Origin of the sequence: Gelidibacter salicanalis (genome assembly GCF_016469035.1) — a bacterium.
GTDB lineage: Bacteria > Bacteroidota > Bacteroidia > Flavobacteriales > Flavobacteriaceae > Gelidibacter > Gelidibacter salicanalis_A.
Map to the genome: position 1 here is coordinate 1 of NZ_JAEHJZ010000038.1, position 57,671 is coordinate 57,671.

Annotated in this window: 51 protein-coding genes (1 of these 51 running past the window's edge); 29 read left to right on the forward strand and 22 right to left on the reverse strand. The window is 37.6% G+C overall.

Going from position 1 to position 57,671, the window contains the following annotated elements; translation table 11 throughout:
* Positions 1–437: 437 nt before the first annotated feature.
* Complete coding sequence (locus JEM65_RS15640) at positions 438–908, reverse strand: regulatory protein RecX (RefSeq protein ID WP_199601452.1); 471 nt, start codon at positions 906–908, stop codon at positions 438–440.
* A 119-nt stretch (positions 909–1,027) separates the two neighbouring features.
* Between JEM65_RS15640 and JEM65_RS15645 the strand changes: the two genes are divergently transcribed.
* Positions 1,028–4,351, forward strand: a complete 3,324-nt coding sequence (locus tag JEM65_RS15645) for a choice-of-anchor D domain-containing protein (protein WP_199601454.1) — start codon at positions 1,028–1,030, stop codon at positions 4,349–4,351.
* 677 nt (positions 4,352–5,028) lie between these two features.
* Here the strand turns inward: JEM65_RS15645 and JEM65_RS15650 are convergent.
* The 4 genes from JEM65_RS15650 to gdhA all read right to left on the reverse strand — a co-directional run bounded on the left by JEM65_RS15650 (position 5,029) and on the right by gdhA (position 12,039).
* The gene (locus tag JEM65_RS15650; RefSeq protein WP_199601456.1) at positions 5,029–7,440 is read right to left on the reverse strand and encodes a TonB-dependent receptor plug domain-containing protein; all 2,412 of its coding nucleotides are present in this window, start codon (positions 7,438–7,440) and stop codon (positions 5,029–5,031) included.
* 16 nt (positions 7,441–7,456) lie between these two features.
* Complete coding sequence (gene recO, locus JEM65_RS15655; protein ID WP_199601458.1) at positions 7,457–8,176, reverse strand: DNA repair protein RecO; 720 nt, start codon at positions 8,174–8,176, stop codon at positions 7,457–7,459.
* Positions 8,177–8,195: 19 nt separating this feature from the next.
* Positions 8,196–10,568: a type IX secretion system anionic LPS delivery protein PorZ gene (gene porZ / locus JEM65_RS15660; protein ID WP_199601460.1), complete on the reverse strand. Its 2,373-nt coding sequence runs from the start codon at positions 10,566–10,568 to the stop codon at positions 8,196–8,198.
* A 130-nt stretch (positions 10,569–10,698) separates the two neighbouring features.
* Entirely contained in the window at positions 10,699–12,039 is a 1,341-nt protein-coding gene (gene gdhA, locus JEM65_RS15665) for an NADP-specific glutamate dehydrogenase (protein ID WP_199601462.1), read from the reverse strand.
* A gap of 267 nt (positions 12,040–12,306) precedes the next feature.
* Between gdhA and JEM65_RS15670 the strand changes: the two genes are divergently transcribed.
* Positions 12,307–13,116 (forward strand): THC0290_0291 family protein, encoded by an 810-nt coding sequence (locus JEM65_RS15670; RefSeq protein WP_199601465.1) that lies wholly within the window; start codon positions 12,307–12,309, stop codon positions 13,114–13,116.
* Positions 13,117–13,167: 51 nt separating this feature from the next.
* Here the strand turns inward: JEM65_RS15670 and JEM65_RS15675 are convergent, their stop codons facing one another.
* On the reverse strand, positions 13,168–14,307 hold the full coding sequence (locus JEM65_RS15675; RefSeq protein ID WP_199601466.1) for a cystathionine gamma-synthase: 1,140 nt from the start codon (positions 14,305–14,307) through the stop codon (positions 13,168–13,170).
* Positions 14,308–14,404: 97 nt separating this feature from the next.
* On the opposite strand from JEM65_RS15675, the gene JEM65_RS15680 reads away from it, so the two are divergent.
* Complete coding sequence (locus tag JEM65_RS15680; protein ID WP_199601467.1) at positions 14,405–15,130, forward strand: DUF3298 and DUF4163 domain-containing protein; 726 nt, start codon at positions 14,405–14,407, stop codon at positions 15,128–15,130.
* Between the two features lie 95 nt (positions 15,131–15,225).
* Positions 15,226–15,582, forward strand: coding sequence for an arsenate reductase family protein (locus JEM65_RS15685; RefSeq protein ID WP_199601468.1), 357 nt, complete (start codon positions 15,226–15,228; stop codon positions 15,580–15,582).
* A gap of 4 nt (positions 15,583–15,586) precedes the next feature.
* On the opposite strand, the gene JEM65_RS15690 is transcribed toward JEM65_RS15685, so the two are convergent.
* The gene (locus tag JEM65_RS15690) at positions 15,587–16,063 is read right to left on the reverse strand and encodes an acyl-CoA thioesterase (protein ID WP_199601585.1); all 477 of its coding nucleotides are present in this window, start codon (positions 16,061–16,063) and stop codon (positions 15,587–15,589) included.
* Positions 16,064–16,271: 208 nt separating this feature from the next.
* Between JEM65_RS15690 and JEM65_RS15695 the strand changes: the two genes are divergently transcribed.
* From JEM65_RS15695 to nadD, 3 genes are read left to right on the forward strand one after another with little or no spacing between them, the layout of a single operon-like run.
* The gene (locus JEM65_RS15695; protein WP_199601469.1) at positions 16,272–17,129 is read left to right on the forward strand and encodes a YicC/YloC family endoribonuclease; all 858 of its coding nucleotides are present in this window, start codon (positions 16,272–16,274) and stop codon (positions 17,127–17,129) included.
* Positions 17,130–17,175: 46 nt separating this feature from the next.
* Positions 17,176–17,769 carry a guanylate kinase gene (gene gmk / locus JEM65_RS15700; RefSeq protein WP_199601587.1) on the forward strand — a complete coding sequence of 198 codons (594 nt, stop codon included), beginning with the start codon at positions 17,176–17,178 and terminating at the stop codon, positions 17,767–17,769.
* Between the two features lie 46 nt (positions 17,770–17,815).
* The gene (nadD, locus tag JEM65_RS15705; RefSeq protein WP_199601470.1) at positions 17,816–18,394 is read left to right on the forward strand and encodes a nicotinate (nicotinamide) nucleotide adenylyltransferase; all 579 of its coding nucleotides are present in this window, start codon (positions 17,816–17,818) and stop codon (positions 18,392–18,394) included.
* Positions 18,395–18,570: 176 nt separating this feature from the next.
* Here the strand turns inward: nadD and JEM65_RS15710 are convergent, their stop codons facing one another.
* The 3 genes from JEM65_RS15710 to JEM65_RS15720 all read right to left on the reverse strand — a co-directional run bounded on the left by JEM65_RS15710 (position 18,571) and on the right by JEM65_RS15720 (position 22,319).
* A complete protein-coding gene (locus JEM65_RS15710) occupies positions 18,571–20,358 on the reverse strand; it encodes a hypothetical protein (protein WP_199601589.1) in 1,788 nt (595 codons plus the stop codon).
* A 420-nt stretch (positions 20,359–20,778) separates the two neighbouring features.
* Entirely contained in the window at positions 20,779–21,138 is a 360-nt protein-coding gene (locus JEM65_RS15715) for a YraN family protein (protein ID WP_199601471.1), read from the reverse strand.
* A 161-nt stretch (positions 21,139–21,299) separates the two neighbouring features.
* Positions 21,300–22,319: a S66 peptidase family protein gene (locus JEM65_RS15720; protein ID WP_199601472.1), complete on the reverse strand. Its 1,020-nt coding sequence runs from the start codon at positions 22,317–22,319 to the stop codon at positions 21,300–21,302.
* Positions 22,320–22,479: 160 nt separating this feature from the next.
* Here JEM65_RS15720 and metG point away from each other — a divergent pair, with 160 nt between their 5' ends.
* The 4 genes from metG (at position 22,480) to JEM65_RS15740 (ending at position 28,233) form a co-directional block, all read left to right on the forward strand.
* Positions 22,480–24,573 (forward strand): methionine--tRNA ligase, encoded by a 2,094-nt coding sequence (metG, locus tag JEM65_RS15725; RefSeq protein WP_199601480.1) that lies wholly within the window; start codon positions 22,480–22,482, stop codon positions 24,571–24,573.
* Positions 24,574–24,651: 78 nt separating this feature from the next.
* Positions 24,652–25,119: an META domain-containing protein gene (locus JEM65_RS15730; protein ID WP_199601482.1), complete on the forward strand. Its 468-nt coding sequence runs from the start codon at positions 24,652–24,654 to the stop codon at positions 25,117–25,119.
* 85 nt (positions 25,120–25,204) lie between these two features.
* Positions 25,205–25,990: a copper resistance protein NlpE N-terminal domain-containing protein gene (locus tag JEM65_RS15735; protein ID WP_199601484.1), complete on the forward strand. Its 786-nt coding sequence runs from the start codon at positions 25,205–25,207 to the stop codon at positions 25,988–25,990.
* A 95-nt stretch (positions 25,991–26,085) separates the two neighbouring features.
* Entirely contained in the window at positions 26,086–28,233 is a 2,148-nt protein-coding gene (locus JEM65_RS15740; RefSeq protein ID WP_199601486.1) for a Tex family protein, read from the forward strand.
* A 4-nt stretch (positions 28,234–28,237) separates the two neighbouring features.
* Here JEM65_RS15740 and JEM65_RS15745 read toward each other — a convergent pair whose 3' ends face one another.
* From JEM65_RS15745 to JEM65_RS15755, 3 genes are all read right to left on the reverse strand, one after another.
* A complete protein-coding gene (locus JEM65_RS15745) occupies positions 28,238–29,194 on the reverse strand; it encodes a calcium/sodium antiporter (RefSeq protein ID WP_199601493.1) in 957 nt (318 codons plus the stop codon).
* A gap of 148 nt (positions 29,195–29,342) precedes the next feature.
* Positions 29,343–29,846, reverse strand: coding sequence for a hypothetical protein (locus JEM65_RS15750; RefSeq protein ID WP_199601495.1), 504 nt, complete (start codon positions 29,844–29,846; stop codon positions 29,343–29,345).
* A gap of 81 nt (positions 29,847–29,927) precedes the next feature.
* Positions 29,928–30,272 (reverse strand): hypothetical protein, encoded by a 345-nt coding sequence (locus JEM65_RS15755; protein ID WP_199601497.1) that lies wholly within the window; start codon positions 30,270–30,272, stop codon positions 29,928–29,930.
* Positions 30,273–30,439: 167 nt separating this feature from the next.
* Between JEM65_RS15755 and JEM65_RS15760 the strand changes: the two genes are divergently transcribed.
* Together JEM65_RS15760 and JEM65_RS15765 are read left to right on the forward strand one after the other, a co-directional pair.
* Positions 30,440–30,619 (forward strand): hypothetical protein, encoded by a 180-nt coding sequence (locus JEM65_RS15760; RefSeq protein WP_199601499.1) that lies wholly within the window; start codon positions 30,440–30,442, stop codon positions 30,617–30,619.
* A 69-nt stretch (positions 30,620–30,688) separates the two neighbouring features.
* Positions 30,689–31,591: a histone deacetylase family protein gene (locus JEM65_RS15765; protein ID WP_199601501.1), complete on the forward strand. Its 903-nt coding sequence runs from the start codon at positions 30,689–30,691 to the stop codon at positions 31,589–31,591.
* A gap of 94 nt (positions 31,592–31,685) precedes the next feature.
* Here the strand turns inward: JEM65_RS15765 and JEM65_RS15770 are convergent, their stop codons facing one another.
* Both JEM65_RS15770 and JEM65_RS15775 read right to left on the reverse strand, forming a co-directional pair.
* A complete protein-coding gene (locus JEM65_RS15770) occupies positions 31,686–32,582 on the reverse strand; it encodes an Abi family protein (RefSeq protein WP_199601503.1) in 897 nt (298 codons plus the stop codon).
* A 249-nt stretch (positions 32,583–32,831) separates the two neighbouring features.
* Positions 32,832–33,167, reverse strand: a complete 336-nt coding sequence (locus tag JEM65_RS15775; protein ID WP_199601511.1) for a single-stranded DNA-binding protein — start codon at positions 33,165–33,167, stop codon at positions 32,832–32,834.
* A 182-nt stretch (positions 33,168–33,349) separates the two neighbouring features.
* On the opposite strand from JEM65_RS15775, the gene JEM65_RS15780 reads away from it, so the two are divergent.
* Positions 33,350–33,994 carry a spermidine synthase gene (locus tag JEM65_RS15780; RefSeq protein ID WP_199601513.1) on the forward strand — a complete coding sequence of 215 codons (645 nt, stop codon included), beginning with the start codon at positions 33,350–33,352 and terminating at the stop codon, positions 33,992–33,994.
* A gap of 60 nt (positions 33,995–34,054) precedes the next feature.
* Positions 34,055–34,405 carry a hypothetical protein gene (locus JEM65_RS15785; RefSeq protein WP_199601515.1) on the forward strand — a complete coding sequence of 117 codons (351 nt, stop codon included), beginning with the start codon at positions 34,055–34,057 and terminating at the stop codon, positions 34,403–34,405.
* Here JEM65_RS15785 and JEM65_RS15790 read toward each other — a convergent pair whose 3' ends face one another.
* The gene (locus JEM65_RS15790) at positions 34,406–34,897 is read right to left on the reverse strand and encodes a CBS domain-containing protein (RefSeq protein WP_199601516.1); all 492 of its coding nucleotides are present in this window, start codon (positions 34,895–34,897) and stop codon (positions 34,406–34,408) included.
* A gap of 112 nt (positions 34,898–35,009) precedes the next feature.
* On the opposite strand from JEM65_RS15790, the gene JEM65_RS15795 reads away from it, so the two are divergent.
* The 3 genes from JEM65_RS15795 to JEM65_RS15805 all read left to right on the forward strand — a co-directional run bounded on the left by JEM65_RS15795 (position 35,010) and on the right by JEM65_RS15805 (position 38,905).
* Positions 35,010–37,310, forward strand: coding sequence for a M28 family peptidase (locus JEM65_RS15795; RefSeq protein ID WP_199601517.1), 2,301 nt, complete (start codon positions 35,010–35,012; stop codon positions 37,308–37,310).
* Positions 37,303–38,112, forward strand: a complete 810-nt coding sequence (locus JEM65_RS15800; RefSeq protein ID WP_199601518.1) for an NAD(P)H-binding protein — start codon at positions 37,303–37,305, stop codon at positions 38,110–38,112. Before JEM65_RS15795 ends, JEM65_RS15800 begins: the two co-directional genes overlap by 8 nt.
* A gap of 103 nt (positions 38,113–38,215) precedes the next feature.
* The gene (locus tag JEM65_RS15805) at positions 38,216–38,905 is read left to right on the forward strand and encodes a tetratricopeptide repeat protein (RefSeq protein ID WP_199601519.1); all 690 of its coding nucleotides are present in this window, start codon (positions 38,216–38,218) and stop codon (positions 38,903–38,905) included.
* 150 nt (positions 38,906–39,055) lie between these two features.
* Here JEM65_RS15805 and JEM65_RS15810 read toward each other — a convergent pair whose 3' ends face one another.
* Positions 39,056–41,122, reverse strand: a complete 2,067-nt coding sequence (locus JEM65_RS15810) for a M13 family metallopeptidase (protein ID WP_199601521.1) — start codon at positions 41,120–41,122, stop codon at positions 39,056–39,058.
* A gap of 157 nt (positions 41,123–41,279) precedes the next feature.
* The gene (locus JEM65_RS15815) at positions 41,280–41,804 is read right to left on the reverse strand and encodes a hypothetical protein (protein WP_199601523.1); all 525 of its coding nucleotides are present in this window, start codon (positions 41,802–41,804) and stop codon (positions 41,280–41,282) included.
* 231 nt (positions 41,805–42,035) lie between these two features.
* On the opposite strand from JEM65_RS15815, the gene JEM65_RS15820 reads away from it, so the two are divergent.
* Positions 42,036–44,474 (forward strand): hybrid sensor histidine kinase/response regulator, encoded by a 2,439-nt coding sequence (locus JEM65_RS15820; protein WP_199601531.1) that lies wholly within the window; start codon positions 42,036–42,038, stop codon positions 44,472–44,474.
* Here the strand turns inward: JEM65_RS15820 and JEM65_RS15825 are convergent.
* The 3 genes from JEM65_RS15825 to JEM65_RS15835 all read right to left on the reverse strand — a co-directional run bounded on the left by JEM65_RS15825 (position 44,452) and on the right by JEM65_RS15835 (position 46,576).
* Positions 44,452–45,795, reverse strand: a complete 1,344-nt coding sequence (locus tag JEM65_RS15825) for a sigma-54-dependent transcriptional regulator (protein WP_199601533.1) — start codon at positions 45,793–45,795, stop codon at positions 44,452–44,454. The genes JEM65_RS15820 and JEM65_RS15825 overlap by 23 nt on opposite strands.
* Before the next feature lie 111 nt (positions 45,796–45,906).
* A complete protein-coding gene (locus tag JEM65_RS15830; protein WP_199601535.1) occupies positions 45,907–46,209 on the reverse strand; it encodes a hypothetical protein in 303 nt (100 codons plus the stop codon).
* A 64-nt stretch (positions 46,210–46,273) separates the two neighbouring features.
* Entirely contained in the window at positions 46,274–46,576 is a 303-nt protein-coding gene (locus tag JEM65_RS15835) for a hypothetical protein (protein ID WP_199601537.1), read from the reverse strand.
* Positions 46,577–46,905: 329 nt separating this feature from the next.
* Here JEM65_RS15835 and JEM65_RS15840 point away from each other — a divergent pair, with 329 nt between their 5' ends.
* From JEM65_RS15840 to JEM65_RS15875, 10 genes are all read left to right on the forward strand, one after another.
* Complete coding sequence (locus JEM65_RS15840) at positions 46,906–47,868, forward strand: NAD-dependent epimerase/dehydratase family protein (protein ID WP_199601539.1); 963 nt, start codon at positions 46,906–46,908, stop codon at positions 47,866–47,868.
* A gap of 267 nt (positions 47,869–48,135) precedes the next feature.
* A complete protein-coding gene (locus tag JEM65_RS15845) occupies positions 48,136–48,612 on the forward strand; it encodes a ferritin-like domain-containing protein (protein ID WP_199601541.1) in 477 nt (158 codons plus the stop codon).
* 310 nt (positions 48,613–48,922) lie between these two features.
* Complete coding sequence (locus tag JEM65_RS15850; protein WP_233530688.1) at positions 48,923–49,381, forward strand: response regulator; 459 nt, start codon at positions 48,923–48,925, stop codon at positions 49,379–49,381.
* A gap of 7 nt (positions 49,382–49,388) precedes the next feature.
* Positions 49,389–52,973, forward strand: coding sequence for a PAS domain-containing protein (locus JEM65_RS15855; protein WP_199601551.1), 3,585 nt, complete (start codon positions 49,389–49,391; stop codon positions 52,971–52,973).
* A 133-nt stretch (positions 52,974–53,106) separates the two neighbouring features.
* Entirely contained in the window at positions 53,107–53,670 is a 564-nt protein-coding gene (locus tag JEM65_RS15860) for a helix-turn-helix domain-containing protein (protein WP_199601552.1), read from the forward strand.
* 11 nt (positions 53,671–53,681) lie between these two features.
* The gene (locus tag JEM65_RS15865) at positions 53,682–54,128 is read left to right on the forward strand and encodes a response regulator (protein WP_199601553.1); all 447 of its coding nucleotides are present in this window, start codon (positions 53,682–53,684) and stop codon (positions 54,126–54,128) included.
* Positions 54,128–55,918, forward strand: coding sequence for a CHASE3 domain-containing protein (locus JEM65_RS15870; protein WP_233530689.1), 1,791 nt, complete (start codon positions 54,128–54,130; stop codon positions 55,916–55,918). The genes JEM65_RS15865 and JEM65_RS15870 overlap by 1 nt, the downstream gene beginning before the upstream one ends.
* Positions 55,919–56,093: 175 nt before the next feature.
* A complete protein-coding gene (locus tag JEM65_RS23150) occupies positions 56,094–56,240 on the forward strand; it encodes a DUF5670 family protein (protein WP_368856068.1) in 147 nt (48 codons plus the stop codon).
* Between the two features lie 75 nt (positions 56,241–56,315).
* Positions 56,316–56,441, forward strand: coding sequence for a hypothetical protein (locus JEM65_RS22895; RefSeq protein ID WP_262895254.1), 126 nt, complete (start codon positions 56,316–56,318; stop codon positions 56,439–56,441).
* A gap of 48 nt (positions 56,442–56,489) precedes the next feature.
* A complete protein-coding gene (locus tag JEM65_RS15875) occupies positions 56,490–57,503 on the forward strand; it encodes a helix-turn-helix transcriptional regulator (RefSeq protein ID WP_199601554.1) in 1,014 nt (337 codons plus the stop codon).
* A gap of 129 nt (positions 57,504–57,632) precedes the next feature.
* Here JEM65_RS15875 and JEM65_RS15880 read toward each other — a convergent pair whose 3' ends face one another.
* Positions 57,633–57,671, reverse strand: partial view of a hypothetical protein gene (locus JEM65_RS15880; protein ID WP_199601556.1) — the final stretch only. It continues 411 nt past the right edge of the window; the window shows 39 of its 450 coding nt (coding positions 412–450); its start codon lies beyond the right edge, outside the window — the gene reads right to left on this strand; its stop codon occupies positions 57,633–57,635.

A 57,671-nucleotide genomic window follows, 5' to 3' on the forward strand; every position in this document is an offset into this window, starting at 1 on the left:
TGCCAAGTTTAAGTTGTACTTAAATTCTTTAGTATATTGCGATAAAACCACGTTGAAATTTTAAAAGTGCAAAGGTAGTGGATTGCCCAAGTTTATGAATCATTTTCCGATTTAATTTCAACAAAAACACACCGGATAAGTTATCGTTATCAACTTGCGATAAAGGGCAAATGAACAACCTCGACCCAAGGGTACGAGGTATCAAGTAGAAGTTCCTTTTTTATTTCGACGCAGAGCGTCGGGGAATAAAACCCAAGGATCCCGCTAAAAAGCGGGATTAGTTCAACTAACAATTTTTAATTCATTGCTTCGCAACTTTTAAAAATTGAGTTTCACTAATTTAAAACTGCGTTGTTCTTCAGAATGACGCAGTTTTTTTTAACCCTTCAAGTACACACTTTAATACTTCGCACAACCTCAAACCTCAAACCTCACCCCTAAAACAATTCATTCACCTTATCATACACCAAATGACTTTCCCAACCTCTGTAAAAAAGATAATCGGCTAGTTTTTTCTTGTTCTTTAAAGAATTGGATTCTCTGATATTCTCTGCCTTTTTTTCAGCCAGCGTATGAAATGTCTCCAAATATTCCTGATCACTGATGGTTTGAAGTGCCATAGTAATCAATGTTTTGCCAATATCCTTTTGTTTGAGTTCTCGCGTTAACCGCTGCTTTCCCCATTTTTTAATCCTGAATTTTCCGCTGACAAATGCTTTCGCATAGCGCTCTTCATTTAAAAAATTGTCCTGCATCAATTTCACCACAATATGGTCAATGGCGTCAGGAATCATATGCATGCCGTATAGCTTTTGAGTGACTTCCTTATGGCAGCGTTCTTGATAACTGCAATACCATTCCATTTTTTTTAGGGCTTCCTCAACCGTATACGTTTTATGTGATTGCATATGCAAAAATAGCAACATTTTGTTAATAAAATAAAATATGTAACACGTTGACTGTTACACATTTTAAATTATCTTTAAGTGCTTGAGGTGGTAACAGGTAATTATTTATTTATATAATTATGGATGAAAAATTCAACCTAGTACTATTTGCATCTCTGAGTTTTGTATTTTCTACGCTTGCCCAAGTTCCAGAAATTAGAGTTGAAGGCAATGTGGGTACTTTTCCTGAAATTGTTAGTGGTGACACAAATCCACAAGGTACAGACAACACTTTGTTTGCAGCCCAATTGATAGGTTCATCACAATCTAAATCTTATCGCATTCGCAACTTAGGAAATCTAAGCTTAAACATTTTAAACGTTACGGTGTTAGGGGTAAACTCAGGAGATTTTACAATTACAGTAATTCCTGAATCCATTATTGCACCCGACACCTATTCACTGTTAGAAGTACAATTCTCTCCTTTATCTGCCGGCGTAAGAAATGCAACCGTTTCCATCGAGAATAATGATACTGATGAAAATCCTTATACGTTTGCAATTCGGGGCACCGGTCGCTGTATAGCCACAAGCACAGCCATAACTCCAATGAGTGGTCCTGCGGGAACCATTGTCACCATTAATGGGTCTAATTATGGGCCCAGCACTTCAGCAACCATCAACGGGATTCCAATGGCAGTAACCTTAATCAACACAAAAACAATTGAGCTGCCCATACCGGCTGGTGCCGCTACGGGCAATATAAGGATTGTAGACGGTATTGGTTGTATGAGTATGACACCATTTACAGTTATAGACAGCAGTATTGGCGGTTGTGAAGGCAGTGCTGTGCTGTCCGATTTATTGATTAGCGAGGTGACCGATGCTACGGCCGGCGGCTTAAGTTATATTGAAATTTACAATGGCACAGGTGCTACAGTTGCTTTAGGAAACTACACGTTGGGGATTTATAATAATGGCGCAGCAACAGCTACTAACACTTTAAAATTTAATCCTGTAAACTTAGCACATAATTCCACCTATACCATTGCGGTTGGAATTACCAATGCACCCACATCCGGTAACACCTGCCCTCAAATTGGGGGAAACGGGCAATTGGCGCAGCAAAAGAATACCTTGGTAGGCATTAATAAAAAAGACAATGAGCACGATGTCTTGCGATTATTAAAATCTAACAATACGATAGTTGTTGATGAATTTGGCGTGTATATGGATAAAACGTGGATGGACGCCACCATTATTACTGGCGATCGGGGTTTTAACTTTAGACGGTCAAACTCAGCATCCAAACTTCCAAATCCTAATTTTAATCTCGCAGATTGGAATGTGATTGATTGGGTGGGCTCTGGAGCAACGTCGTGTAACACCAACGATTATTCTAACATTGGCGTTTTCGATTTTTCAGGTGGCGCATCTCCCACAATCACATTACAGCCAACACCCCCCCTGTCCAACTGTAATGTAACCACATCCTTATTGATCTCCGCAAATGAAGGTGTTCAGGGTGGTTTACCATTAGCATATCAATGGTTTTACAATGCGCCCAAAACTGCAGGTTGGATAGAAGTTTCACCCACAGACCCGATGTATTTTGGACAGCAAACTTCAAACCTCAACATACTAAACTTAGAAAATTTTGACGGGTATCAATTTTATGCGCAGATTCGTGAAAATAATGCCAAATGTTATCAGGCTACTCATGTGGTGCCCCTGAAAATCATAAAAACCACTTGGACAGGTTCTGGCTGGAGCCCAACACTCCCTAACACTAAAACCATCGGTATAATTGATGGAAATTATAGTGCTACATCCAAAACAGGTAGCTTTACAACCTGTAGCCTCATCGTAAATTCAGGTTATAAATTACATATTACAGATGGGTATTATGTAGAAGTCACCAACGATGTGGTTGTCAGAGGTAACACCGCATCTCATTACGGAGAAATTGTGGTAGAATCCAAAGCGGCGCTGGTACAAAGAGGAGATGATTCTGCCGCAGGGAGCTTTAGTTTGAGGAATACCGGTACTTCACATGTAAAAAAGTCTACTGCCCTCAAACAAAAATGGTACGATTACACCTTTTGGAGTTCTCCAGTGCACAATGAAACTGTTGAAAGAACTCTAAACATGGCCAAGCCTAGCAGACGCTTTTATTTTGAAGCCTCCAATTATTTAGACATCGACGGGAATAATGTTGACGACAATGGTGATGATTGGCAAGTAGCCACAGGACGTATGATACCTGGCGTTGGTTATACCGCCACTTCTAAGACAACAGACGTTCCATTTCCGAGAATAGATACCACAGAATTTCATGGCGAATTTAATACAGGTAATATTCATGTACCCATTTTCACCAATAGTTTCCCTACGGATAACGACTGGAATCTTGTTGGAAACCCGTATGCATCTGCCATTGATTTTAAAATGGTCCACAGCGCTAATGCAGAGGTTATAGACGGGGCTGCTTATCTATGGTCTCATTTCTCTCCTCCCCTGGCCAGCAACCCAGGCAACCAAGCGCTTAATTTTAACGGTGCTGATTATGCGATTATCACAACGGGTAGTGGCAGCATTGCAGGCGCCAATAAGATTATCCCCTTAGGTTTTATTCCTTCAGGCCAAGGTTTTTTTGTTAAGGGCATCAAAAGTGGTGGCACCTTAACTTTTAAAAACTCTATGAGGATGGCAGATGCCACTAGTAACTCGCAATTCTTTAGAAATGACCACACAGAAGTGCCTAATAAGTTTTGGATCAATCTGACTTCAGACAATGGTATATTTAACCAAATTTTAGTGGCGTATGTTGAGGGTGCTACTGATGGATTTGACGGGTTTTCTTATGATGCAGAACGCAATTCCTCTTCAGGGATAGGTGCGAGCATCTATACTGAAATCCCAACACTTACTAAAAAATATGCAATTCAAGGCAAATCACCAACAAGTTTATCTTTAGAAGAGCAACTCCCCTTAGCATTTTACACAAGTATGACCCAACCCACACGTTACGCACTTTCTATTGCCCAGACCCAAGGACCGTTCTTTGACCAACACAAAATTTATATTAAAGATAATTTATTAGACCTTGCCCACGACTTTTCTACTGGCGACTATAGCTTTACCTCGGCAACGGGCGACTTTAGGGATCGATTTATGATTTATTTTGAGAACCACATCTTAGCTGTCGTGGACGCTCCCTCTCAGATTGAGGATTTGTCAATTTTTGAACTCAACAACGGTCATATTCAATTCTCAACAGGGCAGCATCTAACGATTAAATCAGTGGAGATTTTTGATCTTTTAGGCAGAAAACTGCATGAGTTTAGGGGCAGTAATAGCACGGAAATTTATGAATTAAATCAAGCGAGCCAAGCAGTCTATATTGCCCGAGTAGTACTATCAAATGACCGAATTATTACGAAGCGATTATTAAAACGTTGCTAAAACAAGAAATTCACTATTATAATAGCGTTGAGAATGTCACTTCGAGTGATTTTCAAGCACCATAGTGATTGAAAATAGTATCGAGAAGCGTACCAAAACTTATAATTTAATAACCTAAGGTTCTCGATACATCCCGAAAGATTTAAGAACTTATCCATTATTAAAAACACTCCCGAAGCTTTCGAGACACTCGAACTGACAACAGGTAAACATTGGTCACTTCGAGTGATTTTCAAGCACCCTAGTGATTGAAAATAGTATCGAGAAGCGTACCAAAATTTGAAATTTAATAACCTAAAGGTTCTCGATACATCCCGAAAGCTTTAAGAACTTATCCTTTTTCAAAAATACTACCGAAGCTTTCGAGACACTCGGTTCTCGATACATCCCGAAAGCTTTAAAAACTTATCCATTATTAAAAACACTCCCGAAACTTTCGAGACACTCGAACTGACAACAGGTAAACATTGTCACTTCGAGTGATTTTCAAGCACCCTAGTGATTGAAAATAGTATCGAGAAGCGTACCAAAACTTATAATTTAATAACCTAAGGTTCTCGATACATCCCGAAAGCTTTAACAACTTATCCATTATTAAAAACACTCCCGAAGCTTTCGGGACACTCGAACTGACAACAGGTAAACATTGTCACTTCGAGTGATTTTCAAGCCCGGTTTTACAGTGTATATTTTAAAGACAGGATTAGGTTACGCCCTGGAGCTGCAATTCCTGAGGAATAGGTTTTGTAACGTTGGTCTGTAATGTTTTCTAAACTTACCGTCAGAGATACCGCTTTGTTGAACTGATATTGGGTTCTAAAATTAAGCGTGTACCAAGATGGGGAGTAAGGCTTGCCATTGGCGTCTAAGGCATACATATAGTCTTTACCTTGTTCTGAAGTCGCCAATTGATTATTGGACAATTCACTATTATAGGTTGCAAACGCATCCAATTGTAGTTTATCTTTTTGCCATGTCAAGTGTGTATCTCCAAACTGAGGCGCAGCATGACGTAGGGGTGTATTGTCTCCAAAATCATCTTCTTCTCTACCCCCAATAATATTATAATTTGATTTTAATTTCAAAGCGTCTGTAAAATTCACCATTAAGCCCACTTCAAATCCATAAATTCGGGATTCTGCTGCATTTTGAATGGCTTGAACGGTACTCAATTCACCATCATACATAATTTCAGATTCCCCATTGAGTGTAAAATCCCGGCGTACCAGAGTATTATCTAAGTAGGTATAATATGTGGCCATATCGACAATAACTCTATTTTCAAAGTTCAACTTTAGCCCTAGTTCGAGCCCATAGGCATGTTCCGGTTTTAAATCGTCATTAGGCACAACAACAGCTCCTGGCTCAGAATCGAACACCTTCCCTATGTCATCAATGTTAGGCGCTCTAAAGGCAGATGAAGCGTTAAATTTCAATGCTAAGGTCTGATTGGGATTCCAGTTGACACCCGCCGTCCCTGTAAAGGCTCCGGTATTAATCTTTGTATTGGTGTACGGTAAATATAAATAGGCATTATTCTGCGTAAAATCAGCGTTTAGAACCACATGATTGTAGCGCATACCGGTTTGAAATACAAACTTCGGATTGGGTTTAAACTTCAAACTTGTATAAGCGGCTACAGATTGCCAATCGGATCCATTGGGATAACGCGAAACGGTGGGGACAGTCGTTCCTGTTTGGATATTTTCTTCATTTCCTGAAGACGTCACGTGATTGTAAATATATTCCAAGCCATAAAACAATTCTGTTCTAGTGCCTAACTGTTTTTCTAAATCTAAATTTGCCGATAGGGCATCTACCGCCTCTTCCCTGATATTTCTGTCTGGCTTAGCATAATCTCTGTCCATCCGACTTTCTTGAAAATTCTGGTAAGCCAGAGTCGCTTGAATCTTATCATATAAATTAGAATTACTGCTCAGTTTTGTCACTTGCACATTCCCCATAAACCAACGTTGCGGACCATAATTCCATTCAGCGGAACGCAAATTATCACCTTTATAGCGAATCAATCGGTCGTATCTTGAAAAGTCAGAGGTGGTAGTGTAATACAATCCTAAATCAAAGGTCCAATCTTCTTTAGGCTCATAACGCACTTTCTGCAAAAAATTGATTTGATCATACCCTGTGGGCACTTGAATCAACGGGTTGCCATTCGCAACTAGTTGATCAGTTCCGTCAACAGTTCGCACATATTCTGGCCTGATATAGTCAGCTGGGCCGTGATCTCCCATGCGCAAATCGTCAAAATCAGTATAACTGATGCTGCTATAAAATGCCCATTTTTTCATCCCAAAATTCAAATCGACATGTCCTGTTTTTTCTTTATTTGCCGTGGCATATCGCGTGACCACATGACCCTTAAAATATAAAGAATCAGCATACGACAAACGGGGGTTTTGGGTGTAAAAGCTCATCACTCCCCCAAGCGCATCACTCCCATAAACTACAGAACCCGCACCTAGTGTGACCTCTGTATTTTGAATTGCAAACGGATCTATAGAAATAACATTTTGTAAATTTCCACCCCTAAATATGGCATTGTTCATCCGTACGCCGTCTACTGTAATTAACAGCCGATTTGTTGACAACCCCCTAATCATAGGACTCCCGCCACCCATTTGACTTTTTTGAATAAACACGTTTCCGCTACTTTCCAATAAGTCGGCACTGGTTTGAGGATTTGAAAACACGATAGATTTTGCACTGATATTTATAATTTTTTGAGGTATATCCCGCTTGCTCTGTTGAAATTTTGATGCCGACAGCACAATTTCTTCTAAACCTTCTATTTTGGCTTTAAGATAAATGGTTCTATTAGCGATATCAGAGGTTCTGAAACTGCTAATTTGATACAGCAAATGCTCGACAAAAATAATTTCGTCAGAAGAAAATTGACCTAAATTAGCAACACCGTCAATATCAGACATGGTGGATTTAACTTTTGACGCATTATAAATTACGGCCCCCGCAACAGGAAGACCCGTCGTTTCTTCTAAAATCTTAACACGTTGTGAGTGTGCTGAAACACTTATGAGCAGAAACGTACATAATGACAAAAAAAATTTCATATAATGGTGGTCAGTTTTAATTAAATACTTGATTTAGCACCTGTAAGGATTTTGGCTTTCTAAAATCGGTCAGGTGCAATTCAAAATAAAATAGCATGGTGTTCAATAAAGTTTGCCGCTGTGTAGAGGTCATTTTTATGGTACTTAGCTCATCAAATTTTATGCCTAATAGCGCCTTTAAGAATTTTAAATTTTCTCCTGAAATAGTATAGTTGTTTTGGGGTTTTAATTCAAAACTGCCGCTGCTTAAATTGAAGTAAGGAAAGCTGGTCTGGGTCGTATCTGGATAAAACCCTAAATGCTTGCTGAGCTCCAATAGAAACAGCAGGTGAAAATTAGCGAATTCCGTTTCATGGTCCAACCATTGAAGGGTAGTTTCTAAGAATTCATACAATGAGAGATTGCTTTCTTCCTCTTTTAATGTAGATGCCAACACTTCAGATAAAAACATCACAATAGCCCCTTTTAAAATGTTGGTATGCATACTTTGGTAAGGCATACTCAATTTAACTTCTGTTATAAAATGTAAAGAATGATTGGCTTTGTAGTTTTCTTCAATTTCCAGTTGTGAGAGCGGTTGGTAATAGGCAATTTTAGAATTGCTCCGCTTGCTTTTCAATATGCCTTTCAGCAAATAACTGACCACACCACGGTTTTTAGTGTAGCATTTTACAATCACGTCATGGTCTCCATACTTTATTTTTGAAAGTACAATAGCATTGGTTTTGACTAACATATGTTTTTGAGTAAAGCCATTATCTGATAATCAATAGTTTTAGGACCTTGGTTTCAAAAGAGTACAAATCAGAAATCATAATAAGATAAACGCCCGAGGCTACAATGTTATTCGCTAAGTTTTTACCATTCCAGATAGCAGTACCACCATCTATGGCAAAATTATAACTAGAACTTGACGCTCTTAAATTGACTCTAGATTGTGCTTCTGCCACAAGATTACCCTCAATATCTGTAATTTTAATATTAACGTTTTCTGTAATACCTTTAATTTTGACGCCTTTATTGATATCATTTAAACTGCTGGCGCCAAGAATATTATATTCAGGTCTGACGGGATTAGGATATACAAAAGCATTGGTCAATTCTTCCTTAGGAGTTGAGCCTCCAGAAGTAAAGGATAAAAGCCCCTTTGCGGTGGCTATATAAATCTTTCCGTTTTGAGCGTCTATGGAAATATCCTTGATGAAATTGGAAGGCAATGGCGAATTATCTGTAGTAAAATGGTAGATGGTTTGCTGTCCGTCAGCAGAAAAATAAAAAACTCCAGCATCAAGCGTGCCAATCCATTTATTATTAGAACCGTCTACTTTAATATCGGTGATGTATTGGTTGGACAATAATTCTTGAGGAATGCCATCATCAAGCACCACAATTTCCTTGACATTGGCGTTGGAATCTTCAAAAAATCCAGCTGTATTGTAAAGCACCCTTAAGCCTTTAATGGTGCCAATCCACAGTTGACCGTTATTATCCACAGCTACCGCGTTGACCACAGTGCTTGGCATATTTTGAGCTACGGTATTCAAATTTTTAATCTTAGACCCATTTTCATTGTAGCCTATCACACCTTTGCGGAAAGCGCCAATCCATTTGGTCCCATTTCTATCAATGGTAATATCTCCAAAACCAAGTTCATCATTAAATGCATCTGGGATAATGTCCTTAAAACTATAGCCACGCCATTCGCCAGTACTCGGGTTAAAGGATTTTAAAGCTTTATCCACCCTGCATGTAAGCGTCCACAATACTCCATTTCTATCGAATAAAGACCCCGTTTGTCTTACAGAAACTGTTGATGGAGACGAAGGCACCCGCAAAGATTCCAGTCCGCTATTGGTGTGATCCAAAAGAATTTTTGGAACCTCCCCATTTAGCTCAAGAATGCCTTGTTGACAGGCACTGATAAATACTTGGGACGGATTAAATGGATTCACAGCAATATAATTTAGGTTCTGGGCTGTTAAAAGATCGTCAAACGGTGTATTCTTCCACGTGTCATCAATCATTTGACTCATACCATAACTCCGTAAAGGAAACGGATTATAAGATTCTGTATAATCACCATAGGTTACCCAAAGCGTGTTATGTGCTGCCTCAATCTTAAAAGCATCGTTCATCAATGGTCCCTCTGGCTTTATTTCTTCAAAACTAGTGGCGTTTAAAAAGCTTGATTTTAAAACACCCAAATGTTTCGTACCTGTAAAAATCATATTCTCAGTGATGATGGCACTCGTAAATTGTGTATTGTTTTCAGCTGTGAGTGTCGCAGTGGTCAGTAGATTAAAGCTACTGTTGTAAACGTAAATTCGATCTGGGGTGGTTACCACCAATTTATTATCTACCGATTTTGTGTCTAGAGGAATTCCTGAATAGTTAAATAAAGCCGTGAAAGCATCATTTCTAATTTCATAAATAACCTGATCTGTTTTCACGGCGTATAAGCGATTGTCGACTTGTGCTACAGATACAAAATTACCATTACCTAAGGTTTTCCATTGTTGATAATCAATAAGATTAGGATTGGAAACATCTGCTGATTTAATCGCATTATTATTCCCACAGGCGGCATAGAGTGTATTGTTCAGTATAGTGGTTTGATTGACATTAATTTGATTGCCGCCATTCCCAATAAAAAAGGTATCGCCAAATTCAAGACGTTCCAAATCATATACCGAAATCCCATAATCAGTGGAGATATACACCAGCCCGTCACTCATATTAAAATGATTAATGCGTTTCAGAGTTGGCGGAATGGTCTGTTTATCAAGAATATCAACCACAGATAAGATGTTGTGTTCAGGTCCAGAAACAACCTCAATCAGTCCGTTGGCATACCCAATCAATAAGGTTCCGTAAGTGTCGTTGTAAGCAATGGTAGTGATCGTTTGGCCCGACAGGCCATGTAGGGTCGTGATGGTTTCCAATTGGGCAGTAGACAAATCATAGGTAAACACTGCATTTTCTGAAGCAGCATAAATTTTGTTATTGCCTTTAACAACATCCTTAATATCATTATAGGAAAAATAGCCCTGCCACAAGTCCGAAAAATCCTGTGCGTAAGACCCATTTACCACACAACATAAAAAAAGCGCTGTAATCAGTTTTATCATAGCTAGTTAATAGGTGTCAAAGATATTTATTACTAACGACATTTCAGCGTTATTCATTGGTATTAAGAAAACAAAAAAGACTTCTATAACGCATTATAAAAGTCTTTTTTAAGTGTTGTTCTCTTGTGTATTAAACTACACCTTGTGCCAACATTGCATCTGCTACTTTTACAAAACCAGCAATATTTGCACCTTTTACATAATCAATAAAACCATCCTCTTGTTTACCGTAGGTCACGCAAGATTGATGGATGTTATCCATAATATCGTATAATTTGCCATCTACCTTTTCTCTATCCCAATTTAAACGTAGCGAATTTTGACTCATTTCCAATCCAGAAGTGGCAACCCCACCAGCGTTAGAAGCCTTCCCAGGCCCAAACAACACTCGTGCTTTTTGAAACGCTTCAATGGCATCAGGTGTACACGGCATATTAGCCCCTTCTGCAACAGCCATTACCTTATTTTGGATAAGGATTTTGGCCTCTTCTTCATTTAATTCATTTTGCGTGGCACATGGTAAAGCAATATCACATGGTACAGCCCACGGACGCCCTTCGTAAAATGATGCTGACTGGTAGTGTTCAGCATAGGCACTAATTCTGCCGCGTTTTACATTTTTGAGATCCATAATAAATGCCAATTTATCAGCATCTATACCTTCAGGATCATAAATATAACCTGAAGAATCAGACATGGTCAACACTTTAGCACCAAACTCAGTGGCTTTTTCACAAGCGTATTGTGCGACATTTCCTGCGCCTGAGATGGATATTGTTTTATCTTTTAAGCTGTCATTTTGAACGGCCAGCATGTTTTTTACAAAATACACACAACCATAACCAGTAGATTCAGGTCTAATTACGGAGCCGCCATAAGACATTGCTTTACCCGTCAAAATACCGGTAAACTCATTTCTTATTTTTTTATATTGGCCAAACATATAGCCAATTTCGCGGGAACCAACACCTATATCTCCGGCAGGAACATCTGTATTTTGACCAATATGACGGTACAACTCATTCATAAAAGATTGACAGAAGCGCATGACCTCATTATCACTCTTTCCTTTTGGATCGAAATCAGAACCGCCCTTACCTCCGCCTAAGGGCAATGTGGTAAGCGAATTCTTGAAGGTTTGCTCAAATCCTAAAAATTTGAGAATACTTAAATTTACAGTGGGATGAAAACGTAGACCACCTTTGTACGGACCAATAGCAGAATTAAACTCCACCCTAATACCTCTATTTACGTGTATCTCTCCCTTATCATCCACCCAAGGTACCCTAAAAATTATGGTGCGTTCTGGTTCAACAATGCGCTCAAGCAACATTTTTCCTTGGTATCTAGGGTTTTCCTCTATAAAAGGAATTATAGTTTCTGCGACCTCGTGCACCGCTTGTAAGAACTCTGGCTCATGGGCATTGTTTTTTTTTACAAGCTCTAAAAAAGAATCAATTTTGTCTTTCATTTATCAGTTTATTAAGAATAAATATAATATTTGGTATTCCAAAGATACATTATCTTGCGCTTTTTAGAGCTACATTGACCGGCGTTGAAATAATTTTTTTGCTTTTTGGGAGTCCAATTAAATAAACCACTATGGATTNNGGAGCAGGGTTTTTACCTTTAACTGGATAATAAAATTATAACTACCACGAAATGAATGTTCTGTTTGCAGTTCAACTCTGTTTTCATATATTTGTTTGGACCAACAACCTTAATTACCAGCAAGCACATGGCGCTTAAATTAAAACAGTTCCCCTTTTTAGCGCTTTTTTTAATAGGATTTTCAGCTGGTTATGCCCAATTAGGATTTTCTCATGAAATAGGCGTTATTGCAGGGCCTGTGGCATTTCAGTCAGATTTTGGCCAACGTTATAATTTTGAAACCAACTCAGGCAATACGGGTATAGGGATAGGTCTAATCCATTATATAAATTTTTCTTATAGAGCAGATTGTTCGTGCTATACCACTGACACCTATTTTAATGATCACTTTAAAGTTAGAAGTGAAATTTCTTGGAACCAAACCAAGCTGGAACATTTTGGAAAATGGGTTGAACCTATAAGAACGAGTGTTTGGGCCGATAAGTTAAGAGCGCATTCTGGTGAAGCCACAAACTTTGATATTGGCAGCCAACTGGAGTATTTTCCATTGAGCATTAGAGCCTTTTCTGTAAGGGTTGGAGCGCTTGCTCCGTTTGTAAGTTTAGGGGTTCATTTGACAAAATATTACCCCAAGGTGGCAACATCTTATGGCGATAAAGACCCCACTAATTTGACCAATTATTATGATCCTTGGTTTTACCCTGATGGAGTTAGGGATGATAAATTTATAAACGTTGATCCGGGAACCACACTATCTGTTGTGGGGAGTCTTGGTATGCGTTACAAATTATCCATATTGTCAGATTTGATGCTAGATTTAAGATGGCAATATTATTTTAGGGACACTATTGATGGCCTAGATCATAAATTGCCATCCAACAAAGCAAATGATTATTTGGTGTGGCTAAATTTTGGATATATCTATTATCTCGATTAAAAAAAACCAAGTCTAAATCTGCTTTTTACTTTATCTATCCGGTAATTCATACTATCCTATCGCCTGTTTTAAATCGGCAATTAAATCTTCTTCATCTTCAATACCTACGCTTAAACGAATTAGAGAATCTACCACACCGGTTTTTTCACGGGCTTCTTTAGGAATGCTCGCATGCGTCATACTTGCTGGATGCCCGGCAAGAGATTCTACCCCGCCCAAGGATTCTGCCAAAGTGAAAATCTTTAGTTTTTCAACAATGTTGATGGCTTCTGCATAGTTATTTCCTTTGGTCGTAAAAGAAACCATCCCTCCAAAATCTTTCATCTGTGCTTTTGCAATGTCATGATTAGGATGGTCTTCAAACCCTGGCCAGTATACGGTTTCAATTTTAGGATGACGTCTTAAATATTCAGCAACAGCCTTTCCGTTTTCACAATGACGCTGCATCCTAATATGTAAGGTTTTGATGCCCCGTAGCACTAAAAAACTGTCTTGCGGACCACAAACTGCACCACTCGCATTTTGTATAAAGTATAGTCGATCTGCCAATCCTTTATCTTTTACAACCAACGCTCCCATAACCACATCACTATGGCCACCCAAGTATTTGGTTGCAGAATGCATAACGATATCAGCACCGAGATCTAAAGGCTGTTGCAGATAAGGGGTTGCAAAGGTATTATCTACCGCTAATAAAATATTATGTTTATTGGCCACCAATGCAGCCGCTTTAATATCAATAATATTCATCATCGGATTGGTAGGGGTTTCCACCCAGATCAATTTTGTGTTTGTATTGATATACGCTTCAATGTTGGAAGCGTTTTCCATACCCACAAAATGAAACTTAATCCCAAAACCTTCAAATATTTTGGTGAATAAGCGGTACGTCCCACCATAAAGATCATTTGTTGAAATCACTTCATCACCAGATTTCAAAAGCTTTAACACGGCATCAATGGCCGCCAAACCAGAACCAAAAGCCATCGCGTGAGTACCGTTTTCAATACTTGCAAAGGCATTTTCTAACGCCGTACGTGTAGGATTGGCGCTTCTGGAATATTCATAACCTTTATGACCCCCCGGAGTAGTTTGCGCATAGGTTGTAGTTTGATATATTGGAGGCATTACTGAACCATAAGCTTTATCAGGTTCTTGATTTCCGTGGATGGTTTTGGTGTTGAATTTCATAAAATATAATTTTGATGATAACAAATTTAACCTTTAATTGGTTGGTTACGAAAGGATGTAATACCTTTATTGAATGTTTAACAAAACCCCACTACCCTTGAAAAAAATAAGTTATTTTCTGTTGATTGCCTTAGTGATATCGGCGTGTAATGAAGATGTCAAATTAAATTTTGAGAACCAGCGTATCGAAACATCGGCAGATGCTGTAATTGTGATCAACTATCCTAAAGCCGTCGGGACAAAAGCAGTTGTTGAAAAAATCAATCAACAAATTGAACATGTAATTGCCAATGACATGAATATGGCAGAAACTACAGAAAACAACATCTCAGTTAAAGAAGCGGTCGCACAGTTTGACGACGAATATAAATTGTTCAAAAAAGATTTTCAAGATACCAGTCAGAAATGGGAAGTAAAAGTGGATGGTAGCGTGTTATATGAGACTGCCGAAGTGGTTAGCATCAGTTTACGATCGTATATAGATACTGGTGGTGCACACGGCAATAGCAGATTGACCTACTTAAATTTCAATCCTGAAACGGGGGCGCTTTTAGAGGAAAATGACATCATCAGTAACCAAAGCGAATTTAAAGTTATTGCCGAAAAAGCCTTTAAAGAACAAGCAACACCTGAAGACGAAGGCGAAACTATTGAAGATTTCTTCTTTGGGGAAGATTTTCAGTTGCCAGCCAATATTGGATTTACAAAAGAGGGGTTAGTCCTACTCTATAACAATTATGAAATTGCCGCCTATACGCAAGGCGCAACAAAAATAGTATTGCCTTATGCCGATTTAAAAGGGGTGTTGAAAATAAATCCTTAACCTCGTACCTAAGTTGAACTAGGTACATTTGTTAAGCTCAGAAAAAATACAACGCAGATTTTTGACCGTTTCAATTGCACCACAAAATTTTTATTTTGAACAAGATTTACCATTTAAAAACCTGTAGTACCTGTGTCAGAATTATCAAAACCTTGGATTTGCCTTCAGATGTCGTCCTTCAAGATATTAAAAGCGAACCCATAACACCGTCGCAATTGGAAGAGCTTCACAAGTTGGCTGGGAGCTATGAGGCTTTATTCAGCAAACGCGCGCAACGCTACAAGACGTTAGGATTAAAGGACAAAACGCTGACCGAAACGGATTATAAAAATTATATTTTAGAACACTATACCTTTTTAAGCAGGCCAGTGGTGATATACAACAACCAAATTTTTATTGGTAATAGCGCCAAAACGGTTGAGGCCGCCCAAAAAGTAATTCATAAAGATTAGAAAACTAGCTTAATTTAACTGGTTTTTTTCCGAATTTTCGAGTGTCTTCTTTCGTCAATGTTCTAAAATCAGCAGATTTTGGAAAGGTGTCCATTTCCTTCAAAAATTCCGCTGGTAAAGGTGTCAACTCACGCGTTTTTAAATTGATCCAAGCACCCATAAGCTCACAAGTTGCCAAATTTTCTCCTTTATCATTGTATATATTGTGTTCAATTTCAAAGAACATACCGTCTTCACTCAACCCTTTAACTTCAAGGCTCACTCTGATTGGGGTGCCCAAGAACGCTTCTTTAAAGTAGTAAATATGTTCGTAAAAAATAACGGGGCTGATCTGAAACTTCGCCAGATTAGACAATGAAAAGTTATGGTCCTCAAAAAATGCCACTCGTGTATGGCTCATAAAGTTTACATAAGCTGAATTGGCCAAATGTCTGTTGGCATCTACATCACTCCATCGTATTTCAAATTCCTTTAGGTACATTGTTTTCATATTATAAGTTTTAGTGAGCACACAGACTTTAATTCTAAAAATTAAAGCAACGCATCCTTTTAAAAGCATTTGTTCTTTTCTGACCATTAAAGCTTGCAAATTTAAAATAATTTAAGTGTATGGCTACAATTCCGGTTATTTATTACCCTTTTAAACCTGATGATTTTCATTACCTTTGTGCAACTTTTAAAATAAGTCCATGATACAATCCATGACAGGGTACGGAAAATCTGTATTACAGCTTCCGTCCAAAAAAATATCCATTGAAGTCAAATCACTGAACAGCAAAAACCTCGATTTGAATACAAGAATGCCCTCATTATACAGAGAAAAAGAACTGGGTATTCGTAAACTGATTGCTTCAAAATTGGAACGTGGCAAAGTGGATTTTTCCTTATATATGGAGATTACTGGCGAAGAAACCTCAACACAAATCAATAAAACTGTCGTAAAACAGTACATCAAACAACTTAAAGCTGTTGTGGACGGGGACGAAACTGAATTGCTTAAAATGGCTATTCGTTTGCCAGATGCAGTCACAACGGAGCGTGATGAGATGGATGAAGACGAATGGGATGACATTGCCGCAGAGATCAATACTGCATTGGATAAAATTCTGCAGTACCGCTTGGATGAAGGTAAAAGCCTAGAGTCTGAGTTTTTTGATCGCGTCAAAAATATTTCAGATTTATTAGACGCCGTTATCGCTATGGACCCTGAACGTATTGAAGGTGTCAGAGAACGTTTGCTAAAAGGTGTTGCCGAGTTGAAAGAAAAAGTGGATGAAAACAGATTTGAGCAAGAATTGGTATTTTACATTGAAAAATTTGACATCACGGAAGAAAAAGTACGCTTAAAAAATCATTTGGATTATTTTATGTCAGCACTTAATAGTGACGACTCCAACGGTAAAAAATTAGGATTTATCAGTCAAGAAATGGGTCGTGAAATCAACACTATCGGTTCTAAAAGCAATTATGCCCCTATGCAAAAATTGGTCGTTCAAATGAAGGACGAACTGGAAAAGATAAAAGAACAATTATTGAATGTACTTTAGAAAATAGAGTATATAGAATTATATTAAAATAGCATTTGTGACCAAAATTAAAGACATCACCCCCCAAGGAAAACTCATCGTATTTTCAGCCCCTTCTGGCTCTGGCAAAACCACCTTGGTAAGACATTTACTGCAACAGGAAGAATTAAATTTGGAGTTCTCCATTTCTGCCACTTCTAGAGAGAAAAGAGATAACGAAACTGATGGTAAGGATTACTACTTTTTAGATGCGCAAGCCTTTAAAAACCGAATTAAAAATGATGAGTTTTTAGAGTGGGAAGAAGTGTATCGGGATAACTTTTACGGGACTTTAAAAACCGAAGTAAAGCGTATTTGGGCAAAAGGCAAGAATGTCATTTTTGATATTGATGTATCGGGTGGACTACGTATCAAACGAAAATTTCCAGATCAGACCATTGCAATTTTTGTAAAGCCACCTAGTATTGACGAATTAAAGATTCGCTTAAAAAAACGTCAAACAGAAAGTAACGACAAAATCAATATGCGCATTGCTAAAGCTTCAGCAGAACTTGCTACCGCTCCGCTATTTGACGTCATTGTCATAAATGATGATCTTGACAAAGCTATTCAGGAATCTTACACATTAGTATCAGATTTTATAAATACGCCTGAAGATTAATAAAAGGAAATTAACATCTGACCATAACACACAATAAACGATAATTATGAAGATCGGACTCTACTTTGGCACGTTTAATCCTATTCATATTGGCCATTTAATTATTGCCAATCATATGGCAGAACATAGTGATCTGGATCAAATTTGGTTTGTGGTCACCCCTCAAAGTCCCTTTAAAGTAAAAACGAGCATGCTTAATAATCACGATCGTCTGGAAATGGTGTACCGTGCTACAGAAGGTTACGATAAATTACGCCCCAGTGCTATTGAATTTGGCTTGCCACAGCCTAATTACACCATCAATACCCTTACCTATTTACAAGAGAAGTATCCCAAATACGAATTTGCCTTAATTATGGGCGAAGACAATCTTAAAAGTCTCCACAAGTGGAAAAACTACGAATTGATTTTAGAAAATCATCACCTTTATGTGTATCCGCGACTTTCAGAGGGTGTAGTTGAGACACAGTTTGATCAGCACCCAAAAATTCACCATGTGGCGGCACCCATTATGGAAATTTCCTCCACATTTATAAGAAAATCCATCAAAAAGGGCAAAAACGTCCAACCTATGTTGCCTGCTTCTGTTTGGAATTATATAGATGAGATGCATTTTTACAGATAAGAAATGCACACATAAATCCCAAGCGGTTACAAAACGGAATACTTTAAGACTATAACTATCTATTGGATGGTCACTAAATTCAAAACCATCCCATTAAAAACAACCTTTCCTATATTTAGACCAAGGCGGCCCTAAGCCCGAAAAGAGCTTTAAGATGAAAAAATTAGTATAAAATTTTAAAGTTTAGGAATTTCAATAGTATGGATCTCCTTTTCATAGATTAAAATGTCCGCCTGAATTCTAGTGCTAGTGTCTGCAAAGAGGTGCTGGTAGTAAGCAATCCCATCTAACAAATTACTTTTAAATGCCGTCCACTTCTTTACGTTCTTGGTAGATAGTTCATCTGTAAACGTCGCAATATCATTCTTTAAATACTCAACATACATCTTTAATTCCTTAACAAACATATTGGGTCTATAGGTTTCTGGAAGTACAGTTATTTTTCCGTAAATATGTCTTACCATTTCAGACAATGACACTTCTTTGTCAAAATACGCCATATTTGGCCCAGGACAAATCACCACACCCTGCTGTTGTCCTTTAATTGGAATGTCATTTTCAAGATAAGAAGCATTTGCCAATCCAACACAAAGACAGGATTTTTCAGTGATCTTGTTTTTTGCCGTGTCATAGTTAGTTGTGGTCATTGTTTCCTTTCTGGCATCAAGCGCCTCCAACTTGACATCCTGATATTTTTTTGAGGCTGTACAAATTCCCTCAGGACCAAATTCCTTACTTAAGGCTAAAAACTTTTTAGGACAAGAACTGCCAGCTTTATTTTTTTCAATCCGATTCTGTTTATAAAATTCATTAGAAGATCCTTTTATGGTATTGAATGGCACACCTAAGGGAGAAATATCACTCAAATACAAATCTGACTCCTTGGCTTCCGCCAACAGTTTTCGGGTGTCAACATCTACAGAGGTCGCTTCAGGAACCAGCAAAAACGGACTCCCCCAACCTACAGAATCTACATGATAATTAGTAATTAAAAATTCATGTTCAGCTGCAGTCCCCACACCACCTTGTACCGTGATTTTGATATCTAAGGGTGCATTAGGAATTTCTATCTGTTTATCAGCCAATGCTTTTATAAAAACAGTATGTGTATCTTGCTGTAATTCTTCTTTTTTGGTTTTAAACTCTTCTAAAATCGGTCCGAGTAAAAATCCTTCAGTAGCAAAGGCGTGTCCGCCACAATTTAAACCGGATTCAACGCGATATTCTGAAACCCACAATCCTTTTTTGGCCAGAAATTTACCTTGGATCAGCGCTGAACGGAAATCACTTACCTTTAAAATTATTTTCTTTTTTAATCGGTTTTGGCTATTGGGGTAGAAATCCTCGAAATTCTCAAAGTAACTATACAATCTGGGATTCATTCCTGCCGAAAGCACCACGGAAGATTCCAAGTTACTATTGGCAAACCCACGAAGGGACGCATGTGCATCATTAAATTCTATAGGTAATTGCTCAGAACCCTTAAAATTATCTTTATCAATTTTGGTCATGATGTTCACATCAATTTCACCAACATTTAAATGTTCATCAATATAGCTTTTAATAGTATCCTTGAGGACCACACCTTCTTCCATCATTTTTGAAAGTCCTTCTTTTATGCTCGATTTATTAGGAAGCATGTCCAGAAAGTTTTCTAAAGCTGATTTGCTTTCTGATAATTCTTCCTTAAATTTTCCAAATTTATCTTTAACAATGGTATCTACCAAATTTAAATATGCTGTGATACGCTTGGCGCGATAGTCATCAACTTTTTGAGAAATTTCTTGGTAGGGCAAACTGAATTTCTGACTATAAAAGGCATTCATTTTTTCCAAAAGGTCATCGTCAATAATTGAAATGACGGACGAGATGCCGTATTGGGCAACTCGAATGGGACTATCTATAGTATAAGCTAAACCCATCACAGGAATATGAAAACTATGGGCTTGTTTGTAGGCTGTCATAACGGCAATTTCTAAAAAATAATTAAGCGCCAAATATAAAACAGTCAATCCGTTTAAAAGATGACAATTGTCATGCCTTATTACATATTATTCCATTATATTGAAAAATTTAACCTGTTTAGAGTTCCAGTTGTTTTAGGCCTTATAGATTATTTCGTCATGCCATTACTATTTTAAAAGATCAGCTGTAAGTAATTGTTTAAGGATACTTGGCGCAACAATTTTATGTGAAGTCAAACCTCCTCAACAGCAATTACTGCTCAGAAATTGATGCCTTTTCTGCCCTAAAAAATAGAAGAATTAGGTGTATCGCTAAATTTACAACTACATACCTTAAATAATCCCATCCCATTACAAGGGCGGATGCTCTGGATCTAGAGATGATGCTGACCCTATCTTTTTATGAAATTCCCATTTTAATTAGAAATGATAAAACGCATTTTCATAATGCGTTACTTCTTCTCTGCTCTTGTTTTTTAAAACGGCAATAATATCGAAACGTGATTCTAGCTCAATTTCATTCTCAATAATAAAAGCGTCCATGGCTTTGACCAATAATTTGATTTTACTGGGCGTTACAAAATCTTGAGGATCTCCAAAAAAGTCTGAGTTTCGGGTTTTGACTTCCACACAAACCATCATATGTTCATGCTTTGCAATGATATCAATCTCCGCTTTTTGATAGAAATAGTTTTTGCATACAATCTCGTAACCCTTGGAGAGTAGGTAGTTTACGGCAAGTTTTTCGCCTATTTTACCGAGTTCGTTATGGTGCGCCATTGGCAATGTTTAGTTGGTAGTCTTCAGTTGGCAGTTTTCAGTCTTCAGTATTCAGTTGGCAATTTTCAGTTGGTCTTCTCTCTTCTCTCTTCTCTATTCTCTATTCTCTATTCTCTATTCAGTATTCAGTATTCAATTGCGGTTGCCCTATGAAACCGAGCCTAGTTTTTAAATTTTACCGTACTGGCTTCCTTACCTACAGAAAGTTCAACAGTGCGCCCAAAAATCAGTGCTCTATTATCATCTTCATGACCTGCTGGCATTTTAAAAGCAATTGGAAAATTATATTCTGACAAGGCATCTAAAATCAGTTGTTCCATAGAAGTCCCCCAAGGGGTTGTGTTTTTTCTGACTTTAGAAAAATCGCCTACAATCACCCCTTTACAATTATCAAAATATCCAGCACGTTTCAAACTTTGTAACATGCGGTCTACACTGTAAGCATATTCTCCAACTTCTTCAATAAATAAAATACTTCCTGAGATGTCAATGCTCGTTTTAGACCCTAGCATACTGTATAATAAACTCAAATTCCCACCAACCAACGGTCCGGTAACAGTGCCTATTTTGTTATAGGTGGAGCTTTCTAAGCTATAGGCTAAAGGTTTTCCAAAAAGCGCATCTTTCAAAGTTTGCACAGTTTCTTTGATGTCTTCTAAATTTTCAGTCACACTAACGGCCATCATGGCGTGCATAGACTCAAAGCCTTCTACATTCAGTTGGCTGTGCAATGCGGTGATGTCAGAATAGCCAATGACCCATTTCGGATTTTTTCTGAATTTGGTATAATCTAATTTGTCAATAATTCTAATCGTACCGTAACCACCCCGAGCAGCCCATATGGCACTAATAGTCGGGTCATCCATAGCCTCTTGAAAATCGGCACAACGCTCCGCATCCGTACCTGCAAAATGGTTTCCATCAGCAAACAAATGGGTACCCAAAACGGTGTGCAATCCCCAACTGCTCAGCAAATCCTGCGCACGTTTTATTTCCGCCGTTCGGTTTTTTAAAATCCCAGAAGGGGCCACAATGGCTACCGTGTCTCCCACCTTTAAATACGGCGGACGCACAAGGGTATGCTGTTTTATAATTGACGATTTTTCTTGTGCAGAGAACTCCTGTGCTCCTAACAGCACGAATAAGCAAGTTATTACGACGGTAAATGTGATTTTCGACATAATGTAAAAATACATTTTTTTTCTAAATCGAGGTCAAAATGTGTACTTTTGTGGCCTCTTTGAGGAGACTGATGTCAGGTTGAGCGCAGTCGAAACCTTTAAAGATTTAAAATTAACTAACACCTCTCGACTTCGCTCGAGGTTACAGATTTCACAAACAATGAACCATCCAAAACGCTATACCATTACCGCCGCATTACCTTACACTAATGGACCCATCCACATTGGCCATTTGGCTGGGGTGTATGTACCTGCAGATATTTATGCCCGTTATTTAAGACTTATTGGAAAGGATGTCGCATTTATCTGCGGAAGCGATGAACACGGTGTGCCTATTACTATAAAAGCAAAAAAAGAAGGCGTCACCCCTCAAGATATTGTGGATAAATACCACGCCATCATCAAAACATCTTTTGAGGATTTTGGAATCAGTTTTGACAACTATTCACGCACTTCTGCAAAAATCCATCATGACACGGCCCAAGAATTTTTCAAAACCTTGTACAACAAAGGTGAATTTATTGAGGAAGTTACCGAACAACTCTATGATGCTGAAGCCGATCAGTTTTTAGCCGATCGTTTTGTAACGGGAACCTGTCCTAAATGCGGAAATGAAGAAGCCTATGGCGACCAATGTGAAAAATGTGGAAGCAGTTTGAATGCTACGGATTTGATCAATCCAAAATCGGCAATTACCGGCAACGTTCCCACTTTAAAACAAACCAAGCACTGGTTTTTGCCTTTAGACAAGCACGAAGCGTTTTTAAAAGAATGGATTTTAGAAGGTCATAAAAAGGATTGGAAACCCAATGTTTACGGACAAGTCAAATCTTGGATTGACGATGGCTTACGCCCAAGGGCAGTCACTAGAGATTTGGATTGGGGGATTCCTGTACCAATTGAAGGCGCTGATGGAAAAGTGTTGTATGTGTGGTTTGATGCGCCTATTGGCTACATCTCCTCTACCAAGGAATGGGCCGATCGGGTTGGCAAAGATTGGGAACCCTATTGGAAAGACAAAGACACCAAGTTGGTGCATTTTATAGGGAAAGACAATATTGTATTTCACTGTATTATTTTTCCAGCCATGTTAAAAGCAGAAGGTTCTTATATTTTACCAGATAATGTACCTGCCAACGAGTTCTTGAATTTAGAAGGCAACAAATTGTCTACCTCAAAAAACTGGGCGGTTTGGTTGCCGGAATATTTAGAGGAATTTCCAAATCAGCAGGATGTATTGCGCTATGCCTTAACGGCAAATGCGCCTGAAACTAAGGATAATGATTTTACTTGGAAAGATTTCCAAGCCCGAAATAATAACGAGTTGGTGGCCATTTTTGGCAATTTCATCAATCGCGTGGTAGTGTTGACCGACAAATACTATGGTGGTGTAGTTCCTGAAGCTTCAGAATTTAGCGACGTAGATCAGGACACCTTAGCGGCTTTAAAGGCCTACCCAGACGTGATTGCCAGTTCTATTGAACGCTACAGATTTAGGGAAGCGAGTCAGGAATTGCTAAACTTAGCTCGAATGGGCAATAAATATTTGGCCGATGAAGAACCGTGGAAATTGGTAAAAACAGATGAAGTCCGTACCAAAACCATCATGTTTGTTGCCCTTCAAATAGCTTCTGCCTTAGCAACCTTAAGTGAACCGTTTTTACCATTTACGTCTGATAAATTAAAATCAATCCTCGGGATCAACTCAAGTGATGCAATTCAGGAAAATCTTATGAATAATTCATGGAATGATATTTCATCAAAAGATGTATTGCTTCCTACCGGACATCAAATTGGAAAAGCAGAATTGTTATTTTCAAAAATTGAAGACGACACCATTCAACAACAATTAGACAAACTGGTGGCCAGCAAAAAAGCAAACGAAGTGGCGAATAGAAAAGTAGAACCTCAAAAAGAAACCATCACCTTTGAAGATTTTTCAAAATTGGATATGCGTGTGGGGACCATTATTGAGGCAGAAAAAATGCCAAAAGCGAATAAGTTATTGGTATTAAAAGTGGACACAGGTATTGATGTACGCACCATTGTTTCAGGAATTGCAGAAAGTTTTACCGCGGAAGAAGTGATTGGAAAACGCGTAACGGTGCTGGTCAATTTGGCACCAAGAGCCTTGAGAGGCGTTGAAAGTGAAGGCATGATTTTAATGACAGAAGCTGAAGACGGGAAACTGGTATTTGTAAATCCTGATACCACAACAGGCGCAAAAGTGCCTAACGGATTGCAAATAAGTTAAAAACGCATTTTTCTTTTTTAACATAACTTGAAACAGTTCTGTATCTTTGAGTAACACAACCCTATAACTTTATACACCATGAAATACGTTTTAAGTTTATCACTACTTTGTTGCCTGATTCTTTTTAGTTGCAAAACTCAAGAAGCCCCACAAACAAAAACTGAAACTCCTGATACTAAAGCTGAAGCACAACTTGTGGGCTCCAAATGGGTATTGACCAAACTCAATGGGGACATTTTAAACCTTAGCAATACAGAGCTAGAACAACCATTTATAAAGCTGACTGCAAAAGATCGTGGCGTTGGTGGCAATGGTGGCTGTAACGCCTTTGGAGGCACCTTTAGGTTAAAAGATAATCAGAATATTGAGTTTTCTCAAATGCTGGCAACAATGAAGTACTGTGATGATAACGGCATTGAAAGTGTTTTTATGGGCAATATACATAAAGCAGCCAGTTACATCATTGTCAATAATGAATTGACTTTTAAAGACGAAAATGGCTATGTTTTAGCCACGTTTGAAATCGCTGTAGAAAACAAAAAGTAACCAAAACTTCATGTTAAGATTCCTTTAAAATTTTTTTGGGGTCATCGTATTTCGATAAATTCCCTAAAATCAAAATCTAAAAACAATGAAAAGCACACTTATAAACAGTTTAGGTCTTACTTTATTATTGGTAGTTTGGAGTTGCAATTCCGGAACTAAAAAAGAAACACAACCTATGGACCCGTCTCAGATGGAGGCGAAGGCAGATAACAGTCAAAACTCCTTAGATTGGGCGGGAACTTATGAAGGCGTAGTGCCGTGTGCTTCCTGTGAAGGCATTAAAACCGTTGTAACCATCAATGACGATAATACCTATTTGGTAAAAGAAACCTATTTAGGAAATGAGCCAACCTCATTCGAATCTAAAGGTACTTTTAAATGGGATGATCAGGGTCAAAAATTACTTTTATCAGACTCAGATAGACACCCCTATTTTGTGGGAGAAAACACCTTAACGTTGTTGGATGCCGACGGTAATAGACCTACTGGAGAATTAAAATCTGCCTATGTTTTAAAGAAAGTTACGGACCAATTGGTAGGTGAAAAATGGCATTTGGTTGCTTTTAGAGGCGATGAAATTCAGCTTAAGGAAGCCAAAGGAGGCCATCCATTTGTGGAATTTAATGATGATTTCACCATACATGGCAATACTGGTTGTAATGATTTACAGGGCGCCTACGAGGTTGGGGATGCGTTGAAACTTAAATTCTCCAAGTTGATCAACACACTTAAATCATGTCCGGAAATGGAAACTGAAAATGAATTTATAAAAACCATGAATGCCACCAGGTCTTATGCCTTTGAAAAGCGCGCTTTGGTTATGTATGATGAAAATCATCAAAAATTGGCCACCTTTAAGGCAGCTAATTAAGCTAAACTTTTATAGTCATAGAGCTCAAAACTGTTTGAAACCTCAAACAGTTTTTTTATCTTCCTATCTTTGCAACCTATCTTTAAAACGCAGCCATGCAGTTGATTTCTTATATCATTTCCCAGACAAAACTTCCAGTATCTTCCGTTAAAAACACAGTTGAATTGTTGAACGAGGATGCCACAATTCCATTTATATCCAGATACAGAAAGGAACGCACGGGTAATCTTGATGAAGTGCAAATTGGCGATATTGTAAAATTTAAGGAACAATTTGAAGCCCTTGAAAAACGAAAAACAGCGGTCTTAAAAGCAATTGAAGAACAAGAGGCTTTGACACCTGAATTACGTCAAAAAATTGAGAGTGTTCAAGACCTGACTACACTAGAAGATTTATACCTCCCCTTTAAAAAAAGCAGAAAAACTAAAGCCGACACGGCGCGACAAAACGGACTGGAACCCTTGGCTAAAATGATTATGAGTCAAAACGCTTCAAATCTGGAGGCACTTGCTTATAAATATGTTAAAGGAGATGTCGCTTCCGCAGATGACGCGTTGGAAGGCGCACGCCACATTATTGCCGAATGGATTAATGAACGCACCGATGTTAGAACCAACATTCGTCAACAATTGGAGCGCTTTGCCATGATTTCAACAAAAGTCGTGAAGGCAAAAGCTGATGATACTTCGGCTGCGCTCAGCACAAGTGAAAACGCACAGAAATTTCGTGATTATTTTGATTGGGAAGAATCCTTAAGCCGTATCCCATCCCACAGATTATTGGCCATATTACGCGCCGAAAGTGAAGGATTTATCAAATTTAAGATAGCCATTGATGATGCCAAAGCACTTTCCAAAATTGAAGATCGCATTGTACGCTCCAATAACGAGTGTGCAGATCAAATTAAAATCGCTAGTCAAGATGCCTACAAAAGATTATTGCTACCGTCCCTTTCCAATGAAGCCCTGCAAAATGCAAAACTAAAGGCGGATGAGGCAGCCATTTCAGTCTTCGCTAAAAATTTAAAACAATTACTGCTTGGCTCTCCATTGGGAGAAAAACGTATTCTCGCCATCGATCCCGGGTTCAGATCCGGATGCAAAGTGGTCTGTTTGGACGCTCAAGGCGGGTTACTTTATAACGAAACCATTTATCCGCATCCCCCAAAAAACGACACGATTGATGCTATGAAAAAAATAAGTTCGTTGAGTGAAGCCTATCAAATTGAAGCAATTGCCATTGGCAACGGCACGGCATCAAGAGAGACGGAGGCTTTTATCAGAAAAATCAGATTTAAAGACGACATTCAAGTATTCGTGGTCAGTGAAGCTGGGGCCAGTATTTATTCGGCATCAAAAATAGCCCGAGATGAATTTCCAAATTATGACGTTACCGTTCGGGGTTCTGTATCCATCGGGAGACGTCTTCAAGATCCTTTGGCGGAACTTGTTAAGATTGATGCGAAATCTATCGGGGTTGGGCAATACCAACACGATGTTGATCAGACCAAACTCAAAAAAGAATTGGATGTCGTAGTTGAAAGCTGTGTCAACGCCGTAGGTGTGAATCTGAATACGGCCAGCACGAGTTTATTGAGCTATGTGTCGGGAATCGGTCCAAAATTAGCTGAAAATATCGTGAATTATCGTGAAGAACACGGTGCTTTTAAGTCCCGAAAAGCCATTAAAAAAGTGCCCCGATTAGGTGGTAAAGCGTTTGAACAGGGTGCGGGATTTTTAAGAGTCAAATCGGCTAAAAATCCGTTGGACGATTCTGCAGTGCATCCTGAAAGCTATTCTATTGTAGAACAAATGGCTAAGGATTTAGGGAAAAATATATCAGACTTGATTGGTAACAAAACAGAACTCCAAAAATTAAATTTAAACACGTATTGCACGGAAACCATTGGACTTCCAACACTGCAAGACATCATCAAAGAATTGGAAAAACCGGGGTTGGATATTCGTGAGCAGGCTAAAGTGTTTACATTTAATCAACTTATTAAAACCATCAATGATGTGGAAGCAGGACAATTGCTCCCGGGCATTATTAACAATGTCACGAATTTCGGAGCCTTTGTGGATATCGGCATCAAAGAAAGCGGCTTAATCCATGTATCCAATTTGTCCGATACGTTTGTTAGTGATGTGAATGCACATGTGTCCTTACACCAACAGGTTATTGTGAAGGTATTGGATGTGGATATTCCGCGAAAGCGCATTCAACTTAAACTGCACAAATGATAATCTATTGCAATTCCTGAACTACAAGATACGTGGTATAGCCCATAAAGACCGCCAGTAATACCCCAGATTCCCATCGGTCTAAAGTCTTTCGTTTACCGGTAAACATGGCCATAAACAAAAATAAAGTTCCTCCTAAGAGAAAATAGAGGTCTCTATTAAACACGGGGCTGAATTCAATTGGTCGCACCAAAGAACTCACCGAAAGAATAAGGAAAATATTAAAAATATTAGAGCCAATAATATTCCCAATGGCAATATCGCTGTTCTTTTTAAGGGCAGCTACCACGCTCGTCATTAATTCTGGTAAGGACGTTCCAGCCGCAATAATGGTGAGACCGATAATTTTTTCACTCACCCCTAAATTGCTGGCAATGGCCACCGCATTATCTACAATCAATTTCCCTCCAATGACCAAACCAATTAATCCCAGCACAATAAATCCCCAGATTTTATAGTTGGAAGCGGCAATCACAACCTCTTCAGTGGTTGAGACATCACTTTTCATCTGTTTATAAATATAAAACAGGAAGGAAAAAAACAAGATGAGTAAGATAATTCCATCAATTCTTGAGATTCCTATATCTCCAATAATATAGCCATTAGCCAGTACCAAAAACACCAAGGCTGCCACTAAGGAAATGGGAATTTCTTTCCAAACGGTTGAGGATTGGACGACAATAGGAAAAATTAGACCTACAATACCCAAAATCATAAACAAGTTGAAATTGTTGCTACCAATAATGTTGCCCAAAACGATATCCGAATGGTTTTCAAATGACGCTACCGTATTGACCACCAATTCGGGCGCTGAAGTCCCGAAGGCCACAATAGTCAACCCGATGGCTAAATCTGGTATTTTATTCTTTTTGGCCAAAAGCGTAGAACCATTAACCATCCAATCGGCACCCTTAATAAGGAATACAAAACCTAAAACAACCAGAAAACCAGAAATTAACATACAGCGCTTTTATTAGTAAATGTAGCAGTTTAATTGACACAAAAATGCTCTGTAAATTATTTTATAGAAAAAAACCACCTCTGTTTTTCTGCTCCTTTGAAGACTTCCAAAGGATATAAGAGATGGCTTTTTTATGTCTTTGTGCAGCTTACGCTGCCACGATGCTATTCTTATTGGATCTCTGTTTTTCAATTAGTGCCAACCATTTCTCAGCACGCGCAACTTCCTGATTTTGCGAGAAGTCATCCTCACCATTATATAAAGTAATTGCTACCGGATTGGTATTTGACAGAAAGCTAAACTCCAAATCGAGCCGTGATAGTTCAGAATAGTGTTTATCACCATTATTGTAATCTTTGTTGATTTTATTAATAACACACTTTCTGACCTCATCCAGGTTTATTTTTTGGACTTTAGGCTCCGAATTTTGTGTATTGATATACATCAATAGGTTTCCTTGCTCTTGATAACCCAAGCAGGTATTATTCCAAATTTCTATAGATGTAAATTGGACATTATTTGCTTTGGCTATAGCATCAAAAGCCTTCTTCTTTTTTGAAATGCCACTTTTTTCGGCTATGACAAACCAAACTACAGGCACTATTACGAATAATGATACGAGTATCATCACCAAATTCATTGATAAATTCATTGTTTTATATTTTAATTATAGATAGACTTATAGGGGTGTCGTGCAACACCTCATGGATTATTTCTCAAATTAAATAAGCGTCTATGTAAACCAATGAAATGGAAAAATAATGGCTTTTGTGGTAAGATTGACCATGATTTGCTGGCCAATAGTATAATATGAAAGTTGATAATTTAAAGGCGCTACAGTGTTCTCGCTTAGCTTAAATGGCCGCGGAAACGTTTTCCCACTTGGCGTCTCGTAAGTAAACGATTGGTTGACATCAAGAACCGCATCATACGAGAACGGTACATGCTCTTGATCTTTTGACGCCACAATCTTGTCCACCGGATTATAAGATGCCGTTGGCAATGCTGTCAGATCAGAAGATCCGAGCATCATCATCCACCCAAAGATGTAAAGTATGGCGCCTTGTAATATGAACATTAGGTCATTTTAAAACACAAAGGTATATCAATGTGATGTTAAAATAATCCAAAATACAGTTATTTTATCTCGATAAATAGGATACTAACCACATCAGATCAGCCACCATCATCGATCTTATTTATGGTATATTCCTGTTGGTTTTTGGAAACCTCAACACCATCCCCATGAGTACGACTTGGGTCTTTATTGGCATTTTGGCAGGTAGAGAACTGGCGATGACCTACTTACTGAACAAGAAAAAAATAAAATACACCTATATCATTATCGCGAAAGACTTAGGCAAGGTGAACATCGGGTTAATGGTCAGCGTGGTTATTGCTTTTATAATCCAATATCTAAAATAGATTTTATAATTTGCACACCTACAGTTTTCAAAACTGTATAACTTAAACACTTTCGCAAGTTATTGACTTATGCTTAAAATAGCATTTCACCCTATTTACAAACACCCACTACCAGCAGGACATCGCTTCCCGATGCTCAAATATGAATTGTTGCCCGAACAATTAGTTTATGAAGGTACCTGTACGGAAGCTAATTTTTTTGAACCGGAAGTTCCGGACGATACTCCTATTTTGAGAGTTCATACGGCCGACTATTATAACCATCTAAAAAACTTAACCCTCGATGCCAAAGCTATTCGTAAAATCGGGTTTCCGTTAAGCGAAATTCTGGTAAAACGTGAAGTGATGATTGCAGATGGCACCATGAAAGCCAGCAAATATGCACTAAAACATGGTGTTGCGATGAATATTGCTGGAGGCACCCACCACGCTTATTCTAACAGCGGAGAAGGATTTTGCCTGTTAAACGATCAAGCCATTGGCGCACGTTACTTACAAGATCAAGGTTTAGCAAAGAAAATACTTATGGTCGATTTGGACGTCCACCAAGGCAATGGTACCGCTGAAATTTTTCAGAAAGATTCCTCAGTATTCACCTTTTCCATGCACGGGAAGGGCAACTATCCTTTTAAAAAAGAAGAAAGCGATTTAGACATTGCACTCGAAAATGGCTGTGATGATGATACCTATCTTTCCATTTTAAAAGACATCTTACCAAAATTGATCGCTGCCCAACAGCCCGACTTTATTTATTATTTGTGCGGTGTAGATGTGATTGCTTCAGATAAATTGGGAAAATTAAACCTGTCCATTGAAGGTTGCAAGGCACGCGACCGTTTTGTGTTACAAACCTGCAAAGACCACAACATTCCTGTCATGTGTAGTATGGGCGGTGGCTATTCGCCAGACATCAAAACCATTATTGAAGCACATGCCAATACATTTCGATTGGCCCAGGAACTCTTTTTTTAATGTGCAAATAAAATAATCCTCATGTGAAAGTTGCGGAATTTAATAAATTCTAGAATTGATTTTTTTTACTCTGATACTGCTTGATAATTTTGGATTATCTCCAGAGATCTTCAGATTCCCAATTACTCGGAAAGCCCATTGCTGCCGTATCGATGTTAGGATATTCGGCTAATAATTCTTTAAACCTAAAAACTAAACTATTCTGCGGATTTATTGTTTGCATCAAAAATAACATCATTGACAATATGAAAAAGACTTTTTTATTACTTACTTGAGAATCATCTATCCAACATTTTGATGTGTTTTGAGGTTTAATAGGCTGTATACTCATTGTTCGATTCCACAATCTGGAATGATGAGCACAAACATTTCTCAAATAAACTATACTGTGCATCCAAGAAGCAAATGTCTTATCATTCAAACCGAAATGATTTGAAATCATTCTCTTTGTTCTTCCGCCCTTCAAATTACTATATAAAAAAGACATGGTTCCAAATGATGTTATTTCTAACATCATCCAACTTGGTGGTAATGCATTTGAATATTTCATTTGAAAAGCTTCAATAAATTCCTCATCACTTCGCTGATATTCATTTTGCAAACTTCCAAGAGTTTTACTATGTCTAATGTGGTTTTTAAAAAGATTGGAATCTTGATACCAAAAAGCCCCATATTCATGAGACAGAATATAAATCATTTTAGCCCTTAATGAAACCTCGATTTTCTCGAGTTCTCTTAAGATTAAAATTCTAAGTTTTCTATCAAAACAATATATATCAAATGCATTTTGAAAGGTAGAACCTTCTTTAAAGAAATGATTTGATTTATCTATCAGCATAGGGTACCAATAGCCACTTAATCTATAATAACTTATACTTTCTAATAAGTGATGTGCTCTTGGAATATTTGTAATAATTAATCCTCGATCTTGTAATTGAGAGATTTGTTGTGAATAAGTTAGGGCAGGTTTATTATATGAAGATAATGACATAAAAAGTAAAAAGCTTACCCTGAGCGCGCTGATCTAAACGGGAAGCGGGGTAAGCATGTTAAGACAAAAATACAAAATATTTTTAATATCAACAATTGTTCTGTCTACAAACTGTGCATCAATATGATGAAAACAATAGACTAAATTCATATTAATAGATAAATTAGTGAGCCATAGTTAGAAAATAAATCCCAAAACTCCAATCGGTTAAAATTGGGATTTGGGATTATTAGTATTTGGGAGTTTTGGCTATTTGCTACCTAACATCATCAATTCATTACAGACAATCTCTGTGATATAGCGTTTTTCACCTTCTTTGGTTTCATAGCTACGGGAGGTTAATTTCCCTTCTATGGCTACTTCTTTCCCTTTGGTCAAATAACTTTCAACGATTTTCGCGGTGGCTCCCCAGGCCACAACATTGTGCCATTGGGTGTCCGTTACTTTTTCGCCTTTGGCATTCTTGTAATTCTCATTCGTAGCGATGGAGAATTTCGCCAATGTTTTTCCTGATTCAAGATTGATGATTTCAGGGTCGTTTCCTAGATTACCAATCAACTGTACTTTGTTTCTTAATGTGCTCATGATTTCTAATTTTTTACGTTAAACAGTTAATACTATTGAATATCGTTCGGTCAATTCAACATTGCAAAGATGTATCAGGAGCTTTATGTTAGTCGGTAGTTAACTATTTAAAATCGTTTGTAAATGTTTGTAGTCGTTTGTAAACGGGTAATTCAGATGCTTAAAAACACTATATTTGAGCTATGGCAAAGCTTTTAAGTTATTTCTACCCTCTTACAAAAAAAGTACACTCGGACTATAGTGGGACTTTAGAAATTACTTGGTACAACGGCATAAAACATCTCGACAGCGCAAACGCCAATTATTCTTATGGCTCCCTACAAAGGATTTTAAAATTTGGCCTAGAAAAAATCAATCTAAAACAAGTGAATTCCGTTCTGCTTTTAGGACTTGGTGGCGGTAGCGTTGTTGAAACTTTACGCAACGATTTCTCTTATTTGAAAACCATTACAGCGGTGGATATTGATCCGACTGTGATTGACCTTGCCAAAAATGAATTCAACCTTAAAGAAGACGACCAATTACAAATTATCTGCGAGGATGCATTCCTATTTATGCAAGTCCATAAAAATCAATATGATTTGATCATCGTCGATTTATTTATTGATACTGAAGTACCAAAGGCTTTTTTATCCCTTCCATTTTGGAAACAGATTGTTGATGCGTCCACCAGCAATGGCGTCATTTTATTTAACGCCTCCTTAGAAAAGACAAAAAGCAACGCCCTTAATGAGGTAATTGAATTTTTAAAATCCCATAAATATCATACTGACGTCTTTGAAAAAGTAAACAACACCAATACGCTGATTCTTTCAAAAGGATTGTAATTATGAATTCAGGAAGAAAGCATATCTTTAATGACACAAGAAGACCTCAAAACGCATAAAATGAGCAAAGAATGTTTAGAATGTGGCGACAAAATTATCGGGAGAACCGATAAAAAATTCTGCAGTGATGCCTGTAGAAATTCCTATAACAACACCATCAATAAGGACAGTAAAAATCTGATCAGAAACACCAATAATAGGCTGCGGAAAAATTATCGGATTTTGGAAAGTTTAAATCCCGAGCAAAAAACAAAAGTCTCCCGAGGGAAACTTATTGAAAAAGGTTTTGATTTTAATTATTTTACAAGTATTTACACCACAAAAGTAGGAACGGTGTATTACTTTGTGTATGATCAAGGTTATTTACCCATTGAAGGCGATTTTTATGCATTGGTGAAGCGGGAAAGTTAATCAGGAATTGTTAGTTCTGATGGTCGAATTCCAATTGTCGCCTTTCATCTCCAAGGCGGCCATTAAAATATCTTTTTGACTGATTTGACCCACTAATTTACCATTTTCCAGAATCGGGAAGCGTCGGTGTTTGGATTCTAAAAAGACATTGGCGGCATCAAAAACATTCATGTTACCGTCTAAAGTATCCACGTTTTTAACCATGCGTTGCTCTACCGTATCATCTTCCATGGGCATATTGTAATACCTACTTTCGCTAATTTGTTTTAAACAATCGCCTTCAGAAATTATTCCCACCAATTCATTCTTTTCATTGACCACAGGACCACCTGAAATTTTGTTCTTTATAAGGATTTCTACCACCTCGATGACTTTCTGATCTGTTCTAAATGTAATCAGATCTCTCGACATATAATCGCACACTCTACAAGGCAACTGTGTTGTGCCTTTTTGCTGCTGCTTTCGTGCGCCTTGAAAACTCTTTATCGCCATAACTTATTAATTTAGTGAACTTTAAATTTAACTAAAATTCCCCATTTAACCTAATAGCCCTTTACACCAAATTATTTTTGTAGATTTAACCTACCAACCAATCCTCGTTTTTATGTTAAAAAAAGCTATCGCACTTGCCCTTATTATTTTGGCCATTTATTGGAGCTTTTTTGCTTTAATGCCCATCCATATTTCTGATCTGAACACAAAATCAACTGCGTTCTCTTCTGAACGCGCTTTAATACATCTCAAAAACATCACTAAAAAACCACATTATGTAGGTTCACCCGAACATGAAGTGGTCAAAAATTATTTGATCAAAGCCTTAAATGACCTTGGCCTAGAAATCCAAGTGCAAGAGGTCTACAGTCATAATAAAAAATGGGGAAGCATTGTAAAACCCAAGAATATTTTAGCGCGCATCAAAGGCCATGATAATTCTAAAGCCCTACTTCTGCTCTCGCATTACGACAGTAAATCCCATGCTTCTTTTGGTGCTAGTGATGCCGGTTCTGGAGTGGTGACGATTTTGGAAGGCATCCGTGCTTATTTAAGCGAAGGCAAAACGCCTAGAAATGATATTATTATTCTGTTTTCTGATGCGGAAGAATTAGGATTGAATGGCGCTGACATTTTTGTAAATCAGCACCCTTGGGCAAAAGACATCGGACTTGTTTTAAATTTTGAAGCCCGTGGCAGCGGTGGTCCTAGTTATATGCTCATAGAAACCAACGGTGGCAATCAGAATTTAATCAAAGGGTTTAAGGAAGCCAATCCAGACTATCCCGTTGCAAATTCTTTGGCCTACAGCATTTATAAAATGCTTCCCAATGATACTGATTTGACCTATTTCAGGGAAGATGGCGATATTGATGGCCTAAACTTCGCTTTTATTGATGACCATTATGATTACCATACCGCCTTAGATTCCTATGAGCGTCTGGACCGAAATACTTTAGAACATCAAGGCAGTTATTTGATGCCCTTGCTCAGCTATTTTTCAGAAGCCAACCTCAACAACTTGAAGAGTACAGAGGATTCCGTTTATTTTAACGTGCCACTTTTTAAAATGGTCAGTTATCCAAATTCATGGATTCTACCGATGCTCGTTTTAGCTATTCTTATCTTTTGTGCCTTGGTGTTTTACGGAATTAATAAAAGAAGTTTAAACGCCAAACATATGGCTATAGGCTTCCTTCCGGGGATTGGTGCACTGCTCATTAACGGGATAGTTGGATATTTTGGATGGAAACTATTATTAGCAATGTATCCTCATTATGGCGAAATTTTGCACGGTTTTCCGTACAATGGACATTTATATATTTGGGTGTTTGCCTTGTTTTCTACAGCTGTATGCATGTGGCTTTATAACAAGGTTTATAAGCCCGAAAACACTGCAAGTTTAGCCGTTCCGCCATTATTACTATGGTTAATTATTTGTGGCGTCGTAGCATTTAAGCTCAAAGGTGCCAGCTTCTTTATCATCCCTGTGTATTTCGGGTTGCTCAGTCTTTTTGTATTGGTGAGACAAAAACGTCCGGACATTATTTTAATGACCTTCCTGCTCTTCCCATTATTGCTGATCATGTCGCCATTTATTAAGATGTTTCCGGTAGGGCTTGGACTAAAAACGATTGTTGCCACAACGCTGTTAGTATCGCTCATGTTTTCGTTGTGTATTACCGTTTTCGGATTTTCGCGCTATAAAAATCGATGGGCCTTCTTATTGTTCTTTGCTGCTTTTGGATGTTTTGTCGCGGCTCATTTCCAATCTGATTTTAATGAAGAACGTCCAAAACCAAACAGTTTGGTCTATTTGTATGATGCTGATACAGATGCGGCGCATTGGGCAACTTATGACAAAATTTTGGACGATTGGACCCAAGCGTACCTTACTGAAGACCCTGACGCCTTTGACGCGTCTTCTATCAACTTTGAAAGTAAATATGGCACGCAGCTATCTTATAGCAAGAAAACAGTAATTAAGCCGCTTAAAACACCTTATGTTGACACTCAAAAAGATACGGTTATTGGAGATGTCAGGCATCTCCAAGTGTTTATTTCCCCGCAACGCACTGTCAATACTTTAGAATTTTATGCTGACGATACGAATACATTCCTGTCTTTTAATATCAACGGACTGGAAATAGATAAAAGTACAACGGAAGACCAGGTATTTACATATCGTTTCAAAAATAGACTATTCAGTTATATGGTGACGGACCATAAATCAGTAGAGTTGAATTTCACTGTTCCGGCAGCTCAAAAAACCTCTTTTCAAATTTTTGAGGTTTCGTTTGACTTGTTAGAGAATGAATTATTCCGAGTCGCGAAACGTCCCAACACAATGATTCCGAAACCATTTGTATTAAACGACGCTATCATCATAAAAAAAACCATTTCATTTGAATAAACGCATTAGTATTATTGGTTGTGGTTGGTTAGGCTTACCACTGGCTGCAGAATTGGTCATAAACGGTCATAGTGTAAAGGGTTCCACCACTTCCGCGGACAAGTTGGACCTTCTAAAAGCCGCAGGAATAGATCCGTTTGAGGTAAAGATTTTTGAAGACAAGATTGACGGAAACATCCATGATTGTTTAAAAGATTCTGAGATTCTGATTATTAATATTCCGCCAGGACTGCGAAAACATCCAAACTCTGACTTTACTGAAAAAATGGCGTTGCTTTGTGAGCACATTGAACATTCAGAAATAGAAAAAGTACTTTATGTGAGTTCCACTTCGGTTTACGAAGAGTCCTCAGATATGCCGATCATTACAGAAGAAAGCACTCCCAACGCACAATCAGAAACCGCCAAACAACTCATTGCTACAGAACAGCTTTTTAAGACCAATCAAAATTTTCAAACTACCATCGTCAGGTTTGGTGGCTTGATTGGTGATGATCGGGATCCTTCCAAATTCCTTTCGGGAAAGAAGGAAGTTAAAGACCCCCTTGGCCCCGTTAATTTAATTCATCAGCACGATTGCATTGGCATTATCAAGGCTATTCTTAAGAATGAACACTGGCAAACTGAATTCAACGCTGCGGCACCGCAACATCCTACTAAAGAAGTATACTATACTACCGTTTGTGATGCCAAGAATTTGCCTCGCCCTCAATTTGACCACTCTTCATTAAGTAATGGAAAATTTATTTCGAGTAAAAAAGTGGAACAGATATTAAAGTATGTGTTTCTTCATACGCTCTAACAATTAGCACGTTTTTAAGGGTTTGTTTTATTAATTTTTATAGATTTGGCGCAATCAATCTAATTACGTCCTGATTTAAAGACACTGAATATCTAATTAAAACATGAAAAAACTAATCCTATTGGTGGTTGTGATGAGCTCATTGAGCATCACTGCCCAAACAAAAACAGAACTTCAAAAGCATTTTGAGGGGTATTACAAACAAATGAAAAAGCAAGGTGATATTCAAGGTGTTATCAATGCCATGACTCACCTAGACGTGATTGCACCAACCCAGGCCAGAAAAGATACTTTAGCGTATATCTATGTTTCTGAAGGCAGAAATATGGAAGCCTTAAATACCATTGGAATTGAAAAGAGTGGTACGGATTCTGACTTGAATACAGAAATCAAAGCTATTGCCTTGAATGCCTTGGGTGAACGCGCGCGTGCTTTAGAATTCTACAAGGTGCTATATGCCAAGAAGCCAACACCTAGCATTGCCTATGAAATTGCAGATTTAATGTTGCAAACTGGCGATTTAGCGGGTGCTAAAGAAAAAGTAGAGTATGGTTTGGCTAATGTCACGGATGAAATGAGACGTACCTATTACGAAACACAACAGCCTTACCAAACCTCTTTAAAGGCGGGGTTGCTATACCTTAAGGCAATTGTGACCTATAGCGAAGATAAAGACGCCAATCAAGAAATTGCGTTAGCCACCTTAAATAGAGCTTTGGCGATTGATCCGAATTTCAATATGGCCAAAATAAGTAAAGAAGCTTTATTGACTCGTAAGAAAGGGACTGATTAAGTGGATAGAATTAAGATCGCTTCGCTATTAGAATTAAGTACTGAGAGATTCTTATATTGTAAATAGCGGTCAGATATAACATTGATAGTAAAAAAAAAGCAGTCTATTTTAAAATAGACTGCTTTTTTTATATCTCATAGTGTTAGAGGACTACCAAATTCTCACACGCTTTTCAGGTGCCAAATACATTGGATCGCCTTCCTTAATGTCAAAGGCCTCATAGAATGCATCCACATTTTTTAAAGGTTGTGTCGCTCTATAAATACCTGGAGAATGCGGATCTGTTTTAATCTGCGTTCTTAAAGCATCTTCTCGGGTTAGGGTTCTCCACACGGTTGCCCAACTCATAAAGAAACGTTGCTCTGGCGTATATCCGTCAATATTTTCAGGACGTCCGTGTTTCTCAAAATGTAATTGCAAACCGTCATAAGCACCTAATATACCACCAAGATCTCCAATATTTTCACCTAAGGTAAACTTACCGTTGATAAACACACTGTCCATTACTTCAATACCACTGTATTGTTCTGCCAAGGCATCACCACGCTTGGTGAATTCTTCCAAATCTTTTTCAGTCCACCAGTTTTTTAAGTTTCCGTCGCCGTCAAAACGCGCACCAGAATCATCAAAAGCATGAGAGATTTCATGGCCAATTACTGCACCAATACCGCCATAATTAACCGCTGCATCAGCCGTGTAGTTATAGAACGGTGGTTGTAAAATGGCCGCTGGGAATACAATCTCGTTGTTACGAGGATTGAAATAAGCGTTTACGGTTTGTGGCGCCATGCCCCATTCTTTCTTGTCTACTGGCTCATTGATTTCAGAGAAATTCTTTTCTCTTGCCCATGTACTCACAGCCAACATGTTTTCAGCATAACTGTTTCCTTCTTTAATTTGAAGCTTTGAATAGTCTTCCCATTCGTCAGGATACGCAATCTTAACCGTGAATTTATCTAATTTTTCAACCGCTTTTTTCTTAGTTTCTTCAGTCATCCAATCAGATTTCATGATTCTATTTTGAAACGCTTCAATAACGTCCGCAATCATTTCTTCAGCCTTCGCTTTAGCTTCTGGCGGGAATTTAGCTTCCACATACAATTTACCAATAGCCTCACCAACTGCACCGTCAACAGTACCTAACGCACGTTCTTCAGCTGGACGTTGTTTTTGGGCCCCGTTTAATGTTTTAGCGTAAAAATCCCAATTGGCTTTCTCTATTTCAGTAGATAGATAATTAGCTGAATTATCAAGCGTGTTCCAGACCATTAATGTTTTTACGTCTTCAATAGGCGTTTGCTTTAAAAAGCTTTGCAAGGATGACATATATTTTGGTTGCATCACATTGACCGTTTCAATGGTTTTGTCAATACCTAAATCATCCACCATTTTTTGCCAGTTGAAAGCCGGTGTCATTTTTTGTAGATCTGCAAACGCTACTGGATTGTTATAGTTGCGCGCATCTCTCATCGCAACTTTATCCAATCTTGGCTCAGCCAATTTGGTTTCCATAGCTAATATTTTCTTGGCTGCTGCCGTTGCTTTGGCTTCATCGTAATCGATAAACTGAAGCATTTTTGCAATGTGAGCCACATATTTTTGCCTGATTTCTTTTGATTTAGCATCCTGATCTAAATAATAATCTCTTTGTAAGCCAAGACCTCCAGGAAATACCCAAGTCATGTTCATACTGCTATCATTAAGATTTGGTGAGGCGGCGATACCAGTAAAAGGTGAACTTACACCATCTACAGTGGCCACAACAGTTTGCACATCATTAAGGTTTTTTATGCCCTGAATAGCGCTCAACGCTGGTTTAATTGGCTCAATCCCGGCAGTGTTTCTTGCCACAGTGTCCAATTCACTTTCAAAAAGCATTAATGCTTTCTTCTGGTCTGTACCATCTTCATAGGTTCCCAACTCTTTGGACGTTTTTACAATGTCTAAAACATCTTGACGGGTAGCTTTTCGCAAAACGCCAAATCCGCCCCAACGGGTTTCATCGTCCGGAATAGTGTTGTTTTTCTCCCAGTTTCCATTGACGAATTTGTAAAAATCATCCTTCGGACTTACTAAAGTGTCCATATTTTCTAGGACAATTCCAGGAATTTTTTCTTCTCTCATGGCGGTGTCCTTTTTGGGTTCTTCCTTACAACCTACCAGGGTCGTAACGGTCAAACCGGTAATTGCAAGCGCATACTTAAGATTGATGTTCATAGTGTTTAAAAGATTTTAATTTGCCTAATTTAGTTATTAATAAGAAGCTTCCTCAGTGGATTTGTTACATCTTAACACAATATTAAGATAATTTACAAGTGATAACAGTGCTGTATTTTTGAATCCAAGACACTGATTATCATTGCTATTAGAGCAGTTATTCTTGCTGCTTTACAGGAAGTTGAATTTGCTGCGCTTCCTTTTCGAACTTTTTATTCATTTGAAGTTTCAAATTTGCATCGGCAATAAGCAATTCTTTAATGGCTTCCAATAGGTCTCCTTTTTTGATATTATCCAGATTGGAAAGATCTTGCAACCTGAGGAGATTGGTTTCTAAAACGGTCATTCTCGATTTTATAGCGGGGGTTATGACCACCGGTGGTTGCTGTATTTTCAATTCGACTATAAACTCCTTCATAATGTCTTTTTCTACTCTAAAGAATGACAAATTGCCGCTTTTTAAAAGTTCAATATGCCCTTGTAAATCCTGGAAGAGTTGCCAATCTAAAATGGCGGCTGAGCTTTCTGGGCTCAACACATAATCCGTATACTTCAGTTTTTCAATGTCTTCTGCTTTTATGGTATACATATTTTCTTGAGCATCCGTAGGGCCTGCAACAGGTTCAGGTTCAGATTTACAGCTGAAAAAAATCAGGACACATAATAATACTAACTGTTTCATAGATTCAGGACATTGGTGATGGTCAATTAAGTTTCAAAGGTAAATAAAAAAATTATTGAAATTAGAGCTCCTTTAGAGGGAGACGAGATCTGTAAATTATAGCGTTTTATCAACACTTCCCGTTTTAAATAACCTGTGCTTCTGACCAATTTTTATTTTGAGATAAAAAATATTTGATATCGTACCAATCACACACATTTTTTATCTTGCTTTGCCATTACAACGGTAATCATGAAAGCATCCAATAGAAAAATAACGTTTAAGGTCCTTTTTGGCTATATCGCGCTCGGTATTTTAGCGGCAATTTCAGGATGGCTTGTGGTTTCAGAACTGAGAAATTTTACAGCATCACAAACTGACGATTTAAAAGACCGGGATAAGCTGATCAGAATAAGCGGATTGGTGGCAGATATTTATGAAAACGAAAGTTTATCAAGGGCGGCGGTACAGCTCAATACAGATACGCAGTTTAACGCTTATCTCCTACAAAACGACAGTCTCCTGTCTACCATTGATACACTCACCAATTTAGTAAACAATGAGTATCAAAAAGCATTATTGGATAGTGTGAAGGTCATTTTTGATAAGAAGCAACGTGATCTGAATGAATTACGGCGCCTAAAGGAAAATAACAGTTCTGAAAAATCTATCGAACAGACCATCAATAAACTGAAAAGTATTGATCCCATTTTGGGCAAATTGACTTTAGAGGATTATGTGGAAAACCCAAAAGCGATAGACCCCAAAACGAAAGAAGTCCTTGAAGGGTTTATTCAATTTTCCAATGATTTAAAGGCGAAAGATTCGGTAAGTAAAGTCGATCAGAAGCAAATTGATTCCATTGTGACCATCTCGCGGAACATGCTCAATAAAATTCAGAAAGATGCCGCGTCACAAAAACAATCCTTAATGTTGAAAGAGCGCGAATTGGTTGAGAATGACCTCATCACTTCGCGCCAGCTACGGAACCTACTGCGCACCTTAGAACGCGAAATGGTAGCCTCTTCTCAAAGCATCATGGCGCAACGCCAAAAAGCCTTGGACAGAAGTACCGGAATCATTTATTTGGCGGCATTGGTAAGTTTTATTCTGGTAGTGATATTCTCTATCGTCATTTTAAATGATTTTTGGAAGAGTCAACAATACCGTGAAAAATTGGAGAAATCGAACGCCTATACCAATTCGTTATTAAAAAGTAGGGAGCAATTGATCAATATGGTCAGTCATGATTTAAGATCGCCTTTGAGTACCATTTCTGGGTATAGTGAATTACTTCAAAAAACTGCACAAGGCACTAAAGAAGGCAATTATTTAGACCATATTAAAAATGCGTCAAGCTATATGAGCCAATTGGTAGATGACCTTTTAGAATTCTCCAAATTGGAAGACGGCCATATTACTGTAGAAAGCATTCCTTTTAATCTTCGTACCATAGTAGATGAGACCAGTTCTAATATTAAAGCTATTTATGCGGATAAACCAATTGAACTTTATATTAAACACGCTCCAGAACTCGACCGAACCCTAGTGTCTGACCCTTTCAGAATTAAGCAGGTGCTTTATAATTTGATTGGAAACGCCTATAAATTTACAGACCATGGCAGCATTACAATAAGCACCCAATTACATTCCAAAAACAATATAGATACGGTAAGCATTACTGTTTCAGACACGGGTATCGGCATTAGTCGAGAGAAACAGGAAGATATTTTTAACGCGTTTACCCAAGTGGATCAAACCAAAGATTCCAAACACTCCGGCTTTGGATTGGGCTTAGCCATTTCTAAAAAATTGGTGCAAATCTTAAAAGGAAAATTGACCTTGGACAGCACACCTGGACGCGGCAGTAAATTTATCATTACATTCCCCGTAAAACTTTCAGACGTGGTATTAGAAACGACACCTACCGTTTCAGAGACTTCCCATTTTAAACTAAAAGCGGTTATTATAGATGATGATGCTTCGTTACGTCAATTACTTACGGATGTCTTAGGACAACACAACATTACTACTTATACTTTTGAAGACGCTAAAGCCGCACTTGCTGCTATGGGAAATCTGAAATTTGATGTGGTTATCACAGACATCCAATTACCCAAGATGAACGGTTTTCATTTTCTGGAAACTTTGAAAAAAATGCCGTTTTATAAGCAACAACCCCTTATTGCGATGACCGGTAGAACGGATATTGCTACAGAAAATTATATTGAAAGTGGCTTTTCGAAAGTTGTTTTCAAGCCATTTTCATCACATATTTGGTTTGACATATTAAGTGAACTATTTCCGGAGCGGATTACCAAACCAGAAGAAAGCAAAAAGATAAAATCCTACAGTTGTGACTATTTTGACACCAATTCTATAGCAGGTTTTTTAAATTATGATGAAGACGCACTAAAATCACTTCTAGAGATATTTTTGAAAGACACCAAAAAACACATGGCAGAATTGAAAACGGCCCAAGCGCAAAAAGATCTAACAACCATAACTGATTTGAGCCATAGAATGCTCACAATGTTCAAACAATTAGGAGCACACACCATAGTGCCGCATTTGGCAAAATTAGAACATACCAAAGTTGTAGATAATGAAATTTTGCAGGCTTTAGATGTAGAACTCGAACCATTTTGCAAGGCAATGGAAGACTATATCAGTCCAGATTATACTCCTTAAGCTTGTTGTAAAGGGTTTTTCGTGAAAAATTAAGCAGTTTTGCAGCCCTCGTTTTGTTATTATTGACCTCTTGAAGCGCTTTTACGATCAATTCCTTTTCATTATCCTTAGTCGAAAAAGAGCGTGTGACCGCTTCTTTATGAGGGGATGACAACTCTTGGGGCAGTACCTCCGGTTGAATCACCTCACCGCTAGTCAATAGGGTGGCGCGCTTAATGACGTTAGACAATTCACGTAAATTTCCAGGCCAAGAATAATTTTGGAAAATTTTAAGTACTTCAGAAGAAAACCCGATAATAGACTTGTTCAATTGCTGATTGGCATTGTCTAAAAAGAATTCGGCGTATAGAATTAAATCATCGCGGCGTTCCTGTAAATTGGGCACTTTAATTGAAAATTCATTTAATCGGTGGTAGAGATCTTCCCTAAAATCGCCTTGTTCCACAGCATTCAATAAATCTTCATTGGTGGCGGTCAACAGTCTTATATCTACTTCAATCTCTTCATTGCTTCCAATGGGTTTGATACGTCGTTCTTGAAGTGCTCTTAACAGCTGGATTTGATTCTCATAGGTTAAATTACCAACTTCATCCAAAAACAGAGTGCCATGATTAGCAGCTTCAAAGTGGCCCTTTTTATCATTGATAGCCCCAGTAAAAGATCCTTTTTTATGACCGAAAAATTCACTGGCCGCAATCTCTTTTGGAATGGCACCACAATCTACGGCAATAAAAGGCTGAAGTTTTCTTGAACTGCTCAAATGAATGGCTTTGGCAACTACCTCTTTTCCTGTACCGCTTTCGCCAGAAATCAACACAGACATATCTGTGGGAGCCACAAGATTAATGTGGTCATATAACACTTTGCTAGCGCCACTAATCCCTTTAACCAAACTGGAAGTCGCTTTAGAAGACTCCGCAAAAATAGGCATTATTGGCTTAGCTGGTTTGGCATCAGGAGTAGGTTTCTGAAGGGCGTTTTTAACCACTTGTAACACTTCTTCAGGATTGAATGGTTTTGAAATATAATCAAAAGCGCCGTCCTTCATGGCTTTTACAGCGGTGGACACCTCAGCGTACCCAGTCATCAATACCACCGGAATGGAGACATCTTTATTTTTAATATGATTTAATAGTGCAATTCCATCGCCATCAGGAAGCCTGAGATCCGCAAAAACCAAATCGAAAGTAGTATCCTTCACCTTTAGTTTCGCATCTTCGAGTGTATAAGACAAGATAACAGAATGGTGGTGACGTTCTAAAAAACGTTTTAACATTTCAGAAAAGCTAACATCATCTTCAACCAAAAGAATGGTACTCATGGATTCCTCATTTTTACAAAAATATCAAGTTAATTTCAGTAAACCCTTTAAAAAAAACATAAAAAAAGGACGTTTTAAAAAAACGTCCTTTTTCTGCTCTAAAGTGGAAGCTTATTCTTTCTCGATCCAGTTTCCATCTTTGTCAGCATATACTGTTGATGCCGCTCCATCAACTGTAATTTCCAACTTATATTCATGCTCAGCATTTACGTAAGCTTTATCTAGAGTGGCGGTCTGAAAATCGGCAGCTAAAACATCTTTTACTGCTTGTGGAAGCTCTTCTGCTTTAATCTCTTTATATTCTTCTTGGGCAGTCATTACAAGTTCATCAATTTGATTGGCTGTAATTGCAGGGGCTGCAAATGATGACAATCCTCCCAATACTATCGCTGCTGATAAAATTACTTTTTTCATAATATTTTATTTTTAATTATATGTGTATTACTTATTTACTATGTTATTTTATAAGAATGGATCTTTATTCTTTCTCAATCCAGTTTCCATCTTTATCAGCATATACCGTGGATGCTGATTCTTCAATAGTAAGTTCTAATTTATATTCGAACTTCTCATTTACGTAAGCTTTGTCTAAAGTTGCATTTTGAAAATCGGCAGCTAAAGCATCTTTTACGGCTTGTGGAAGGTCTTCTGCTTTGATCTCTTTATATTCTTCTTGGGCAGTCATTACAAGTTCATCAATTTGATTGGCTGTAATTGCAGGGGCTGCAAATGATGACAATCCTCCTAATACTATCGCTGCTGATAAAATTACTTTTTTCATAATATTTTATTTTTTAAAGTTTAAATGATATTTATTATGTGTTGCTACTAGTCTAATAAGAAATAAACATGCCATGACCTTTTTATAAAAACCTAAAAACATCAATTACCTTATAATCAATAGTTTGTGCATTTTAGAAATCAGAAGTCGGACTGATAAAGTGTATAAACTTCACAATTTGGCGAATCTGTTCGTGTAAATTTTACCCAATGTTCACTTCTTAGAGGATTTTGAATATCACCATCTTATAACATTGACCCAATTCATTCCCTGGAATTCCATTTCCTTCATAAAAAAACTTTGTATTTTTGCATTTAAATCGAACAACAATGACGGAAAAGATTCTAATTATTGGTGCATGTGGTCAAATTGGCTCAGAATTGACCTATAAACTACGTAGTATACATGGTGATGACAACGTGATTGCTTCTGACATTAATTATAGCAATTTAGAGGTTGTCAATTCCGGTCTTTTTGAAATTGTTGATGCACAAGATTATGGCTCGATCCTTCTTTGTGTTGAAAAGCACAACATAGACACCATTTATTTAATGGCTGCCATGTTGAGCGCAACTGGAGAGAAATATCCTATGAAAGCGTGGGATTTGAATATGAGTTCTCTTTTTCATGTATTAAACCTGGCCAAGGCAAAATTTATAAGTAAGGTATTCTGGCCATCAAGCATTGCAGTGTACGGTCCGACAACTCCAAAGGACCATACCCCACAACACACCATTATGGAACCTAGTACGGTATATGGAATTACCAAACAGGTTGGCGAACGTTGGTGCGAATATTACTTTGATAAATATGGTGTGGATGTACGCAGTATGCGCTATCCAGGAATCATCAGTTGGAAAACCTTGCCGGGCGGTGGTACTACAGATTATGCGGTGGAAATCTACCATAAGGCCATTACGGATGGACAGTATGAAAGTTTCCTTTCAGAAGATACTGAATTACCAATGATGTTTATGGATGATGCTATTGATGCTACCATTCAAATTATGGAGGCACCGGCTGAGCAATTATCCATACGTTCCTCCTATAACTTAGCTGCCATTAGTTTTACACCTAAAGATATTGCTGATGAAATTCAGAAGTATATAAAGGATTTCAAAATTACTTACAAACCTGATTTCAGACAGGATATTGCGGATACATGGCCAAGATCTATAGATGATAGTGTGGCTCAAACAGATTGGAACTGGAGTCCTAAATTTGACCTCAAAAAGATGAGTAAAGAAATGTTAACCCAACTTGGCAAGAAATACGCTGCCGCAGAAAAATAAATTAGAACACCTTATTATATAAAACAAAGCACTTTAAAGAAATTTGAAGTGCTTTGTTATTTTAGAGACACCAAAAAATCTCTAAATTCTTTCGATGATTGTGCGACCACTTAAAAATCCACCCCATTTTAGTGACGATTAAAGCCCTCATTAACATTCTTTAAGAGAATTGAATGTAAAAGTTAATCCTGTCCTAAATAAGATTTCTTTAAGAATTTTAGCGCTAATTATTTGTAATTTAGTAATCAACTTTAAAAAACAAATATTATGAAAACCTCAATAGAAGAAGCTAGAGAACAATCACATAAAGACACCGTTAACGTTTTACAAGGTATCATAGAAAAAAATTACGATGCTGAAAAGGGCTACAAAAAAGCCATGCAGGATGCTAAAACTCCAGCATTAAAAAACTTTTTAAAAGAGCAAGCCGTTCAGCGCAGTCATTTTGCTACTGCTATAGATAAAGAATTACGTCAATTGGGAGCAAAACCAAAAGAGAGTGGCAGTGTTACCGGAACATTGCACCGGGCATGGATTGATATTAAAAGTTCAGTTGCAGGTAATGATGATGAAGCAGTTCTTGAAGAAGTGATACGTGGTGAAAAGGCAAGTGTTGATGAATATGAAGATGTGATGAAAAAATATACACTAGCACCTAACGTAAATAATCTATTACAATCTCAATTAAGAGACATACAAGGTACATTAAATCGTGTAAAAACTTTAGAAGATATTCAAGGTTAAGAATTGTAAATTAACAACCTTATAAAATAAATCCCCGGCATTATCAATGCGGGGGTTTTATATTTATGCCAGCTTAAAACTTACTCCTATTGCCTATGCTGAAAATGCTACCTTATCAAATAATGAACCAAAATCTCTATAAAACACCAACTATTAGCTATTAAGTCAATAATAAAATTTAAGAGATAATAATAATAATAATAATAGACATTCAAGTTGCTAAAAAAATGTATTTTTAACAACTTGCATTTTTTTTATGGAAAAAGACATACCTCCATGGTATTTCATAAAATAGCATCGAAATACGCATATGAAATATAAAATGGAAAAACCAAAACTACACTTGTTACTTGCTGATGATGATATAGATGACTGTGATTTTTTCAAGGAAGCAACAGATGAAATATCTGACGCGTGTAACCTATCCATTGTACATAATGGTGTCGAGCTGATGAATTTTTTATCATCAGAAAATGCTGACCTTCCAAATTTGATTTTTCTAGATCTTAATATGCCTCGAAAATCTGGTATGGAATGTCTGGCGGAGATCAAATCTTCAGATCAACTATCCCAGATCCCAATTATTATCTATTCTACTTCGTTAGACCATACTGTGGTGAGTGAACTGTATCAAATGGGCGCACTTCATTACATTCAAAAACCGGCTGAATTTTCAAGTATAAAAACAGTTATTGAAAAAGCATTATTATTATTCAATGCCAATGTAACACCTACTTGTTCAAGAGAACATTTTATTATTCAACCTTAGTTAATACATGGGTATCAACAAAACCACACCTATTTTTTTAGAAGGCGGCGGCAAAATGGGCAAACTCATGAGAGCCAAAGATTGGGGCAAAACGCCATTAGGCGACCCTAAAAATTGGCCACAGCCTCTACAAACCATGGTTAAGGTAATGCTGGATAACCCTTTTTTTGGCTGTTCTATAGTTTGGGGCAAAGACTACGCTCAGTTCTACAATGACGCCTATCTTCCAATTTTATGCAGCAAACATCCACATGCTTTAGGAGCAAGCGCTCAAGACACCTTTTCTGAAATCTGGCACATTACCGGCCCCTTAATAGAAGAAGCGATGAATGGACAAGCTGTTGGTTTTTCAGATTTTATGTTACCTCTTAACCGTAATGGAAGTGTGGAAACCTGTTATTTTGATTTTGCTTATAGTCCTATTAGATTGGCTTCTGGAGAGGTTGGCGGCGTCTTAATTACACTTATAGAAACCACTACTAAAAAGAAAGATGAACTTGCTTTAATAGAAAGCAAAAATGAAATGGAGTTTGTCATAGAAAACACGCAATTAGGCACCTTTGATTACAACCCCTTAAATAATATGTTCTCTTGCAATGCGCGACTTAAAAAATGGTTTGGCCTACCTTTACAGGAACATATGCAACTTAGCCACGCCATTGATGTCATAGTAAAAGACGATAAGGAGCGAGTTCTTAGGGCTATTAACAGGGTATTGCAATACGCTTCTGAGAACAGCTACGATATAGAATATACCATAGAAAATCCTATTTCAGAGAAACCAATTATTGTTCACGCCAAAGGCCGCGCATGGTTTAATGAAAATAATGAAGCTTACAGATTAACGGGCACATTAGAAGACGTTACCGAAAGGGTATTGTCCAGAAAAAAGATAGAAGAAAGTGAACGAAACCTTCGACTGATGGTGCTCCAGGCTCCCGTAGCTATAGCCATTATGAGGGGTGCCGACTACCGCGTGGAAATTGCCAACAAATTGGCCCTCCAAATTTGGGGAAGAACAGAACAACAGGTATTGAACATCCCTTTGTTTGAAGCCCTTCCTGAACTGGTATCGCAAGGAATAAAAGGATATGTAGACGATGTAGCCAAAACAGGAAAACGGTTTGCTACACCTGAAATGCCGGTAAAGTTCTCAGCAAACGGAGAACCCGTAATACTATATCTCAACTTTTCATTTGAAGCGCTTTATGACGCTGAAGGCTCTATTAACGGCGTCATGGCAGTTGGCATTGATGTCACACCACAAGTTGAGGCGAGAAAAAAAATAGAAGAAAGTGAGCAACATATGCGCGCTTTAGTAGAGAGCGCTCCTTTTCCAATTGCAGTCTATGTGGGAGAAGAAATGAGAATATCTCTTGCCAATCAAACTATGATGACGGCTTGGGGAAAAGGAAATGATGTGGTAGGCAAATTATATACTGAGATATTGCCAGAATTAGGAAATCAATCCGTATTTGATCAAATTAGAACCGTGCTTCATACTGGTATTCCGTTTCATGCAAAAAACCAAAGGATCGATCTTTTTAATAATGACCATATAAGTACTTTTTATTTTAATTATAGCTTTACCCCTTTATTGGACAGTGATGGCAATGTACACTCCGTAATGAACACCGCCGCGGATGTCACTGAGCTTCATGAGGCCAAACAGCAAGTAGAGGATAGCGAAAAAAAGTTCCGCGATTCTGTCATGCAGGCCCCACTTGGTATTGTTATTTTTAGAGGGTCTGAGAATAGGATTGAAATGGCAAACGAAAATTATCTGCAGCTTATAAATCAGACAAGAAGTCAATTTGTAGGCAAGCCTCTTTTTGAAGCATTACCTGAGGTCAAAGATACTATGGTTTCAATAATTTCAGACGTTTATGAAACTGGTAATGCTTTTTACGGTTACGAATTTCCAATTAACTTAAACCTTAATAATAAATCTGAAACAGGGTATTTCAATTTTGTATACCATCCCTTAAAAGAAAACAATATTATTACCGGTATTATGGTGGTTACCACTGATGTTACCGCTACTGTACAGGCTAAAAATAGTATTGAAGAAAACGAAGAGAAGTTAGAGCTTATTATAGAAGCTAGTGATTTGGGTATTTTTGATGTCGATTTAAAAACGGGAGAAATTCACGCTTCTGATCGCTGTTACCAAATTTTAGGATTTCCTGATCAAAGAGAATTATCCCATCACGACCTCGTTGCCAATATTCATCCAGAAGATTTTCCTACTCGGAAAAGAGAATTTAAACGCGCATTTATCAATGGCACCCTTCATTACCAGTCTAGAGTTATCCATACCGATCAAACCATACATTGGATAGACGCAAAGGGCAAAGTCTATTATGACGATAACAACAAACCAGAACGCATGCTAGGAACTGTGAGGGATATTACGGAAGAGCGGACTTTTCAACAGCAATTATTGGAGCGGGAAGAAAAATTTAGACTCTTGGCAGACTCTATGCCACAACACGTATGGACCTCTGACCCCCAAGGTAATATGAATTATTTTAACCAATCTGTTTTTGATTATTCAGGATTGACTCTGGATCAAATTAATGCAGACGGATGGATACAAATAGTGCATCCGGATGAACGTGAAGAAAACCTTAAGCAGTGGACGGAAGCCATCAATTCAGGCAATGATTTCTTGATTGAACACCGTTTTCGTAAACATGACGGTGAGTATCGTTGGCAATTAAGTCTGGCCATTCCACAAAGAGACAAAGACGGCACTATAAAAATGTGGGTAGGCAGCAGTACCGACATTCAAGAACAAAAAATGTTTACTACGGAGTTAGAGAATAAAGTACAACTGCGAACAAGCGAGTTGCAACAAAAAAATATAGACTTAGAGAAAATGAATAAGGAATTGCAATCCTTTGTATATATCTCAAGTCATGATTTGCAGGAACCTTTACGTAAAATACAAACGTTCTCATCGCGTATTTTAGAAACGGAGTACAATCATTTATCGGACAATGCCAAGAGACATTTTTCGCGCATGCAGAATTCAGCACATAGGATGCAAAATTTAATTCAAGATTTAATTGCTTACTCTAGGACCACTATTCAGGAATCAAAATTTGAAAATGTAGACCTGTTAGAAGTTATTGATGATATTAAGGAAACCCTGAGTGAGGAGTTGGAACAGAATGAGGTGACCTTAAACCTACATAATATTTGCGAGGTTAATATTATCCCTGTACAGTTTAAACAAGTATTTCACAACTTGATAAGCAACTCCATAAAATTTGCTAAGACAGACCATCCGCTAGTGATCGAAATTAATTGTGATGAAGTAGATGGACAATCAACCGGCATGCCCTCATTATCTAAAAACAAACGCTATTGCCACATAAAATTTACAGATAATGGGATTGGCTTTGAACCACAATACAATGAAAAAATATTTGAAGTATTTCAGCGCCTTCACAGTAAGGACGACTATACAGGAACGGGCATCGGACTTGCTATAGTAAAGCGGATTTTAGAAAATCACGAAGGACATATTGTAGCAAACGGAAATTTAAACGAAGGCTCCGTATTTGACATTTACATTCCTGTCTGACAAATTAGGATGTAAAAGCAAGAAAATATAGGTTTGTATTTATAAGGCCAGACAATTACCCAATAACGCTATACATTGACCATTTTAACCCTATTGAAATAATTATATACATTAGTCATCATTTAATTACACTATGAAAATCTTTATTAAATTCGATTTTACGCAATTCTGTTCGACAATACTCGACGAGAAATTGGATGAACTTAACATTAAATACAGGATGTTAAATTTTGGGGAAATTGAATTTTTAGAACCTGTTCCGCCAGATAAGTTGAAGGCATTTGACGCTATCCTTGACACCTATGGCATTGAAAAAATAGAGAATCAGAAGGTTATTTTAGTGCAGAAAATAAAAGACACTTTAATTGATATGGTATTTAACACCAATGACGCTATTAACGTAAAAAGCTCCGTGTATCTGTCGGACAAATTGGGGCACAGCTATGGCTATTTGTCAAATCTATTTTCTGAGGTTACCTACACCTCAATTGAAAACTTTATCATCTTACAACGTATAGAGTACGCTAAATCACTTATAACAAATACAGGTTTATCATTAACAGAGATTGCGTTTCGATTGCAATACTCTAGTGTAGCGCACTTAAGCACACAATTTAAAAACACCACAGGCATTACCCCTACCGCCTTTCAGCGCATTATTGCAAAAAGGAGAGAATTAAAAAACAATAAAGACTAAAAAGTAAGAAAATGCAAGAAGATTACACCTATGTTGTATTGGCCGATGATGATGAAGATGACCGACTGTTTTTTGTAGAGGCTTTTGAAGAGCTCAAAATACAGACCAGAGTAGACATCTATAAAGATGGGGTGGCGCTTATGGACGCTTTAAATGTTCCCGATTCGGTTTTGCCCAATATTCTTTTTTTGGATTTGAATATGCCAAAAAAATCAGGATTGGAATGTTTAATTGAAATTAAAAGCAACAACAGATTTAAAGACATTGCCATTGCCATATACTCTACTTCAGCATCAGAAGAAGATATAGAAAACACCTTTGTACAGGGTGCCAATATTTATATCAAAAAACCTAGCGATTTCAAAATCCTTAAAAAGATCCTATCAGATGTGGTCACCATAAATTGGCAATATCACACTAACGGATTGGACAAAGACAATTTTTTATTACGTTTATAATGATGCCTTTTAAATCAATTTACTATTCTGAACGCTTCCTGAAAATCATCTTTGGTTTTAGCCTATTTATGGTATTAGTCATGGGAGGTATCGCCTATAAACACATAAGACAACTTTCTCGGTCTACGGCTGATGTCCAACACAATTACGAAGTACATCTTGAATTAGAAAAATTATTATCAGCTCTTAAAGATGCCGAAAGCGGAAAAAGAGGATTTATTATTTCGAGAGATTCTACCTTTTTGGAACCGCTGTTATTGAGCAGTTTGGAGTTGGACAAGAATATGGAACACTTAAAGTTTCTCACTAAGGACAACCCTGAACAACAAAAGAATATTGCTGAATTAAAAGCCAAAATTGTTAAGAGTTTGGATATTTTCAAAAAGACGCTTGATCTTGCCGCAACTGATAATCTAAATTCTCCCGAGTTTATTGCAGGTTTTAGAGAGGGAAGACAAACTATGAACAGTGTACGTTTCAAAATCATTGAAATGACTACACATGAAAGTGATGTGCTTGGCACTTCAAAAGAAAAAAGTTCAAAAAATATTTCCAACACACCCATGTTGCTGTATTATGTGCTCATCTTATCTCTTCTAATTTTATTATTGACCTACCTTCAAAATAGTAAGAACTTAAAAGTTTTAAAAGAAAAGAATGAACTCTTGGAAACCTTTAAAAAATCCACTACGCAATCTGAAATTATCAGCAAACATGGCAATTGGATTTGGCATATAGAAGAGAATACATTTGAGTATTCTGACAATCTATACCGATTACTCGGCGAGGAACCACAGTCATTTGAAGCCAATCTGGCCAATTACATGGATTTTGTCCATCCTGACGATGTGGATAAACTAACAGAACAAGTCAACAAAATGATGGAAAATGAAGATTTGCCGTTTATCCATTATAGAATCATTCAAAAAAACGGGAGCATTAAACACTTTAAAGCCTATGGCAAACTTTTAATCGATTCAGATGGCCATAAAAAGATATTAGGAACCACGGCTGATATTACAGATGAGATTGAAAATTACCGATTAATTGAAAAGAGAAACCTTGAGTTGGAACGGAGCAATAAGGAATTGTCATCATTTAACTATGTTGCCAGTCACGATCTACAAGAACCTTTACGAAAGATTCAAACTTTTTTATCACGACTTGAAGAGAAAGAACAGGACCATTTATCTAATAATGGCAAAGTATATATAGAGCGTATAAAATCATCTTCAACAAGGATGCGCTCCTTAATAGATGATTTGCTTCAATTTTCTAGAACAAACAGATCAGAAGAAGCCTTAGAAGATTCCAACATCAACATCTTATTAGAAACGGCCAAGCACGATCTTGTCGAAATCATCTCTGACAAAAGAGCCAGGATTTCATCGGATTTTATACCCTCAATGAAGGTCATTCCTTTTCAAATAAAGCAATTGTTCTTAAATCTGATGAGTAACTCGTTAAAATACAGTCGAGAACTTACAGCTCCTGTCATTACCATTACCTATTCTCAAACCAAGGCCAGTGATTTACCAAAGATTAAATATTCTAAACACAACCTCTACCATACCATTACTGTAAAAGATAATGGTATTGGTTTTGACCAAGATTACGCAGAGAAGATTTTTATTCTATTTAACAGACTCCACAACAAAAACGAATATTCTGGAACTGGCATCGGTCTTTCAATTTGTAAAAAAATTGTTGAAAATCACAATGGTTATATTACCGCAGAAGGCGATATTAACAACGGTTCAATTTTCACGATTTATCTTCCACTGAGTTAATTTCACATACACAATCTTTAGAAACCACCCCATTTGTAACGTATAGGGTGGTTTTTTTATGGGTTTATGGGAATTCTATAACCAATTCTGAAAATACTGTAAAGGACAAGGTGTACTATTGAAGCATCTTTGTAGGGTACCCGATAAGCAACAATAAATGCACGAGGATTTTAAAATGAAAACGTTCTTTTACACTGTTTCCGTTCTCATGATAGTTATATGGGCACTAAGCTATTTTGTATATGCTTTAAAACCTTCAATTCATCTTTTATTGCTTTTGGCTGTTTTAGTAGGACTTATAGGAATGAATAAAAAGGAGTAATAATGAATCGTACAATTGCGAAAAGACCCAATAGCTAAAAAATCAATATTAGAAATTTACATTATATAAACACTTATGAAGACTAACCAAGACCCACAACTTAAACAATACGCCAGAGTAGCGCGGGTGCTGCCAAAAAATGTTTCCAATGCCTCAAATGCTAGAATTAGGGTTTTAGCCACAGCGAAGCCTCAAATTTAAAATTTGACCCATTAACATTTCTATAATTTACCAAAAACCATACACGCCATGATAACAATTGCATCTAAAGTTAACGATTTTAATTCCTTTTTCGAAACGCTCAAAAGTGAAATTGGTGGCACCTTAGCCCAAAACACCACTGAGTACAAGCTTGAAATTGATAATGATATAGCCCGAGGCAGTATTCGCTCGATCGCTCTAGAAGATGGATTGGCCGTCTTGGAGTTTAATCTCACAGCATACCAGAATATTCAGATCACCATTGATGCCCTTTTAAAAGGACACGTCAATTTTATGTATTGCTCAAAAGGAAAACTGACTCATTCTTTCGACCGAGAAAGTCCAACTAACACCATCGATGCTTTTCAGACCAGCATTGTGGCCAATATAATATCTGGACAAAATATCATTCTTTTAGAAAAAGATATTGAAACCGTTGCTACTCTCATTACTGTCAATACGTCTCATGAAGAAAACAAGAGTTCTCAATGGAGCAGCAGTTTAAGAGAGGCTTTTATTTCTAATAAAACAGAAGACTATTTTTACGTGGGTTCTTACAACCTTAAAATAGCCGAAAACATTAAACAGCTCCAATGTATCAAGCAAGACGGATTAGTGCGTCAATTGCTGACCAAAGGGATTGTAAACGTCATCTTAGCGCTTGAAATTGACCATCATAATAAGGATGTTCAGAATTTAGAAATGGAACCAACGTCTTTAAACAGAGTAGAGATTGGGTTAATTTCAAAACTAACTGAATATATTAATGAGTACCCTGATTTAGACCATAAGGTTGAAAATTTAAGTGATCGAGTTGGCTTATCAGCCGCTAAATTGCAAGAAGGCTTTAAGTTTCAACACGGGTTAACCATTTGCGAATATATTCGATCCGTGCGATTGACAAAATCAGAGGAGCTCATCATCAATACAGATTTAAACATTTCAGAAATTGTTTACAGTGTTGGGTTTACCAGCAGAAGCTATTTCTCAAAAATATTTAAAGAACGTTATGATTGCACACCAAGTGATTACAAAAAAAATAAGGTAGCTGTATCAGCATAATATATATAGGTACTTGAAGATATTTAAGTACCAATTAATTTGAAAAAGCTCTAATTAACATTAGAGCTTTTTTTGTGTTATATCCACAAAAGAACTTCAGTAACATTTCGCGCTGCTATTGTAAAGGTCTTAATAACGAAATTGCGTATCATAGGGTTCTGACCATTT

Excerpts from the sequence above, each read along its gene's own strand:
- JEM65_RS15710 (WP_199601589.1), bottom strand. The coding sequence starts at position 20,358 with ATGACAGCCTACAAACAAGCCCATAGTTTTCATATTCCTGTGATGGGT.
- JEM65_RS15640 (WP_199601452.1), bottom strand. The coding sequence starts at position 908 with ATGCAATCACATAAAACGTATACGGTTGAGGAAGCCCTAAAAAAAATG.
- JEM65_RS15835 (WP_199601537.1), bottom strand. The coding sequence starts at position 46,576 with ATGAAAAAAGTAATTTTATCAGCAGCGATAGTATTAGGAGGATTGTCA.
- gdhA (WP_199601462.1), bottom strand. The coding sequence starts at position 12,039 with ATGAAAGACAAAATTGATTCTTTTTTAGAGCTTGTAAAAAAAAACAAT.
- JEM65_RS15750 (WP_199601495.1), bottom strand. The coding sequence starts at position 29,846 with ATGAATTTATCAATGAATTTGGTGATGATACTCGTATCATTATTCGTA.
- JEM65_RS15805 (WP_199601519.1), top strand. The coding sequence starts at position 38,216 with ATGAAAAAACTAATCCTATTGGTGGTTGTGATGAGCTCATTGAGCATC.
- JEM65_RS15865 (WP_199601553.1), top strand. The coding sequence starts at position 53,682 with ATGCAAGAAGATTACACCTATGTTGTATTGGCCGATGATGATGAAGAT.
- JEM65_RS15755 (WP_199601497.1), bottom strand. The coding sequence starts at position 30,272 with ATGTTCATATTACAAGGCGCCATACTTTACATCTTTGGGTGGATGATG.
- JEM65_RS15855 (WP_199601551.1), top strand. The coding sequence starts at position 49,389 with ATGGGTATCAACAAAACCACACCTATTTTTTTAGAAGGCGGCGGCAAA.
- JEM65_RS15770 (WP_199601503.1), bottom strand. The coding sequence starts at position 32,582 with ATGTCATTATCTTCATATAATAAACCTGCCCTAACTTATTCACAACAA.
- JEM65_RS15870 (WP_233530689.1), top strand. The coding sequence starts at position 54,128 with ATGATGCCTTTTAAATCAATTTACTATTCTGAACGCTTCCTGAAAATC.
- JEM65_RS15735 (WP_199601484.1), top strand. The coding sequence starts at position 25,205 with ATGAAAAGCACACTTATAAACAGTTTAGGTCTTACTTTATTATTGGTA.
- JEM65_RS15815 (WP_199601523.1), bottom strand. The coding sequence starts at position 41,804 with ATGAAACAGTTAGTATTATTATGTGTCCTGATTTTTTTCAGCTGTAAA.
- JEM65_RS15810 (WP_199601521.1), bottom strand. The coding sequence starts at position 41,122 with ATGAACATCAATCTTAAGTATGCGCTTGCAATTACCGGTTTGACCGTT.
- JEM65_RS15695 (WP_199601469.1), top strand. The coding sequence starts at position 16,272 with ATGATACAATCCATGACAGGGTACGGAAAATCTGTATTACAGCTTCCG.
- JEM65_RS15675 (WP_199601466.1), bottom strand. The coding sequence starts at position 14,307 with ATGAAATTCAACACCAAAACCATCCACGGAAATCAAGAACCTGATAAA.
- JEM65_RS15645 (WP_199601454.1), top strand. The coding sequence starts at position 1,028 with ATGGATGAAAAATTCAACCTAGTACTATTTGCATCTCTGAGTTTTGTA.
- JEM65_RS15790 (WP_199601516.1), bottom strand. The coding sequence starts at position 34,897 with ATGGCGATAAAGAGTTTTCAAGGCGCACGAAAGCAGCAGCAAAAAGGC.
- JEM65_RS15820 (WP_199601531.1), top strand. The coding sequence starts at position 42,036 with ATGAAAGCATCCAATAGAAAAATAACGTTTAAGGTCCTTTTTGGCTAT.
- JEM65_RS15740 (WP_199601486.1), top strand. The coding sequence starts at position 26,086 with ATGCAGTTGATTTCTTATATCATTTCCCAGACAAAACTTCCAGTATCT.
- JEM65_RS15690 (WP_199601585.1), bottom strand. The coding sequence starts at position 16,063 with ATGTACCTAAAGGAATTTGAAATACGATGGAGTGATGTAGATGCCAAC.
- JEM65_RS15745 (WP_199601493.1), bottom strand. The coding sequence starts at position 29,194 with ATGTTAATTTCTGGTTTTCTGGTTGTTTTAGGTTTTGTATTCCTTATT.
- JEM65_RS23150 (WP_368856068.1), top strand. The coding sequence starts at position 56,094 with ATGAAAACGTTCTTTTACACTGTTTCCGTTCTCATGATAGTTATATGG.
- metG (WP_199601480.1), top strand. The coding sequence starts at position 22,480 with ATGAACCATCCAAAACGCTATACCATTACCGCCGCATTACCTTACACT.
- JEM65_RS15850 (WP_233530688.1), top strand. The coding sequence starts at position 48,923 with ATGAAATATAAAATGGAAAAACCAAAACTACACTTGTTACTTGCTGAT.
- porZ (WP_199601460.1), bottom strand. The coding sequence starts at position 10,568 with ATGATAAAACTGATTACAGCGCTTTTTTTATGTTGTGTGGTAAATGGG.
- JEM65_RS15765 (WP_199601501.1), top strand. The coding sequence starts at position 30,689 with ATGCTTAAAATAGCATTTCACCCTATTTACAAACACCCACTACCAGCA.
- JEM65_RS15875 (WP_199601554.1), top strand. The coding sequence starts at position 56,490 with ATGATAACAATTGCATCTAAAGTTAACGATTTTAATTCCTTTTTCGAA.
- JEM65_RS22895 (WP_262895254.1), top strand. The coding sequence starts at position 56,316 with ATGAAGACTAACCAAGACCCACAACTTAAACAATACGCCAGAGTAGCG.
- JEM65_RS15780 (WP_199601513.1), top strand. The coding sequence starts at position 33,350 with ATGGCAAAGCTTTTAAGTTATTTCTACCCTCTTACAAAAAAAGTACAC.
- JEM65_RS15830 (WP_199601535.1), bottom strand. The coding sequence starts at position 46,209 with ATGAAAAAAGTAATTTTATCAGCAGCGATAGTATTGGGAGGATTGTCA.
- JEM65_RS15845 (WP_199601541.1), top strand. The coding sequence starts at position 48,136 with ATGAAAACCTCAATAGAAGAAGCTAGAGAACAATCACATAAAGACACC.
- JEM65_RS15650 (WP_199601456.1), bottom strand. The coding sequence starts at position 7,440 with ATGAAATTTTTTTTGTCATTATGTACGTTTCTGCTCATAAGTGTTTCA.
- JEM65_RS15840 (WP_199601539.1), top strand. The coding sequence starts at position 46,906 with ATGACGGAAAAGATTCTAATTATTGGTGCATGTGGTCAAATTGGCTCA.
- JEM65_RS15760 (WP_199601499.1), top strand. The coding sequence starts at position 30,440 with ATGAGTACGACTTGGGTCTTTATTGGCATTTTGGCAGGTAGAGAACTG.
- nadD (WP_199601470.1), top strand. The coding sequence starts at position 17,816 with ATGAAGATCGGACTCTACTTTGGCACGTTTAATCCTATTCATATTGGC.
- JEM65_RS15825 (WP_199601533.1), bottom strand. The coding sequence starts at position 45,795 with ATGAGTACCATTCTTTTGGTTGAAGATGATGTTAGCTTTTCTGAAATG.
- JEM65_RS15720 (WP_199601472.1), bottom strand. The coding sequence starts at position 22,319 with ATGTCGAAAATCACATTTACCGTCGTAATAACTTGCTTATTCGTGCTG.
- recO (WP_199601458.1), bottom strand. The coding sequence starts at position 8,176 with ATGTTAGTCAAAACCAATGCTATTGTACTTTCAAAAATAAAGTATGGA.
- JEM65_RS15730 (WP_199601482.1), top strand. The coding sequence starts at position 24,652 with ATGAAATACGTTTTAAGTTTATCACTACTTTGTTGCCTGATTCTTTTT.
- JEM65_RS15670 (WP_199601465.1), top strand. The coding sequence starts at position 12,307 with ATGGCGCTTAAATTAAAACAGTTCCCCTTTTTAGCGCTTTTTTTAATA.
- JEM65_RS15785 (WP_199601515.1), top strand. The coding sequence starts at position 34,055 with ATGAGCAAAGAATGTTTAGAATGTGGCGACAAAATTATCGGGAGAACC.
- JEM65_RS15860 (WP_199601552.1), top strand. The coding sequence starts at position 53,107 with ATGAAAATCTTTATTAAATTCGATTTTACGCAATTCTGTTCGACAATA.
- JEM65_RS15795 (WP_199601517.1), top strand. The coding sequence starts at position 35,010 with ATGTTAAAAAAAGCTATCGCACTTGCCCTTATTATTTTGGCCATTTAT.
- JEM65_RS15715 (WP_199601471.1), bottom strand. The coding sequence starts at position 21,138 with ATGGCGCACCATAACGAACTCGGTAAAATAGGCGAAAAACTTGCCGTA.
- JEM65_RS15775 (WP_199601511.1), bottom strand. The coding sequence starts at position 33,167 with ATGAGCACATTAAGAAACAAAGTACAGTTGATTGGTAATCTAGGAAAC.